This window comes from Phytoactinopolyspora halotolerans, assembly GCF_010550675.1.
GTDB classification, from domain to species: domain Bacteria; phylum Actinomycetota; class Actinomycetes; order Jiangellales; family Jiangellaceae; genus Phytoactinopolyspora; species Phytoactinopolyspora halotolerans.
Map to the genome: position 1 here is coordinate 115,089 of NZ_JAAGOA010000011.1, position 57,671 is coordinate 172,759.

The 57,671-nt window shown below is 68.4% G+C and carries 46 protein-coding genes (2 of these 46 cut by a window edge); 17 read left to right on the top strand and 29 right to left on the bottom strand.

Annotation, left to right across the window (positions count from 1 at the left end; genetic code table 11):
- The 3 genes from qcrA to ctaE all read right to left on the bottom strand — a co-directional run.
- On the bottom strand, positions 1-986 hold the 5' portion of the coding sequence (gene qcrA / locus G1H10_RS16550; RefSeq protein WP_216853341.1) for a cytochrome bc1 complex Rieske iron-sulfur subunit. Its footprint begins 112 nt before the window's first position; only the first 986 of its 1,098 coding nucleotides appear in the window; it begins with the start codon at positions 984-986; its stop codon lies beyond the left edge, outside the window.
- Positions 983-1,798, bottom strand: a complete 816-nt coding sequence (gene qcrC / locus G1H10_RS16555; protein ID WP_246219615.1) for a cytochrome bc1 complex diheme cytochrome c subunit — start codon at positions 1,796-1,798, stop codon at positions 983-985. The genes qcrA and qcrC overlap by 4 nt, the downstream gene beginning before the upstream one ends.
- 83 nt (positions 1,799-1,881) lie before the next feature.
- Positions 1,882-2,517, bottom strand: a complete 636-nt coding sequence (ctaE, locus tag G1H10_RS16560; RefSeq protein ID WP_312856594.1) for an aa3-type cytochrome oxidase subunit III — start codon at positions 2,515-2,517, stop codon at positions 1,882-1,884.
- 178 nt (positions 2,518-2,695) lie between these two features.
- On the opposite strand from ctaE, the gene G1H10_RS16565 reads away from it, so the two are divergent.
- Positions 2,696-3,112: a response regulator gene (locus G1H10_RS16565; protein WP_163739756.1), complete on the top strand. Its 417-nt coding sequence runs from the start codon at positions 2,696-2,698 to the stop codon at positions 3,110-3,112.
- Positions 3,109-4,143 (top strand): anthranilate phosphoribosyltransferase, encoded by a 1,035-nt coding sequence (gene trpD, locus G1H10_RS16570; protein WP_163739758.1) that lies wholly within the window; start codon positions 3,109-3,111, stop codon positions 4,141-4,143. The genes G1H10_RS16565 and trpD overlap by 4 nt, the downstream gene beginning before the upstream one ends.
- A 56-nt stretch (positions 4,144-4,199) precedes the next feature.
- Here trpD and G1H10_RS16575 read toward each other — a convergent pair whose 3' ends face one another.
- Both G1H10_RS16575 and G1H10_RS16580 read right to left on the bottom strand, forming a co-directional pair.
- Positions 4,200-4,490 carry an Lrp/AsnC family transcriptional regulator gene (locus tag G1H10_RS16575; protein ID WP_163739760.1) on the bottom strand — a complete coding sequence of 97 codons (291 nt, stop codon included), beginning with the start codon at positions 4,488-4,490 and terminating at the stop codon, positions 4,200-4,202.
- Between the two features lie 170 nt (positions 4,491-4,660).
- Positions 4,661-6,397 (bottom strand): DEDD exonuclease domain-containing protein, encoded by a 1,737-nt coding sequence (locus G1H10_RS16580; RefSeq protein WP_163739763.1) that lies wholly within the window; start codon positions 6,395-6,397, stop codon positions 4,661-4,663.
- A 206-nt stretch (positions 6,398-6,603) separates the two neighbouring features.
- On the opposite strand from G1H10_RS16580, the gene G1H10_RS34600 reads away from it, so the two are divergent.
- The 3 genes from G1H10_RS34600 to G1H10_RS34605 all read left to right on the top strand — a co-directional run bounded on the left by G1H10_RS34600 (position 6,604) and on the right by G1H10_RS34605 (position 9,529).
- Positions 6,604-7,893: an NYN domain-containing protein gene (locus G1H10_RS34600; protein WP_163739765.1), complete on the top strand. Its 1,290-nt coding sequence runs from the start codon at positions 6,604-6,606 to the stop codon at positions 7,891-7,893.
- 114 nt (positions 7,894-8,007) lie between these two features.
- Positions 8,008-8,211: a hypothetical protein gene (locus G1H10_RS16590; protein WP_174264422.1), complete on the top strand. Its 204-nt coding sequence runs from the start codon at positions 8,008-8,010 to the stop codon at positions 8,209-8,211.
- A gap of 301 nt (positions 8,212-8,512) precedes the next feature.
- Positions 8,513-9,529 carry a C40 family peptidase gene (locus tag G1H10_RS34605; RefSeq protein WP_216853342.1) on the top strand — a complete coding sequence of 339 codons (1,017 nt, stop codon included), beginning with the start codon at positions 8,513-8,515 and terminating at the stop codon, positions 9,527-9,529.
- Positions 9,530-10,168: 639 nt separating this feature from the next.
- Here G1H10_RS34605 and G1H10_RS16600 read toward each other — a convergent pair.
- Positions 10,169-10,792 (bottom strand): response regulator transcription factor, encoded by a 624-nt coding sequence (locus G1H10_RS16600; protein WP_163739926.1) that lies wholly within the window; start codon positions 10,790-10,792, stop codon positions 10,169-10,171.
- Positions 10,779-12,389, bottom strand: coding sequence for a sensor histidine kinase (locus G1H10_RS16605; protein ID WP_163739771.1), 1,611 nt, complete (start codon positions 12,387-12,389; stop codon positions 10,779-10,781). Before G1H10_RS16605 ends, G1H10_RS16600 begins: the two co-directional genes overlap by 14 nt.
- 703 nt (positions 12,390-13,092) lie before the next feature.
- On the opposite strand from G1H10_RS16605, the gene G1H10_RS35055 reads away from it, so the two are divergent.
- From G1H10_RS35055 to G1H10_RS16620, 3 genes are read left to right on the top strand one after another with little or no spacing between them, the layout of a single operon-like run.
- Positions 13,093-13,539: an SRPBCC family protein gene (locus G1H10_RS35055; RefSeq protein ID WP_163739928.1), complete on the top strand. Its 447-nt coding sequence runs from the start codon at positions 13,093-13,095 to the stop codon at positions 13,537-13,539.
- Positions 13,536-14,486: an ROK family glucokinase gene (locus tag G1H10_RS16615; protein ID WP_163739773.1), complete on the top strand. Its 951-nt coding sequence runs from the start codon at positions 13,536-13,538 to the stop codon at positions 14,484-14,486. Before G1H10_RS35055 ends, G1H10_RS16615 begins: the two co-directional genes overlap by 4 nt.
- 43 nt (positions 14,487-14,529) lie before the next feature.
- Positions 14,530-15,339 (top strand): endonuclease/exonuclease/phosphatase family protein, encoded by an 810-nt coding sequence (locus G1H10_RS16620; protein WP_163739775.1) that lies wholly within the window; start codon positions 14,530-14,532, stop codon positions 15,337-15,339.
- 16 nt (positions 15,340-15,355) lie between these two features.
- On the opposite strand, the gene G1H10_RS16625 is transcribed toward G1H10_RS16620, so the two are convergent.
- Positions 15,356-15,997 carry a hypothetical protein gene (locus G1H10_RS16625; protein WP_163739777.1) on the bottom strand — a complete coding sequence of 214 codons (642 nt, stop codon included), beginning with the start codon at positions 15,995-15,997 and terminating at the stop codon, positions 15,356-15,358.
- A complete protein-coding gene (locus G1H10_RS16630) occupies positions 15,994-16,797 on the bottom strand; it encodes an alpha/beta hydrolase (protein ID WP_163739780.1) in 804 nt (267 codons plus the stop codon). The genes G1H10_RS16625 and G1H10_RS16630 overlap by 4 nt, the downstream gene beginning before the upstream one ends.
- Before the next feature lie 230 nt (positions 16,798-17,027).
- On the opposite strand from G1H10_RS16630, the gene G1H10_RS16635 reads away from it, so the two are divergent.
- Positions 17,028-17,738, top strand: a complete 711-nt coding sequence (locus tag G1H10_RS16635) for a lysophospholipid acyltransferase family protein (RefSeq protein WP_163739782.1) — start codon at positions 17,028-17,030, stop codon at positions 17,736-17,738.
- Between the two features lie 99 nt (positions 17,739-17,837).
- Here the strand turns inward: G1H10_RS16635 and G1H10_RS16640 are convergent, their stop codons facing one another.
- Positions 17,838-19,001, bottom strand: coding sequence for an osmoprotectant NAGGN system M42 family peptidase (locus tag G1H10_RS16640; RefSeq protein ID WP_163739784.1), 1,164 nt, complete (start codon positions 18,999-19,001; stop codon positions 17,838-17,840).
- 115 nt (positions 19,002-19,116) lie between these two features.
- On the opposite strand from G1H10_RS16640, the gene G1H10_RS16645 reads away from it, so the two are divergent.
- Positions 19,117-19,923, top strand: coding sequence for an alpha/beta fold hydrolase (locus G1H10_RS16645; protein WP_163739930.1), 807 nt, complete (start codon positions 19,117-19,119; stop codon positions 19,921-19,923).
- Positions 19,924-19,943: 20 nt separating this feature from the next.
- Here the strand turns inward: G1H10_RS16645 and codB are convergent, their stop codons facing one another.
- Together codB and G1H10_RS16655 are read right to left on the bottom strand one after the other, a co-directional pair.
- Positions 19,944-21,245: a cytosine permease gene (gene codB, locus G1H10_RS16650; RefSeq protein ID WP_163739786.1), complete on the bottom strand. Its 1,302-nt coding sequence runs from the start codon at positions 21,243-21,245 to the stop codon at positions 19,944-19,946.
- The gene (locus tag G1H10_RS16655) at positions 21,229-21,678 is read right to left on the bottom strand and encodes a nucleoside deaminase (RefSeq protein WP_163739788.1); all 450 of its coding nucleotides are present in this window, start codon (positions 21,676-21,678) and stop codon (positions 21,229-21,231) included. The genes codB and G1H10_RS16655 overlap by 17 nt, the downstream gene beginning before the upstream one ends.
- Positions 21,679-22,054: 376 nt before the next feature.
- Between G1H10_RS16655 and G1H10_RS16660 the strand changes: the two genes are divergently transcribed.
- Positions 22,055-23,647, top strand: coding sequence for a helix-turn-helix domain-containing protein (locus G1H10_RS16660; protein ID WP_163739789.1), 1,593 nt, complete (start codon positions 22,055-22,057; stop codon positions 23,645-23,647).
- 71 nt (positions 23,648-23,718) lie between these two features.
- On the opposite strand, the gene G1H10_RS16665 is transcribed toward G1H10_RS16660, so the two are convergent.
- The 8 genes from G1H10_RS16665 to G1H10_RS16700 form a co-directional block, all read right to left on the bottom strand.
- Complete coding sequence (locus G1H10_RS16665; RefSeq protein WP_163739791.1) at positions 23,719-25,206, bottom strand: M48 family metalloprotease; 1,488 nt, start codon at positions 25,204-25,206, stop codon at positions 23,719-23,721.
- A gap of 101 nt (positions 25,207-25,307) precedes the next feature.
- Entirely contained in the window at positions 25,308-27,089 is a 1,782-nt protein-coding gene (ngg, locus tag G1H10_RS16670) for an N-acetylglutaminylglutamine synthetase (RefSeq protein WP_216853345.1), read from the bottom strand.
- Positions 27,086-28,885 carry an N-acetylglutaminylglutamine amidotransferase gene (locus G1H10_RS16675; protein ID WP_163739793.1) on the bottom strand — a complete coding sequence of 600 codons (1,800 nt, stop codon included), beginning with the start codon at positions 28,883-28,885 and terminating at the stop codon, positions 27,086-27,088. The genes ngg and G1H10_RS16675 overlap by 4 nt, the downstream gene beginning before the upstream one ends.
- Before the next feature lie 190 nt (positions 28,886-29,075).
- Positions 29,076-29,663, bottom strand: coding sequence for an NYN domain-containing protein (locus G1H10_RS16680; protein ID WP_216853346.1), 588 nt, complete (start codon positions 29,661-29,663; stop codon positions 29,076-29,078).
- Between the two features lie 393 nt (positions 29,664-30,056).
- Complete coding sequence (locus G1H10_RS16685) at positions 30,057-32,111, bottom strand: glycoside hydrolase family 127 protein (protein WP_163739795.1); 2,055 nt, start codon at positions 32,109-32,111, stop codon at positions 30,057-30,059.
- 53 nt (positions 32,112-32,164) lie between these two features.
- On the bottom strand, positions 32,165-32,989 hold the full coding sequence (locus G1H10_RS16690) for a carbohydrate ABC transporter permease (RefSeq protein ID WP_163739797.1): 825 nt from the start codon (positions 32,987-32,989) through the stop codon (positions 32,165-32,167).
- Between the two features lie 14 nt (positions 32,990-33,003).
- Positions 33,004-33,945 (bottom strand): carbohydrate ABC transporter permease, encoded by a 942-nt coding sequence (locus G1H10_RS33080; protein WP_216853347.1) that lies wholly within the window; start codon positions 33,943-33,945, stop codon positions 33,004-33,006.
- Between the two features lie 172 nt (positions 33,946-34,117).
- Entirely contained in the window at positions 34,118-35,467 is a 1,350-nt protein-coding gene (locus G1H10_RS16700; RefSeq protein ID WP_163739800.1) for an ABC transporter substrate-binding protein, read from the bottom strand.
- Positions 35,468-35,791: 324 nt separating this feature from the next.
- Between G1H10_RS16700 and G1H10_RS16705 the strand changes: the two genes are divergently transcribed.
- Positions 35,792-36,820, top strand: coding sequence for a LacI family DNA-binding transcriptional regulator (locus tag G1H10_RS16705; RefSeq protein ID WP_163739938.1), 1,029 nt, complete (start codon positions 35,792-35,794; stop codon positions 36,818-36,820).
- Positions 36,821-37,091: 271 nt separating this feature from the next.
- Entirely contained in the window at positions 37,092-40,073 is a 2,982-nt protein-coding gene (locus G1H10_RS16710) for an HNH endonuclease signature motif containing protein (RefSeq protein WP_163739802.1), read from the top strand.
- A 74-nt stretch (positions 40,074-40,147) separates the two neighbouring features.
- On the opposite strand, the gene G1H10_RS16715 is transcribed toward G1H10_RS16710, so the two are convergent.
- Positions 40,148-44,425, bottom strand: a complete 4,278-nt coding sequence (locus G1H10_RS16715; RefSeq protein WP_216853349.1) for an Ig-like domain-containing protein — start codon at positions 44,423-44,425, stop codon at positions 40,148-40,150.
- A gap of 145 nt (positions 44,426-44,570) precedes the next feature.
- Here G1H10_RS16715 and G1H10_RS32420 point away from each other — a divergent pair, with 145 nt between their 5' ends.
- Positions 44,571-44,906, top strand: coding sequence for a hypothetical protein (locus tag G1H10_RS32420; RefSeq protein WP_216853350.1), 336 nt, complete (start codon positions 44,571-44,573; stop codon positions 44,904-44,906).
- A 280-nt stretch (positions 44,907-45,186) separates the two neighbouring features.
- Here G1H10_RS32420 and G1H10_RS32425 read toward each other — a convergent pair whose 3' ends face one another.
- From G1H10_RS32425 to G1H10_RS16735, 4 genes are all read right to left on the bottom strand, one after another.
- On the bottom strand, positions 45,187-46,584 hold the full coding sequence (locus tag G1H10_RS32425) for a F510_1955 family glycosylhydrolase (RefSeq protein WP_216853351.1): 1,398 nt from the start codon (positions 46,582-46,584) through the stop codon (positions 45,187-45,189).
- A gap of 138 nt (positions 46,585-46,722) precedes the next feature.
- The gene (locus tag G1H10_RS16725; protein ID WP_163739805.1) at positions 46,723-47,208 is read right to left on the bottom strand and encodes a hypothetical protein; all 486 of its coding nucleotides are present in this window, start codon (positions 47,206-47,208) and stop codon (positions 46,723-46,725) included.
- A 77-nt stretch (positions 47,209-47,285) separates the two neighbouring features.
- Complete coding sequence (locus G1H10_RS16730) at positions 47,286-48,173, bottom strand: serine hydrolase (RefSeq protein WP_163739807.1); 888 nt, start codon at positions 48,171-48,173, stop codon at positions 47,286-47,288.
- Complete coding sequence (locus G1H10_RS16735; protein WP_163739809.1) at positions 48,170-49,180, bottom strand: LysR family transcriptional regulator; 1,011 nt, start codon at positions 49,178-49,180, stop codon at positions 48,170-48,172. The genes G1H10_RS16730 and G1H10_RS16735 overlap by 4 nt, the downstream gene beginning before the upstream one ends.
- 80 nt (positions 49,181-49,260) lie before the next feature.
- On the opposite strand from G1H10_RS16735, the gene G1H10_RS16740 reads away from it, so the two are divergent.
- Together G1H10_RS16740 and G1H10_RS16745 are read left to right on the top strand one after the other, a co-directional pair.
- A complete protein-coding gene (locus G1H10_RS16740; protein ID WP_163739811.1) occupies positions 49,261-50,112 on the top strand; it encodes a hypothetical protein in 852 nt (283 codons plus the stop codon).
- Positions 50,113-50,121: 9 nt separating this feature from the next.
- Positions 50,122-52,224 carry a penicillin-binding transpeptidase domain-containing protein gene (locus G1H10_RS16745; protein WP_163739813.1) on the top strand — a complete coding sequence of 701 codons (2,103 nt, stop codon included), beginning with the start codon at positions 50,122-50,124 and terminating at the stop codon, positions 52,222-52,224.
- A 117-nt stretch (positions 52,225-52,341) separates the two neighbouring features.
- Here the strand turns inward: G1H10_RS16745 and G1H10_RS16750 are convergent, their stop codons facing one another.
- On the bottom strand, positions 52,342-53,556 hold the full coding sequence (locus G1H10_RS16750; RefSeq protein ID WP_163739815.1) for a pyrophosphate--fructose-6-phosphate 1-phosphotransferase: 1,215 nt from the start codon (positions 53,554-53,556) through the stop codon (positions 52,342-52,344).
- Between the two features lie 326 nt (positions 53,557-53,882).
- Here G1H10_RS16750 and G1H10_RS16755 point away from each other — a divergent pair, with 326 nt between their 5' ends.
- The gene (locus tag G1H10_RS16755) at positions 53,883-55,244 is read left to right on the top strand and encodes a class II 3-deoxy-7-phosphoheptulonate synthase (RefSeq protein ID WP_312856596.1); all 1,362 of its coding nucleotides are present in this window, start codon (positions 53,883-53,885) and stop codon (positions 55,242-55,244) included.
- Between the two features lie 58 nt (positions 55,245-55,302).
- Here G1H10_RS16755 and G1H10_RS16760 read toward each other — a convergent pair whose 3' ends face one another.
- From G1H10_RS16760 to G1H10_RS33085, 3 genes are all read right to left on the bottom strand, one after another.
- Entirely contained in the window at positions 55,303-56,706 is a 1,404-nt protein-coding gene (locus G1H10_RS16760; RefSeq protein ID WP_163739819.1) for an FAD-binding oxidoreductase, read from the bottom strand.
- A gap of 187 nt (positions 56,707-56,893) precedes the next feature.
- Complete coding sequence (locus G1H10_RS16765; RefSeq protein ID WP_163739821.1) at positions 56,894-57,427, bottom strand: hypothetical protein; 534 nt, start codon at positions 57,425-57,427, stop codon at positions 56,894-56,896.
- Positions 57,428-57,568: 141 nt separating this feature from the next.
- Positions 57,569-57,671: the end of a LuxR family transcriptional regulator gene (locus G1H10_RS33085; protein ID WP_246219596.1), read on the bottom strand. Its footprint extends 1,478 nt past the window's final position; 103 of the gene's 1,581 nt are visible here — the last part of the coding sequence; its start codon lies beyond the right edge, outside the window — the gene reads right to left on this strand; its stop codon occupies positions 57,569-57,571.

Here is a 57,671-nt window from a genome sequence, read left to right on the forward strand (position 1 = left end):
GCCGGTCCGAAGATGACCTCTCCGTTGTTCGCGAGGTCGAACGTCGATTGGTGACACGGACAGAGCATGTGGTGGGTGGTTCGCTCGTAGAGGCTGATCGGGCACCCGACATGGGTACAGATCTTCGAGTAGGCGACGATCCCGTCGACGTGCCAGTTCTCCCGGCCGGCCGCCGCGTTGATCTCCTCCGGCAGCATCCGGATCAGCATGACCGGGGACTTGGCCCGCTCGTTGATCCGTTCCGGACCGTGGTCGGGCAGTTCCTCATATGTGGCGGGCATGACGTTCACCAGCTGGCCGATCTCCAGGTCCGCCGCTCTGATCGGCTCGAACGTGACATCGGTCAGCAGCCGCACGCCCTCGGCCCAGACGGTGTGCTCCTTCGCGTTACCCGGTGTCGGTCCGAGATCGCGCAACAACACGATGGCCGGCAGCGGTAGCAGCGCCAAGGCGCCCAGCAGCGAGTTGCGGATCATCTTGCGCCGGCCGAAGCCGGTCTCCGCCGCACCAGTGTCGAAGCTCGCCAGTGCGCTCTCCCGCACGTCGTCCGAGCTGCGCAGTGGCTTGCGCTTCTCGGCGAACTCGGGGGAGGTCATCAGCGCGCGCGCCCACTGCACCGCGCCGACTCCGATCAGCAGCATCGCCATGCCCAGGGTGATGCCGAGCGCGAAGTTGGAGACCTGGACATCGCCGATGTCCACGCCTTCCTCTCCGCCGTCGATGCCGAAGATCACGTACGCGACGATCGACGCCACGATGAAGACCGATGCCAAGGTGAACATGCCCGCGACCTGGCGCTCGGCGCGCTTGGCGGCGCGGGTGTCGATCTCGGTCAGTCGCGGGCCCGGGTCGTGCAGGCCCGGGTCGGGGATCGGGTCGCCGTCCGGCGCCTGCCGCTCGACCTCACCGGCCTGTTCCGGGTGGTCGGCGGGCGTCTTCTCCAGCTCTCCGGTCAGACGCTTCGCATCTTCATCTTGTGTACTCACGACGACGACCTCCACGAGCCCGACTTCGCCGCTGCGGACCGGGTCACGACCCAGGCAGCGAAGGCGATCAGGCCTCCGATTCCGACGAGCCACGCCCACAAGCCCTCGGAGACCGGCCCCGCCCGGCCGATGCCGAGGCCGCCCGGGTCAGGCTGGTCTTCGACGTTCTTCAGATACGCGATGATGTCTCGCTTCTCCTCCGGCCCCAGAAGCTCGTCGTTGAAGACGGGCATGGCTTGCGGGCCGGTGATCATGGCTTCGTAAATGTGCTTGGGTTCGACGCCGGTCAAGTTCGGAGCGTGCTGGCCGTAGGTCAGCGCACCGCCCTGACCGGTGGCACTGTGGCACTGCGCACAGTTGGTACGGAACAGCACACCGCCGCGGGCGACGTCGACACCTTCGGCGTCGACGTTGACCATCGACTCGTCCGGGATGTCCGGGCCAGGTGCGAACGAGTCCACGTACGCGGCGAGAGCGGCGATCTGCTCCTCGTTGTACGCAGGCTGCTTACGTTCGGCTTGGGCGCCGGGGGCGGCCATCGGCATGCGTCCGGTGCCGACCTGGAAGTCCACCGAGGCAGCGCCTACACCGACCAGTGACGGACCGAGCACGGTGCCGTCCTCGCGCACCTGGCCTTCTCCGTTCAGTCCGTGGCACGACGCGCACCCGATGGCGAACAGTTGCCGGCCTTCCTCGATCTGTGTGGTCTGCGCCGCGGTCGTGGTCGACGCGGGCGCCGACGACGGACTGAGCGTGGCGTATGCGCTGCCGCAGGCGAACAGGACCACGAGGAGGACCGCGACCGCCGCCATCGGATGGCGGCGGCGCCGGGAGAGCGCCCGGCCCAGCCACCGGCCGTTGCGACGGGACGTAGATGGGGACACGTTTCTCCTCATCACTGGGCGATGTAGATAGTGAGGTACAGGGCGATCCAGACCACGTCGACGAAGTGCCAGTAGTACGACACGACGATCGCGCTGGTGGCCTGCTGGTGGGTGAACCGCTGGGTCATGAACGTCCGGCCCAGGACGAGCAGGAACGCGAGCAGACCGAGCGTCACGTGCAGACCGTGGAAGCCGGTGGCGAGATAGAAGATCGAGCCGTACGGATCGCTCGACAGCGTCAACCCCTCATGCATCACCAGCTCGGCGTACTCGTATGCCTGGCCGGAGATGAAGAGCGCACCCATGACGAACGTCAGCACGAACCACTCGCGCATACCCCACTGTCCGACCTGCAGCAGGCTGCCGGTCCGGCCCACCTGGCCGCGTTCGGCGCGCAGTACGCCGAGCTGGCAGGTGACCGACGACAGCACCAGGATCGTCGTGATGGTCAACGAGAAGGGGATGTTGAGCAGTTCGGACCGCTCAGCCCAGAGCTCCTCTTCGTTGGACCGCAGGGTGAAGTAGATCGCGAACAGCGCCGCGAAGAACATGAGCTCGCTGGACAGCCAGACGATGGTGCCGACCGATGTGAGGTTCGGCCGCACCGGCGACTGGGGGTGGGCAGCGTCGACAGTCGTGGAAGCCACGGAGCCATTATGTCGGTCCGGCCTCGGCGACGTGACGCCGCCCCGCCGACACGGTGTTTGCGGAGCCAGTACCATCATCGTTGACAGGATTCCGCCCATTGCCACACGGCGTCTGGGATGCATCTCCTCCCGGGTCGTGCCGTGCGGTGCACTCCGACGCCAGCGAGGACCAGAACCCATGAGCAGTACCGAGGAGAAGATGACGATCCTCGTCTACAGCGACGACCGTGCGACCCGGGACAAGGTCCGACTCGCCCTGGGCCGACGGCCGGCAGCGGACGTGCCGCTGATCGAGATCGTCGAGGCGGCCACCCACCCCGCCGTGATCAAGCGGCTGGACGCCGGCGGCGTGGACGTGGTGATCCTGGACGGTGAGGCGGTGCCGTCCGGCGGTATGGGCATCGCCCGCCAAATCAAGGACGAGATCTATCAGGCGCCGCCCGTCCTGCTGTTGCTCGGGCGTCCCCAGGATGCCTGGCTTGCCACCTGGTCACGCGCGGAGGCCGCCGTCTCGCACCCGATCGACCCGCTCGAGTTGGCGTCCGCGGTGGCGGGTCTGATGCGTCGCCGCGGTGAGTTGCGGACGGCGTCATGAGCAGCGCGCCGCAGACCTGGCGGGCGGTGCTGAGCACGCTGCTTGCAGGTCAGGACCTGCCGACTGAATCGACGGCCTGGGCGATGAACGAGATCATGCAGGGCGAGGCGACCGAGGCGCAGATCGCCGGCTTCGTGATCGCGCTGCGGGCCAAGGGTGAGACGGTCGGCGAGTTCGAGGGCCTGGTCGAGGCGATGTACGCCAACGCCACGCCGTTCCGAGGCTCGGGCCCGGCGCTGGACATCGTCGGCACCGGTGGCGACGGGGCACACACGGTCAACATCTCGACGATGGCCTCTCTGGTGGCGGCGGGCGCGGGCGCGCGTGTGGTCAAGCACGGCAACCGTGCCGCGTCGTCGGCGTGCGGCGCCGCGGACGTGCTGGAGCGGCTCGGAGTGCGCCTGGACCTGGCGCCGGAGCGGGTGGCGGAGCTGGTCGACGAGGTCGGCATCACGTTCTGCTTCGCCCCGGCCTTCCATCCTTCCATGCGGTTCGCCGCGGTGCCGCGCCGCGAGCTGGGCGTGCCGACCGTGTTCAACTTCCTCGGTCCGGTGGCCAATCCGGCGCGGCCATCGGCGCAGGCGGTGGGGGTGGCCGATCCGCGGATGGCGAATGTACTCGCCGGTGTGCTGGCCGGCCGCGGCGTCTCTGCGCTGGTATTCCGCGGCGACGACGGGTTGGACGAGCTCACCACCACGACCACGTCCAGAGTCTGGGTGGTCGCCGGTGGCGAGGTGGCCGAGGAGCGGCTCGATCCGGCGGCGCTGGATCTCGCGCCCGCGTCGCAGGAGGCGCTACGCGGCGGCGACGCCGACTACAACGCGGACGTCGTCCGCCGGGTGGTCGCCGGTGAGCAGGGTCCGGTGCGGGACGCCGTGGTGCTCAACGCCGCCGCGGGTCTGGCGGCATATCACCCCGCGGAGGCGCCGCTGCTGGAGCGGATGTCCGTTGCGCTGGAGCAGGCTCGACACTCGATCGACTCGGGCGCCGCTGCCGCCGTGCTCGATCGCTGGGTCTCCGCGGCCGCGTGACCGCGGACGTTTCCGGCTGACGCTCCGGACTCCCTTTCGGGAGTCGGACCGCGTGCTCAGTCGTTCGGGACCTCGGCGCCGAGGGCGAACGCCGACTCGAGGTCGTGCTTGGAGAAGGCGCGGAAGGCGATGTGCGTCTCGGTGCTCAGGACACCGTCGACCTTGTTCAGCCGATCGGCGACGACATCGGCGATGTCTTCGTGCTTGCGCACCCGGACCATCGCCACGAGATCGAGCTCACCGGTCACCGAGTAGACCTCGCTCACTCCGTCGAGGGCCGCGATCTGCTCGGCAACCTCGGGGATGCGGGCGACGTCGGCCTGGATGAACACGATCGCAGTGATCACGGACGAATCTCCTCTCACGGGTGTGAGGACGCTGTGTGCTCGCCGGACGGCGTCCTCGGCACGACACTATCGGTTCCGTAGGCCCCGTGCGCCGGAGGGCCCGCGGCAGCGGCACCGGAAAGTACGACATCCGGGCTGCCTCCGTGACCACAATGTCGACTCCTTCCGGATCACGCCGACGGGCGCAGCCCGCGACGGTCGCCGAACGGCACCGCGGCCGAGCGGTCGAGTTCACCGGCGGCGGCGATGTCCGCGTACGCCGCCGCGCTCGGCACCGGGAAGGACCAGTCGCCGTCTACCTCCACCAGCCGCACCCCCGGCGTCTCCAGCCAGCGCAGCACGCATTCGGCTTCCTCCGCGGTGCCACCGGCACGCGGCGGCGGGGGCGCGGGCACGGTCTCCGCGGTGGCGACGGTCGCGTCGATATACGGCCGTGGGTCGGCCCCGGGAGGCGACGTGCCCGCGGCCGCGAGCCGGGCGTGCCGGATGACGTGAAACTCCCAGCCGCCGACCTCCAGCCGCCGCGCCGCGACGAGTTGCCGGACGGCGGCAAGGGCGCCGATCCGCTGGCAGCGGATGGCCGTGCGGATGAACGTGGACAGCCGGTCCCGGTGGGAGGCCGCGTCCTCGTAGCGCTGCCGGTTGGCGAGGGCTTCGATGCGCTCGAGGATCCGCTGCACGATGCGGCCCGGATCGGCGGTGAACGCGGCGCGGACGGCTTCGGCGTGGGCCGCGTACTCGTCCATGGTCTCGTTGCCGGAGCAGGGCGCGCCGCAGCGATCCATCTCGGCCAGGATGCACGGGCTCTGCGGCTTGTTCGGTGAGAGCCGCTGTGTGCACTGCCGGATCGGGATCGCCTCGTGCACGGCCGTCATGGCGGTCTCGGCGAGCCGGCGTGAGCCGAACGGGCCGAGGTAGGCCGCTCCGTCGTCGCTGACCTTGCGGACGACCGAGAGCCGTGGGAACGGCTCGATGGTGAGCTTGAGCCAGCTGCCCCGCTCCGGGAACCGGGAACGCCGGTTGTAGCGCGGTTTCCGCTCCGCGATCAGCCGCAGCTCGCGGACCTCGGCCTCCAACGGGGTGGAGCACTCGATGCCGGTGATCGACGACGCGACCGCGATCATCTCGGTCATCCGGGTGCGGGTCTCGGACGCGGTGAAGTAGTTGCGGACGCGGGAGCGCATGTTCTTGCTCTTGCCCACGTAGAGCGTCCGGCCGTCGCCGTCGCTGAAGATGTAGACGCCCGGCGCCGCCGGAATCCGCTCGGCGAGGTGCCGCTTGCTGCGCTGCGCCGGCGTGACCGTGCTCTGCCACAGGCTGAGCTCCTCGACGGTATGCACACCGACGTTGCCCAGCCGCTCCAGCAGGCCGTGCAGGACGTCGACGGTGGCGCGCGCGTCGGCCAGCGCGCGGTGGTTCGGTGTGGTGCCGGCCCTGAACAACCGCGCCAGTGTGGACAGCTTGCAGTCGTGCGCCTCGTCGCGGGCGAGCACCCGGCGCGCCAGCCGGGCGGTGTCGAGCACCTGGAACGACGGCCAGGCGATGCCGATCCGGTCACACGCGGCGCGCAGGAAGCCGATATCGAACGGGGCGTTGTGCGCCACCAGGACCGAGCCTCGGGCGAACTCCAGAAACGAGGGGAGCGCCGCGGACACCCGAGGCGCGTCGGCGAGCATCGCGTCGGTGATGCCGGTGAGGACGGCGATGAACGGCGGTATCGGAGACGACGGGCGGACCAGCGTGCCGAACTCGCCGAGCACCTCGCCGCCGCTGACCTTGACCGCACCGATCTCGGTGATCTCCGCGGCGTTCGGCGAGCCCCCGGTGGTCTCCAGGTCGACGACGACGAACGTGGTCGACGCCAGCGGTATCCCGATCTCGTCGATGGTCCCTTGCACGCCTTCCATGGACACGCACGCTACGGGGACCGACCGACAGGGTCGCCCCGCCACGCCGCCGCACGGTCACCCGGCAGCCACGGCGCCATGCCGCCGTGCCGTCGCCAATGCCGCCTGGCCGGCACGTCGTTCCGTCGTCCGCGGTCACGTCCCGCTGCCGGGTCCGCAGGCGCCGGAACGCGGTCGGGTTTGACGCCGACCACTAGCCTGGAACCGTGCTTCCCGAGCCGGTACGGACGAAGGTGGTTGCTCTTGGTGCCGAAACCTTGAGCTTGCTACCCAGCGCGGACATACCTGCGCCGTTGCGTCCGGTGGCCAAGTTCGCCCCGGCGAAGCGGGTTCGCCTGGCCTCCACCGCCATCGCGGCGGCATTGGAATCTGACGACGCATTCCGCCGCAAGGTCTTCGAGACCGCTGCGAAACACCATCCGACTCTGGTGGAGAGCCTGCGGGAGGGAAAGGCGCCACCGGCTGCCGATCCGGCCGATGTGGCCGGCGTCGCGTATCTGCAGCGCCCGGACGGCTGGGAGGAGATCGTCGGCGCGGCCGCACAGGTCGTGCAGCAGAAGGAGGACGACCAGATACGATCCCGGGAGACCGAGGCGGTAGCCCGGGTGCAGGCGCAGCTGGACGCCGCGCGCACCGAGGCCCGCGAGACCCGCGACCGTCTCAAGGGCGAGATCTCCCGGCTGAAGGAGGAGAACTCGACGTTGCGCCGCCGGCTGCAGACCGCGCGACAGCAGTTGACCGAGGCGCGCGACGCCGAGCAGACGGCTCGCTCCGAGGCACAGGACGAGGTGGAGCGGGCACAGGCGGCCCAGCGATCGGCGGAAGCCGAGGCGCGGCGGCTGCGGGCACGGCTGGCCGAGGCGGAGGAGGCCGCAGCCTCGTCGCGGCGCGCCGAGCGCGGCGGGCGCGATCTGGCGACGGCGCGCCTGTCCCTGCTGCTGGACACGCTCGTCGACGCCGCCACCGGGCTCCGGCGAGAACTGGCCCTGCCGGCCTCCTCGTTGCGGCCGGCGGACTCGGTCGCCGGGGTCGAACCGTCGGCGCACGAGGGCCGTGGGGGAGCCGGGCTCGGGCGGGATCCGAGCGATCCGCAGCTGCTCGATGAGCTGCTCCGGCTGCCCCGCGCACATCTGGTGGTGGATGGATACAACGTGACGAAGGCGGCCTGGCCGACGATGCCGCTGCATGCGCAGCGCACCCGGTTGGTGCAGAGCCTGGCGGCGCTGGCAGCCCGATCGGTGTCGGAGGTGACGTGTGTCTTCGACGGCGCGGACGTGTCCGCGCCGCCTCCGGTCGGCGCGGCCGGTGGGGTCCGGGTCCGATTCAGTCCTCCTGGCAGCAACGCGGACGAGCTGATCAAAGCTCTGGTCGCCGCCGAGCCCGAAGGGCGCGCCGTCGTGGTCGTCTCGTCGGATCGTGAGATCGCCGAGGCGGTCCGCCGGCCCGGCGTGCACAGCGTGGAATCGGTGGCCTTGATCGGCCTGCTACGCAGCTGAGTAGCCGTCGGCGGGCGGACCTTGTCAGTGCCGGGTTCTAGTGTCTAGCCCGAATAGACAAGTGCTGAGGTCAAGGAGGCTGCGACCGTGCTCATCGACTGCGATCGTTGTGAGATGCGGAACATTGCGTGCTCGGACTGCGTGGTGAATGTCTTGCTGTCCGGCGGTGAGGGTGCGCTCGACGGTGCGGAACAGCGAGCCATCGGTGTCCTCGCCGATGCCGGGTTGGTCCCGCCGCTGCGCCTGAGCGTCGTCCGCTCGGAGCCGGCACCGGAGGCGGACCAGCAGGCGGAGGAGCGGGTGGAGCGGAGCGCCTGAGCCATCTGATCGTCGCCCACCGTCACCGAGGTCCACGACAGCCGGGGCGCGCAGCCGCGTAGCCCGGCGAGCGCAGAAGTCCGCTGAGATCATCAAATCCATCACCAGGTACAACGCAAGATCAGCTACGTCCGGACGTAAGAGTTACGTGAAACACGGTGTAGGGGTTTGCCCTCGCTGGCTGAGCTGGCTAAGCTGCCGCATCAGGTGCCTGACGCCAGCCTACGGAAGGACCAGCGTGCCTGAACATCAGCGTCGATCCCGTGGATCGGCTCGCCTCATAGCGTTCTGTACAGCAGCCGTGACGGTCGCGGCCGGAGTGAGCCTTACGCAGGTCGGACACGCCGACCCGGAGCCCACACTGGACGACATCCGGGAGAAGGTCGACGAGCTGCACCACGAGGCCGAGGTGGCCACCGAGGAGTATCACCAGGCCGGTGAAGAACTCGAGGACGTGCAGCGCCGCCTGGAGCGCGCGGAGAACGCCATCGCGAAGCAAGAGGACAAGCTCGAAGACGCCCTCGCCGGCATGGCGGGTTGGGTAGCCGCGACGTATCAGACCGGCGGCATCGATCCGACTGTCCGCATGCTCCTCGCCGATGACCCGGTTGCGTATCTCGACCAGGCATCCGTGCTGGATGCGTACACGCGCCAGCAGGCGAGCCAGATCACTACTGTGGAACACGAAGCGCGCGCGCTCGACCAGGCGAAACTGCTCGCCGAGGAGGAGCGTGACCGCGCGAGGGCGATCGAGGAGGAACTCGAAGAGACGAAGGCCTCGATCGAGGAGAAGCTCTCCGAGTCCGAGGAGATCCTCGCCGAGCTGGAGGAAGAGGAACGCCAGCGGCTTGAGGAGGAACGTCGCCGCCAGGAAGAGGAGGAGGCGCGCCGCAGGGCTGCCGAAGACGAGAGCCGCGGCGAGGACCGTGACGACGGTTCGGACGACGAGACCGACCCGCCGCCGGTGAGCGGTGATGCGGGCGCCGTCGTGCAGTTCGCACTCGCCCAGGTCGGCGACATGTACCAGTGGGGAGCCTCGGGGCCGGACCTCTGGGACTGCTCCGGTCTGACGTCGGTGGCGTGGGCGCAGGCCGGTGTCTCGCTGCCGCGTTCGTCCGCGTCGCAGATCAACGTCGGGACGCGGGTGTCGAAGAGCCAGCTGCAGCCGGGCGATCTTGTCTTCTACTACAGCCCGATCAGCCATGTCGCCATCTACATCGGCAACGGCCAGATCGTGCACGCCACCCACCCGGGAAGTCCGGTCAGCGTCGATCCCGTCGACCTGATGCCGTTCGCGGGCGCCAGCCGACCCGGCTGATCCGCGACGCAGCCCTTCCGAACGCCGCGCCAGGTGCAGGCGCTCCACGGGCGGCCGACGAGGCGCCGTTACTGAGCCGGTCGCGTGGGGCCGGAGAATTCTCCTCGCTCTCACGCGATCGGCGGGCAGCACGATCAGTCTGGTTGCGTGGTCTGCCGCCGATCGAAGATCGCTCGGAGAAGGTTCTCCGCCCCTCGTCCGTGCGTTGCGGTTCCGGTCTCGGACTGGGTGATATCGGCCACGGACACAGCCGCAGTTGCGCTGATCTCGACCGCTTGAACCGGCTCGAGCGTGCGCACGACGTCGATCGGCAGCGACGTACACCGCTGCCGCCGCGGAGTTCCTGGGGCGAGGCCAAGGCGAGAAGGCCATCGGACCGACCGAGGCGAGAAGGCGATCGGACCGACCGAGGCGAGGAAACGATGGGGCCGGGGAGATTCGTCGAGCGATCTTCGATCGGCGGCAGACCAACGCAGCCCGTCCGCGAACCGTCCGCCGATCGCGTGAGAGCGAGACGAACTCCCCGGCCCACCCAAGCCGACCACAGCCTGTCCGCCCGCCTCGGGCGGCCACGATTGGCGCGCCCCGAGTGTTGGGAGCGTCCCGTCAGTGCGTCGTTGAGACGCGCGCGCAGGCCGCTTAAGGCTCAGTGGTGCTGTCGAGCAGGCCGGCGCGGACCGCGGCCATGATCGCCTGAGCCCGGTTACCGGCGCCGAGCTTGTCGTACAGCTTCGACACGTGGGTCTTCGTGGTCGACTCGCTGATGTAGAGCTTGCGGGAGATGCTCGACACCCCCAGGCCCTCGGCGAGTAGTCCGAGCACTTCGCGTTCACGCCGGGTGAGCTGTGGACCGCTGGGATTGAGCTTGCGATGCATCGCCTCGGCCAGATCGGCCGCGATGAACGAGGACGGTTTGGCAGCGGCGTGCCGTGCTGCGGCCACCACGTCGTCACTAGGAGCGCTCTTGGGCACGAACGCCGAGGCTCCGGCGTCCAGGGCAGCGAAGAGTTGGTCATCGCCGGCGTACATGGTCAGGATGACGAGACCGACGTCGGGCCGTGCCGCACGCAGCGCTTGAGCGAGGTCGAGTCCGCTGCCGTCCGGCAGGCGCACGTCCAGAACGGCGACGTCCGGCTGAGTGGTATCGGCCAGTCGGCGAGCGTCGGCCACGGAGGCAGCCTCACCGACTACTTGGAACTCCGAGTCACGCTCGAACGCGCGGCGCAGTCCTTGACGGATAAGCTCGTGATCATCGACCAGCATGACCGTCACTGGCACGGATTAACCCCTCTTCGTAGTCATTTCCCAGGGATACGCTCACGACCGTACCCCCTTCTGGCGCGTCTTCGATCACCAACGTAGCTCCGATACGCCGGGCTCGCTCCGACATGATGTCCAGCCCGTAGCGGTCGCTCGGGCGTTCTCTCATCCCCGTGCCGTCGTCGGCGACGCGAATGTGAGCCGATGGTGGGTTCACACTGACGGTGACCCACAGATTACGGGCTTTTGCGTGCTTACGCACGTTGGTGATGGCTTCTTGGCCGATTCGTAGCAGTTCGGCTTCGACCTCGGGGCGGAGCCGCTCCTGGCCCTCCTGGTTGACCAGGTGGACGTTGAGCCGCGCCTGGGCGCCGATCTGCCGGGCATATCCGGACAGCGTCTCGCCGAGCCCGGCGTCGCGATCCAGATCGCTGCGGAGGTCGAACACGGAATGGCGCAGCTCGGTCACGATCCGGGTGAGCTCTCGACGCAGAGTCGTGGCGAGCGACGCGGCGTCGGCGTTGGTGGTACGTGCCAGTAGATCGTCGACCAGGTAACCGAGGGAGGCGAGTTCCTGGGCGATGCCGTCATGGATCTCTCGAGCCAGCCGCTGCCGCTCTTCGCGGGTGGCCAGTTCGCGCACCTCGTCGAACAGCAGCGCGGTCTCCAGCCGGACCGCCCCCTCGTCCGTGGATCGGGCCAGTTCGGCCAGCTCGTCCGAGGACACCTGCTCCGGTACGTCCGCGACGACCGCGCCGATCGTGCGGGATCCGACCCGTAGCGGGAGCACGACCCGGTACCCGCGTCTGCCTGCCGGGGCCCAGGCCGGCACCTCGTTGGTCCAGGCGTCCAATACGACCGGGTCTTTCTCCGCGCCGACCAGCCAGCCGTCGTCGTCGCCGCGCCTGGCAAGCGGGAACAGCACGCCCCCGTCGCGGCGGACCAGCAACGCGGACCGGCGGACGTCGATATGGGAGGCGACGTGGTCGAGGATTCCCTCGGCCAGAGTCATCGGATCCAGCCCGCCGGACAGCCGCCGGGAGACCACACGCAGTTCGGACAGCAGCCGGTAGGCGGCGGCGTAGCGCTCGCCGTCGGCCACGTGCACGTTCTCCTGGCGCAGCAGCCACGCTCCGATGGCGCCGGTGACGAAGACGATCACCAGCCAGGCGGCCAGGCTTCCGGCGGACGTGCCGTTCAGCAGGGCGTTCCGGGCGAGGATGTCGCCGGCGGCCATGCCCATGCCGGCGATGATCGTGGCGAGAATCGCTCCCGCCGCGCCACCGGCAAGACCGCCGGCGAACGCCGGCAGCAGGAGGTACGGCAGCGCCAGGTAGGCGTCTGGGAAGCCGAGCCCGATCACGATCGAGGCCAGCCCCATCTCGGCGGCCGCGCGCAACCGCGAGGGCGGCATGACGCGCTCGGCGATGGCCGCGGCCAATGCGACGAGTGCTAGCGCGCCGAGCCACCACCAGTCGTCGACGAAACTCCGCGCCGAACCGGTAAGGGCCACGACCAGGGCGAGCATGCCAGGGCGGGCCACCGCGAGCGCGCGCCAGTGGCGTTGCGCCGCAGCAGGATCAGACGTCAGGACGCTCACAACGGATAAGTTTGCCCTATGAGATCAAAAATGGCGTGTTGAAGCAGATCTTGAACGCATTGTCCATGGTCATGCGTGGGTGCGCAACACAGCGCGACCGAATGTATCGGATTTGCGACCATTGCTCCGGGTTGGCGGCAGAGCTGTCACGGGTGAGCGCGACCGCGTGTGGTGGTGAGAACGAGCAATGAGCTTAGGCCGGCGTTGGTCCGTCGATGTGATGGACGACAGCTTCATCGTCGCCGAGCCGGCGATCGTGCGGCGGTACATCGCCGACCCCGGACTGTGGCGCACCTGGTGGCCCCGGCTGACGCTCACCGTCAGCGAGGATAGGGGCACTGAGGGTCTGCGTTGGGATGTCCAGGGCGAGCTGACCGGCACCGCGGAGATCTGGCTGGAGACCTGGCACGACGGCGTACTGGTGCACTGGTTTCTGCGGGCGGACCCGGACCGCGTCCGCCGGCGCGGTTTCCGGCGGCCGGACGCGGCCTGGCTCCGCGAGCACTACGTGCGTTCGTTCAAGAGCCGTGTCCATGCGCTCAAGGACAGTCTCGAGGCCGGCCGGGAAATCGGGACGCCCCGCATCCGTCCGACCGGCGCGCGCGAGCGGCCTCGGAAACCGTCCGCGGACAAGCCATCGACGGCAGCAACTGCGCACCCACCCCTAGCCGAGACCCTCGGGGCAACCACTAAGGTTGAGCGCATGGCTGCACAGACCACGTCGAGCATCACGGTGGATGCGCCCGCGTCCGCTGTCATGGCCGTGATCGCCGACCTCGAGGCCTACCCGGAGTGGACCACGTCGGTTCGCCGGGTCGACGTACTCGGTACGCATCCGGACGGCCGCCCGAGCCAGGGACGGTTCGTCCTGGATGCCGGCCCCATCAAGGACACCTACACGCTGGCCTATGAGTGGCACGGCGACGACGAGGTGCGGTGGAGCCTGGTGGAGGGGTCGCTGATCAAGGCGCTGGAGGGTTCCTACCGGCTGGACGAGGCGGCCGCAGGAAAGACCGAAGTGACCTATCAGCTCACCGTGGATGTGGCGATTCCCATGTTGGGGCTGATGAAGCGCAAGGCGGAGAAGGTCATCATCGATACGGCTCTGAAGGAGCTGAAGAAGCGGGTGGAGAGCAGGTCGGCGGCGTGACGTACAGCATCGGTGTCGACGTCGGCGGGACCAAGATCGCGGCCGGCGTCGTCGATGAGAAGGGCGCGATCGTCGCACGCACGCGGCGGGACACACCGTCTCGGGACGTGGCCGGCATCGTCGGCGCGATCGTCGCGGTGACCCGTGAGCTGGCGGCCGACCATGACGTAGATGTCGTCGGCGTGGGTTGTGCCGGCTTCATCGACGCGGGCCGCTCGCGGGTCATGTTCGCGCCGAACCTGGCCTGGCGGGATCTCCCGCTCCGGGACGACGTCGGCGCGGCGACCGGCCTTCCGGTGGTGGTCGAGAACGACGCGAACGCGGCGGCGTGGGGCGAGTTCCGCTTCGGTGCGGCCGAGGACGTCGACGACATGGTGCTGCTCACCGTCGGAACCGGTGTGGGCGGCGCGGTCATCCTCGACGGCGAGCTGCACCGTGGCGCCAACGGCATCGCGGGGGAGCTCGGCCACATGCGACTGGTCCCGGACGGCCAGTACTGCGGCTGTGGCTTGCGTGGTTGCGTCGAGGCGTATGCCAGTGGAACGGCGCTGGTGCGCAACGCCCGGGCGGCCGCCCAGGGGTCGGCGGCGTTCCCCGGTTCACCGGAGCGCCTGCTGGACCTGGCGGGCGGTGATGCGCAGGCGATCACCGGGCCGATGGTGACACAGGCCGCACAGGACGGTGACCCGCTGGCACGGCACCTGATCGCCGAACTCGCCGGCTGGCTCGGCGCGGCGATGGGATCCTTCGTCTCCATCTTCGATCCGGGCGCGTTCGTGATCGGCGGCGGGGTGGCCGACGCCGGCGAGCTGCTGCTGGAGCCGGCGCAAGAGGCCCTGTGGCGCAACATCACCGGGGGGACACACCGGCCGTTCGCGACGGTCCGGCTGGCCACCCTGGGCAACGATGCCGGCATCGTCGGCGCCGCGGACCTGGCGCGCATCTAGGTCCCGAGTACTTCAGGTGAAGTCTTCACCGATAGGTGGGTCGATGGCAGCACAGAGAGACGACGACCCGGCGAGCGACGCCGGCCCGGCGACGGTCCGGCTGCGGCTCGTCAGCTACAACGTGCACGGCTTCAAGCGGGATGCCGCGGCCGTGGCCGCGGTGCTGCGGGAGCTCGACCCGGATGTGGTGTGTCTGCAGGAGGCGCCGTCCAGGCTGGCCTGGCGCGGCAAGTGCGCGGCGCTGGCCCGCCGTGCCGAGCTGCTCTATGCGGGCGGGGGCGGGACCAGCGCGGGAACGGCCCTCTACACGGCGGTACGGGTGGACGTGCATGATCGGCAGGAGCACCTGCTGCGCAGAACGCCCGGGTTGCGCCGGCGTGGGGTGGTGATGGCGGCGCTCGGGAAGGGGCCCGTCCGGTTCGCCGTCGCATCGGTCCAGCTCGGCGTGGACGCCGGTGAGCGAGCCCGGCACCTGACCGAGATCACCGGCCTGTTCAACCGGGTGATCCGCGCCCCGGGCAGTGCGGCGGCGATGCTGGCCGAGCCGGAGAGCGACGTCGGGCGGATCACCCGGCCGGTGGGCGCGGGTCCGTTGCCCGCCGCCATCATCGCCGGAGACCTCAACGAGGCGCCGTCGGCGGCCACCTGGAGCCGGCTCGCGTCCCAGTACACGGACTTGGGCGCCGCGGACGCCGTGCCGACGTATCCGGTGGATCAGCCGCGCGAACGCCGCGACGCGGTGTTCGCGCGGGGAGCGGTCGAGCTCATCTCCTACGAGGTCGTCGACTCTCCGGCGGTGCGGGCGGCCAGCGACCATCGTCCGGTCGTGACTGACCTGCAGCTCTCCCTCTGAGCGAGCGGAGGCGGGGTCAGACGACGGCCCCGTTGTCCGGGTCGTGCGGGTTGCGGCCACGCATCCGAGCGACGAGCGTGACGAATCCGGCGACGAATCCGCCGACCAAAAGGACCATGAACTCATCCGGCGGGGACCAGCCGGCGATCGTGGCGAGCAACAGGGCAGGCGGTGGTGCGAGCAGCCCGGTCCATGCCCAGCGGGTGATCCGATCGCCGCGGGGGATCGGCGGCGGGATCGGCGGAACGAAATGATCGTCGCCGGAGTCTCCGTCGCCGGAGCCGGGGTCACCGGGGTCGGCGTTTCCGGAAGCGGGCATGTGCCGAGTGGAACCCGTGGCGTCCGCACGGGACGCATCCGCTCCGCGGCCGCTCCAGGACGGATGTTCCAGCGTGTCCGAGCCGCCGCCGCTGGATGAGGACCGGTCGGCGCTGTACGGATCGCTGTCGTACGCGTCACTGTCGTACGGATCGCTGTCGTACGCGTCACTGTCGTGCGGGCCTGAGCCGTACGGATCGGCGTCGCCGTACGGCGAGTCGTCGGGATCGATGTCCTCCGCCGCCGGCCAGCGCCGGGTGCCGTCGTCGGGTTCCGGCTCGGCATGGAACGTGTCGACCAGCTCGGCCCAGGCCTGCTCGTCATCGCGGCCGGTGCTCATCGGCGGACCTCACCCCTTCCGGTGTCGCTGTTCGGCTGTGCGCCCGTTTTCGCGCGCTGGTTGACGCGTTCGATGAACTCGGCGCTTCGCGTGAAGATCGTGTCCGCGTCGTAATCCAGGGTGGCGACGTGGTAGCTGCGATGGAGCACGACCTCGGTGACGTCCGCCGACGAGACGCCGTCGATGATCAGCGGCGCTCCCGAACCATCCACGACGTGGTCGGTGGCGCTGCGGAACATCAGCAGTGGCTGAGTGACTGCGGGCAGATCGCGCACGACGACCTTCCACAGGTGGGTCAGCGAATGCAGCGCACGAAGCGGGGTCCGGGGGTAGGCGTGCTCGTCCTGGCCCGGCTTGGCGATGTCGTTGCCCAGGCCGGCGAGCGAGGGCACGACGTACTGAAGCAAGGGCAGCGCGCGCAGCCGCCGATCGGCACTGGCGACGGAGGGGTTCACCAGCACCAGAGCCGATACCGCGGACGGATGCACCTGGGCGAGCCTCAACGCCAGGCCACCGCCCATGGACAGGCCGGCCACGACCACGGAATCGCACCGTTCGTCCAGCCGCAGTAGCGCGTTCTCCACCGCCGCGAACCAGTCGGGCCAGCGGGTGAGATTCATCTCGCGCCAGGACGTACCGTGGCCGGGAAGGAGCGGGACGTGCACGGTATGTCCGGCCGCCGCCAGCTGTTCCGCCCATGGCCGCATCGACGCGGGAGATCCGGTGAATCCGTGACACAGCAGGACGCCGGTGGGACCGCCGTCGCGGAAAAACGGAGCGGCGGCCGACGGTGCGTGCATGCCCCCATCATCCCACGGAACCCGGCTCGCGTGCCCGGCCGGATCTCGGCGGCGTGATACCGCACCGGATACCGTGGCCGGATGGCTGCCGACCGGATGGCTGCCGACCGGATGCCGGCCGACCGGATGCCGGCCACCTGATGTCGGCCGCCTGGTGCCACGTGCGTGGGCTGACATCCGCGCGTGGAGGTGGGCGCGCGTTCCCGGCTTCACGTTGTAGTGTTCGCTTCGTGCTCTACTGGCTGCTGAAGAAGGTGCTCCTCGGCCCGCTGTTGCGCATCTACTACCGGCCGTGGGCGGAAGGAACCGAGAACGTGCCGAAGGAGGGCCCGGCCATCCTGGCCGGAAACCACCTGACGGTGGTGGACTCCTTCTTCATGCCGCTGACGCTGGAACGCAAGGTCACCTTCTGGGCCAAGAGCGATTACTTCACCCAACCGGGGATCAAAGGCTGGTTCAAACGGTTCTTCTTCTCCCGGACCGGCAACCTGCCGGTGGACAGGTCGGGCGGTCGGGCGAGTGAGGCAGCGATGCGCAGCGCGCTGAAGCTGCTGCGGCAAGGTGAACTGCTGGGACTTTATCCGGAGGGTACCCGCTCGCCGGACGGTCGGCTCTACCGAGGCAAGACGGGGGCCGCCCGGCTGGCCCTGGAAGCTAGGGTCCCGGTCATCCCCGTGGCGATGATCGGTACGGCGGAGATGCAGCCTCCGGGCCGCCTGATTCCGAAGCGGATGCGGCCCGGCGTCCGGTTCGGCAAGCCGCTGGACTTCAGCCGGTACGAGGGCATGGAGGCGGACCGCTACGTGTTGCGGGCCGTCACCGACGAGATCATGTATGCCCTGATGGAGCTCTCCGGGCAGGAGTACGTCGACGTGTACGCCGCGACGGTCAAGGCCAAGCTCGCGGCGGAGCAGCGCAAGGACGGCAAGGACACCGCGTAGTCTCCCCGCGTAACGACACCGCGTCACGTCCCCGCGGCGGGTGTCCGCGGCAGGTGTCCGGCGAAGGCACCGGTCGCAAGGACGCCACGCGACGTGGGGTCAGCCGTGCCGGCCGGGCGCGGTCTCGGGCTCGGGCTCTGCCGGCTGCACGCTGTGGCTGGGGAAGTCCTCCAGCTTGCCGGTGGGATCCTCGTCCCAGTCGGAGAAGGTCAGCGGACTGGTCAGGTAGATGGTCAGCAGCTCGGCGATGCGCTGGACGCCGTCCAGATGGGTACGCTCATGCCCGTGGCTGGAGTCCACGCCGAAACCGACCAGAGCGGTGCGGGCCTCCATGCCGGACTCGATCGCCGGCGCCGCGTCGGACCGGTAGAAGCGATACACGTCTCGCCGGTACGGCAGCTGGTGCTCCTCGCACAGGCCGATGAGCCGTCGGGTGAGGTGGTAGTCGAACGGCCCGGTGGAATCCAGCATGCCGATGTTCACGGTGTCCTCGCGGGACTGCTGGCCCTCGCTGACCACGGCGTTGTCTACCGCGACGAGTTCGGCGACCCGGTCGTCCAGTCCGTGCGTGGCCCCCATCCCGACCTCCTCACCGATGGTGACCAGCAGGTACGCGTCGACGGGAAGAACGGCGTCGTGGTCGACCAGGGCCTTCACCGCCGCGAGACACGCGGCCAGTCCGGCCTTGTCATCGAGGTGGCGGGACTTGATGTAGCCGTTCGGGGTGATCTGCGGAGCCGCGTCGAGGGCGACGAAATCACCCACCCGGATGCCCAGATCATGCACGTCCGCGGCGCTGGCCACATCCTCGTCGATCCGGATCTCCACCTGGTGCCACCCGACGCCCTGGGTGTCGACGGCCTCGCCGAAGTTGTGCCCGCTGGACATCAACGGCAGCACGGTACCGGTGTAGATCTGAGTCAGGTCGTCGACGAACACCGTGACGTGCGCACCCTCGGCAAATCGCGCACTGTGGGTGCCGACCGGTACGACCTCGATGCGGCCGTTCTCCTTGACCCGCTTGACCATGCAGCCGATCGTGTCCGCGTGGACGGCGACCGCCCTAGCCGTGTCCGACGTCTCGCCGCGTAACGTCGCACGGAGCACGCCTCGTCGGGTGACCTGCATCGGCAGCCCCAGCTCGGCCAGATGGTCTCCGATGATCTGCATGACGGCGTCGGTGCGGCCCGACGGGCTCGGTGTGCGCAACAGCTCCAGCATGACGTTGCGCATGTAGTCCAGGTCGATCTCAAGGCGGTCCATGCGACTAAGGTTGGCACACTCGCCGCGGTGCCCTGCGAGCGCCTCGACCGGCGTCTCAGCCACAGCGTACCGGGTATCAACCCGTGCGTCCGCGGAGGGCAGAATCGGTGCCGTGATGGTGCGTTCCGCATTGCCGCTGCCGGTGACCGACTACGGTGGTACGGGGCCGGTCGTGCTTGCCTTGCACGGGCATTTCGGCTCCGCCCGGACATTCGGCGCACTGGCATGGGAACTGCGCGGACGCGCCCGCGTGGTCGCCGTCGATCTGCGTGGGCACGGGCACGCCGAGCGCGGCGGACCATTCACCAGGGACGCCTACGTGGGTGATGTCGCGGAGCTGGTGGCCGACTCAGGTGTGGCGCCCGCCGTCGTCTTCGGCCATTCCATGGGCGGGGTCACCGCCTTTCAGCTGGCGGCCCGTCGGCCGGAGCTGGTGCGCGCGGTGATCGTCGAGGAGGCACCGGCCGTCGTGCAGCCGTTGACACTGGACGTGCGGGACTGGCCGCGGCGAGCGCCGACGCTGACCGAACTGGGGGTGGCCATCCAGCGGCGGGGCGTGCCGGATCCGTCGTACTTTCTGCAGGGCGCGATCCGCTACCCGGATGGGTGGGGCCTCGGTTTCGACTACGACGACATGATGCGGTCGCAGGAGCTGCTGGTCGGCGATTGGTGGGCCGATTGGACGTCCGTGACGGCCCCGGTCCTGCTCATGCACGGCACACGCAGCGAGGTACTGCCGACCGTCCACGCGCACGAGATGGTCCGGCGTCGCCCGGAGACGTCGTACGTCGAATTCGACGGCTGCGGGCATTGGATTCATGATGACGACGTCCGGGGCGTCGCCGCCGCCGTCGCTGGATTCCTGGAGACGGTGGACGCACCAGCGGGCCGCGACCACCGGGCATCACGCGAGGCCTCGTGATCACGGACGCTTCCGAGGTGCTATGACGTCGCCGCTCGTGGCCGCGACAGGGCGCCGACGATCACCGGGATGAGCGCGGCGACGAGGATGCCGTTGACGGGCGGTATTCCCCAGCCCCACTCATCGGTGGCCTTCGCGACCAGTGCTCCGGCGGCATAGGCGGCGATGTTCCCCCAGCGTACTGGGGCGAACGCGTAGGTCGACGGTGACGGCAGCCCGCGCCGCCAACGCGCCCACCAGTCGCCGATGATGACGCCGCCGACCGGCGGGATGATGATTCCCAGCCAGTTCAGGTAGGTGATCAGATTGTCGTAGATGCCGGTCACGGCCAGTGCGGTGCCGATCAGCACGCCACCGATGACGTAAGGCTTCTTCGACCGGGAATCGGCTATCTCGGCGCCGGCCACGCCGAAGTTGTACGCGGTGTTGTCGTTGGTGGTCCAGAGGTTGCCGACCAGGAAGACGACACCCCAGCCGGTGAGGCCCAGGCCGTACAGCACGAGCACGAAGTCGGGCTCGCCGAAGGCGATGGCGCCGATGGCGCCGAAGAACAACATGAGGAACTGTCCGACCAGGAAGGCGACGAGCGAGGCACCGAAGCCCTGACGCGGGTTCCGCGCGAACCGCGTCCAGTTGGGCGCCTGCGTGCCGCCCGAGGCGAAGGTGCCGACGATGATGGTGATCGCGGCGGCCACGCTCATGGTGGCGGTGGGCTCCTGCTCCAGCATGCCGGACACCCCGCCCACCTCGTCGAACGAGCGCACGGTCACCCAGGCGGCGAGCACGAGCAGGAGGGGGACGGAGACCACGGACAGTCCGTACATGCCGCGGTAGCCGAAGTACGCCGTGGCGCCCATCACCAGGCCGCCCGCCACCATCAGCAGCCGCTCGGCGGTGTCGCCCTCCCAGCCGGCCGCCTGCGCGACAAACTGGGCGAGCGTGGCGACGGTGACCCCGTACCAGCCCACCTGTGTCCCGCCCAGCAGCAATGAGCTCAGCTTCGATCCCTTGTCGCCGAACGCGTAGCGACACATCACGACGGTGGTCAGGCCGGTGCGGGTCCCGATCCCGCCCAGGATGGCGACGTAGAGCCCGAGGACCACGCTGCCGAAGACCAGTACACCCATGAGCGGCCAGAACTCGAACGCGGCACCGACCTGAGCGCCGGCCAGCATGGTGGGCGTGAAGAAGGTGAATCCGAGCAGGACGATCGACACCGAGAACAGTGACTTGCGCGCGTGCGCCGGAACGGGGTCGACCGGGTAGTCGGGGTCGACCGGGCGTTCCGGGGTGGCGCTGGGGGCCTCAGGGTTGCTCGTCATCGCCGATATCCTCTCTCCACAGCGCGGGGTGTTCCGCGATGAACCGCTCCATCAAGCTCACGCATGCGCGGTCGTCGAGGATGATCACCTCGACACCGTGGTCAGCCAGCCAGTCGTGTCCGCCGCTGAACGTCGTCGCCTCGCCGATGAGCACCCGCGAGATGCCGAACTGCCGGACCAGCCCGCTGCAGTACCAGCACGGCGACAACGTCGTCACCATGGTGGTGCCGCGGTAGCTGCGCTGACGACCCGCGGCTCGGAATGCGGAGGTCTCCGCGTGCAGGGACGGATCCCCGTCCTGCACCCGGCGATTGTGGCCGCGGCCGAGCACCTCACCGTCGGCGCCGATGAGGGCGGCCCCGATCGGCACACCGCCCTCGGCCAGACCGGCGCGTGCCTCGGCCACGGCGACGCCCAGCCAGTCCCGTAGCACGTCCTCAGCGGGTGCTGGCTGTTGCCGTGCTGACTGCTGTGCCGACCGTTGTGCTGATTGCGGTTCCCGTTCCAGACTCAACCGGCGACCTCCATGTCTCCTCTTCGCATCGAGCGCCCGCGCGGCCCCGCGGGCCGAAACCCGGCCGGCGACGGTGCAGGAGCGGGTTCAACAAAGCCCGCTCCCGGCGGTGCACATGTCACGGGCCAGGGGGGAAGAGGCCGGAGGGACTTGACCGGCACTCAGCACAGGAGCAGGCGGTATCAGCCTGCTGTCTGACGGAATGCGCGGCAACGGACAATACGTCAGCTTTATGCGCCACGATCCAAGACGAAGCGTCCTTGATTGCGGCCGAGATTTACGAGACGGTCATCTCATGTCTCTGACGCTGCGGGAGATCCTCGATCTGGCCGAGGTCAAGGCCGCCGCACCGGCCCTCACCACCCGGCAGGCCGGCCTGAACCGGGCTGTCACCTGGGCCCACTCGAGTGAGATCTTCGAGATCGGCCCACTGCTCTCAGGTGGCGAACTGCTGCTGACCACAGGTCTGGGCCTCTCCGGCGTGGACGCAGGCGCTCGCCGGTATTGGATCCGCGATCTCGCTGAGCGGCGCGTGAGTGCCGTTGCGATCGAGGTGGGTCGTTCCTTCGCCACCGTGCCGGAGGAGCTGGTCGACGAGGCGGATCGGAGCGGCATGCCGCTGATCCGGTTGGACCGGGTGGTGCCGTTCGAGCGGATCTGCCGCGCGGTCAATACCGTGCTGCTGAACCGGGAGAGCGTCGCCGTCCGGCTTGCCGACGGACTGAGCGACCGGCTCTTCGCGACGCTGGCGGGTGGCGGGCTGGCTGCCGTCGCACGTAACGCTGCCGAGCAGATCGGACGGGCGGTCACGGTGTCGACCGTGGCCGGCCGGGTTGTCACCGCAGGCGGCCTGACTTCGCCGAAGGCGCTGCGGAGAGCGGTCGCGGAGACAGCGGCGCGGGCGGACATCTTCGTCGACGGGCGGCCCTGGGGTGAGGTACGGATCGCCGCGGACGACGGCGCGGGGCGATCCCGTGCGGGAAGTGCGGATGCGCAGCCGGCGGATGCGCGGACTGACGAGGCATGGCCGGCCGACGTGTGGACGGCGGACGCGCTGGCACTGGCTGCCCGCCGGATCGCGGCAGCGGCCGCCGTTGCCGTCGCACACCTCGGTGACTCGTCCGGCGAGCCTGGGACGGCGGCGACCCCGCTGCTGCAGGACCTGGTGGACGGCGTGCCGGTAGCCGAGCAGGAATTGGTGGTGCGAGCCGGGCTGGCGGGGCTGCACCCACCGGCCGGCGCCGCCGTGCTCGGTGTGGTGGCGCATGCACGGGAACCGGCGGCCGGGACGGCGCTGATCCGGTCCGCAGCCGCTACCGGCGGTCACGGTGTCCTGATCGGTCGTGTGCGCGGGCAGCTGCTGGGCATCGTCGTCGCCGAGGCCGCCGCGGCAGACCCGGCCGGAGCCTTCGCCGAGCGGCTGCGCGCGGGAGCAGAACGGCAGGACCAGGACGGCGCAGGGGAGACGTTGACCGGCGCCGTCGGACCGCCCGTTCCGCTGGCTGACGCCGGCCGCTCGTTGCGGGAGGCACGGGCCGCGGCCGAGTACATGCGCGACGGCATCCGGACGTGGCGGGAGACGGTCGCTGACCGCCTGCTGGGCCTGCTCGACGACGAGTCCCGCGCGCACCTTGTCGACGATCTGCTCGGCTCGTTGCGCCGCTGGGACGCGGCGCACGGCAGCGACCTGGTGCGTACCGTCGACGTCTACCTCCGGTACGGGTGTAGCCCGAGCCGAGCCGCCGCCGAGTTGCACCTGCGCCGGCAGTCCCTGCACCAGCGGCTCAACCGGGCGGAACAACTCCTCGGCTTCCGCCTCGACGATCCGGCGAGCGCCGCCGCGCTGCTGCTCGCAGCCCGGGCGGCACGCGCGGACACCCACCCGTAGTCATCAACCGTTGTGCCGTACGGGGGCCGGTCTCACGGTCGATGATCACAGGAAAGGGCGGGACGTGGTGGTCAGGCTGGGTCCATCTCCAGCTGTGGCCCGTAGTCGGCGTGGACCCCGCTGCGCGCCAACCAGTCCCGCAGGATCGGTACTTGATTGGCCGGATCCGCGACCACGGCCGCGATGAACTCGTCCAGCTTGATCTCCTGGCCGGCCAGGTCGAGCAGTCGCGGGGCGGACGACCAGGACAGGGTCCAGCGGGCGGAACCGTGGTCGATCAGCGCCGCCTCCACAGCGCGGGCGATCACGTGGTCGAGCAGCCGCTCACCGTCGTTCCAGCCAGCGTTGACCAGCTCGGCCCGCAGCTGGGGCGCATGACCGCGAGCCAGCGCCTCGAACGCGTCGTCCAGTCGAGGCTGCGGCGATCCGACGAGTCGCTGCCCGGCCGTGGCCAGGTCTCGCGCCGCCTCCCGGTTGGCAGCGACATACATGCCACGAGCGACGAGGTCCTCCCAACTGGCCGTGGGCAGAGCCAACGCCGGCGGGGCCAGTAGCGACTCTTCGACCTGCCTGGCCATCGCCGCCGGATCGGCCAGCAGCGTGGTAGCCGGTCGGTCGTCCGGCCGCGCGTCCGGCTCCGGGGCCCGCTCGATCGCTGCCAGCCGCTCCGGCAGCGCGGGATGCGAGTCGTACGGCGAGCGCTCGCCCTCTTCGGCGACGACGGCGGCCATCTCGCGCTGCCGTACCGGGTCGGTGACCATGGCGTGGAAGCCGCCGAACAGGTCGTCCGGGCGGGATTGTGCCGGCCCGATGAGGCCGAGATACGACTCGAGGAAATGGCCCCAGGCGGGTGCGATGCCGTGGACCTTGCGCAGCGCGCCGGCGGCTGCCGCCCGGCCCGCCACCGCCACCGAGTGCTCGTCCGCCTCCAACTCCTGCCGTCGGGAGACGGCTTGCGAGACGCGGAGGTAGAACTTCGCGTAGCCGACGAAGATCTTCTGGACTAACGGGTGCTTCTCCAACCCTTGCACGGTGGCGATGAGCGAGATCCGGCCGCGATAGACGGGAGCGCCGAGCCGGGTGTGCGACCCGGAATAGTGTCCGAGCTCATGAGCCAGAACCGAGCGCATCTCGCTCACGGTCATCGTCATCAGCAGCGGCATGCCGATGTACATGCGACGTTTCGTCGCTTTCAGGCCGAGATACCGGGTGTCCTCGGCGACGGCGGCATTGACGTCGGCGATGATCCGGATCTCGTCCGGCGGCCGGGTCTGCACCCGTTCGGCGAGTTCGGTGACGTTGCGCCAGAGCTCCGGCTCGTCGCCGGTGCCGACCGGGACGCCGTTCTCGCCGCCGGAGCGGCGTCTGGAGACCACGATCAGTGCTCTGATCAGTGCGATCGCCACCATTGTGAGGACGAGTGCCGCCTGCAGGCCTTGCCCGCCACGGCTGATCGAGCCGATATCGATGACGATCGCGGCGACGACGATGATGCCGACAAGAAGGTAGAAACCGCTCAGCAGGCCGAGCGCAGTTGCTGCACGTAATGCGACTTTCATAGCTATGAACTCCTGGCAGTGATCAAGAAGAACCGCAGGAGCGTAGCACTACCGGGTGACAACGGGAAGGCGCGTCGTCACCGAGTCACCGAGTCACCGATTCACCGATCCGAACTCGGCGGCGGTGGCTGCCAGGCCCGAGGTTCCCCTCGCGTCTCGGGGAAGAGGAGGTCCACGAACGCGGCGGCGGTCGGCTGCGGCTCGTGGTTGGCCAGGCCGGGCCTCTCGTTCGCCTCGATGAGGACGTAGTCGGGCTTGTCCACTGCGGGGACGATCATGTCCACCCCGGTCACCGGAATGTCGATCGCCTGGCTGGCGTTGACGGCCGCCTCCGCGAGGTTGGGATGCAGCTGCGCGGTGACATCGTGGATCGTGCCGCCGGTGTGCAGGTTGGCGGTACGGCGCACCCGCAACGACTCGTTCTCCGGCAGGATGTCCTCCATGGTGTAGCCGGCGGCACGGACGGTCTCCTCCGTGACGTCGTCCATCGGGATGGTGGACTCGCCGCCGGTCGCGGCCGCTCGTCGTCGGCTGTGCCGCTCGATCAGCTGGGCGACCGTGTGCCGCCCGTCGCCGACGACGGTGGCGGGCCTGCGGGTCGCCGCGGCCACGACGTTGTGCCCGATGACGACGATGCGCAGGTCCTCGCCGTCGACGCACTCCTCGAGCAACACATCCGGGCAGTAGGTGTGCGCCAGCTCGACCGCCCGTCGCAGCGTCTCCGGGTCGATGACACCGACCGTGATCCCGCGACCCTGTTCGCCGCGGGCCGGCTTCACCACCACCTGGCCGACCTCGGCCAGGAACGCCGCGTCGGAGGCCTCGTCGCTGGCCACCTTCCCGCGGGGCACTCGCAGCCCTGCCCGTTCGAAGATGCGCCGGGTGACGCGCTTGTCGTCGCACCTGCTCATGGCCACCGCGGTGGTGAGCTCGGAGAGCGACTCGCGGGTGATGATCTTGCGGCCGCCGTGCACCAGCCGCATCTCGCCCCACTCCGGATCGAGAACCTCCACCAGGATGCCGCGGCGGCGCGCCTCGTCGGCGATGATCGTCGCGTACGGATTGAGCTCGGTGAGCTCGGCTTCGGGTTCCGGGACGAACAGCGGCTCGTTGATGATGTTCTTCCGCTTGACCGCGAAGACCGGGACGCGGCGGAAGCCCAGCTTCTTGTAGAGCCGGATCGCCGGGTCGTTATCGTGCATCACCGACAGGTCCAGATGGTCACGTCCCCGGCCGATGTACCGTTCGGCGAGCACGCGCACCAATGCCTCGCCGACGCCCGGTATCGGCGACTGCGGATCGACGGCCAGGCACCACAGGCTCGTGCCCTGGTCAGGGTCGTCGAAGGCCAGCGCGTGGTCGATTCCGGTAACGGTGCCGATCACGGCTCCGGAGTTCTCGTCCTTGGCGACGAGGTAGCTGAAGGTCCGGGTCCGCTGGTTGGCCCACATCAGTTCGGGATCGGCCGGCACCATGTGACGGGCGGCGTAGATGCGGTTGATCTCGTCCGCCTCGTCGGCGTCGGCCATGGTGCTGACCACGATGCCCGGGATCAGTTCCCGGCGTGGCCGGTACCGGTGCAGCTCCAGCCGGTAGGTCATCGAGGGGTCGATGAACAGCTGATCGGGCGCGCGGGAGACGAGAACGTGCGGGTCGGGCACGTACATCGCGATATCCCGGCGGCCGAGCTCTTCGGCGCGGAGCAGATCGATGATGTCGTCGTCGTTGTCGAACGTCTGGGCGAAGATCAGCCGGCCCCAGCCGCAATCCATCGCGACGTTGCGCCGCATCCCACGCACCAGGTGCTCGGGCGTCTCCTGCCAGGGCCGGCTCCACAGCGGTCGCCGCTGGTCACCGGAGCCCCGGCGACGGGCGTCGTTCACGGCGTGCCGCCCAGCCCGGACAGGTGGGTCTGCAGCCACAGCTCGAGCAGCCCGAGCTGCCAGAGCCGGTTGCCGCGTAGCGGCGTGAGCTCGGCGTTCGGATTGGCGAGGAGATGGTCGACGTAGTCGGGGTTGAACAGTCCTCGCGAGCGTGCGGCCGGGGCGTGCAACGCTTCGCGTACCCGGTCGAGGTAAGGACCGCGCAGGTATTTCAGCGCCGGCACGGGGAAGTATCCCTTCGGTCGGTCGATGACCTCGTTCGGGATGACCCGGCGTCCTGCCTGCTTGAGTACGCCCTTGCCCTCGTGTGCGAGCTTGAGCTCGGGCGGGCATTGCGCCGCCAGCTCGACCAGCTCATGGTCGAGGAACGGCACGCGTGCCTCCAGGCCCCATGCCATGGTCATGTTGTCCACCCGTTTGACCGGGTCGTCGACCAGCATGACCTGAGTGTCCAGGCGCAGCGCGGCGTCGACGGCGGTCTCCGCGCCGGGCCGCTTCATGTGCGCCTCGACGTACTCGTAGCTCACCGGGGAACCGGCCAGATGCTCGGGCCGGATCGCCTGCCGCATGCCGTCGTGGTCCCGGTCGAAGAACGCGGCGGCATAGGTATCCACGGCCTGGTCGCGGTCGACGCCGGCCAGCGGCGGGTACCAGTGGTAGCCGGCGAAGACCTCGTCGGCGCCCTGCCCGGACTGCACGACCTTGACGTGCTTGCTGACCTCCTGGCTGAGCAGGAAGAACGCGACGGCGTCGTGGCTGACCATGGGCTCGTTCATCGCCTGGATCGCATCCTCCAGGGCCGGCAGCATGCGCTCGGTGCCGATCCGGATCTGGTGGTGCTCGGTACCGAACTCGCGGGCGACGACGTCGGAGTACTTGAACTCGTCGCCCTCCTCGCCGCCGACCGCCTCGAAGCCGATGCTGAACGTGTTGAGCCCGGTCTGTCCCTCTTGCGCGAGCAGACCGACGACGAGGCTGGAGTCCAGCCCGCCGGAGAGGAGAACGCCGACCGGGACGTCGGCGACGAGCCGGCGGCGGACCGCGACCCGCAGCGACTCCAGGATCGCGTCCTCCCAATCGGTCTCGCTCCACCCCGCCTTCTCCGGATCGCGGGTGGCGGTCAGATCCCAGTAGGTCCTCTCCCGGCTGGTGCCGTCGCGCTCGACGACGCGCATCGTGGCCGGGGGCAGCTTCCGGATGCCCTTGAGGATCGTGTACGGCGCCGGGACGACGGCGTGCCATGACATGTAGAAGTGCAGCGCGACGGGATCGATGCCGGTGTCGACGTCGCCGGCCCGGAGTAGAGCCTGGAGGCTGCTGGCGAAGCGGATCCGGTCGCTGTTCTCGGAGTAATACAGCGGCTTGATGCCGAGCCGGTCGCGGGCGAGGACGAGGCGGCCCGTGTCGCGTTCGTGGATCGCGAACGCGAACATGCCCTTGAAGTGGTCGATGCAGTCTTCGCCCCAGTGATGGTAGGCCTTGGCGATCACCTCGGTGTCCGAGGTGGAGAAGAACGCGTACCCGGCCCGGCGGAGTTCCTCGCGGAGTTCCTTGTAGTTGTAGATACAGCCGTTGAAGGCGGTGGTCAGTCCGAGATCGGAGTCGACCATGGGCTGGTGGCCGTGGGGAGAGAGGTCGATGATGGACAGCCGTCGGTGGCCGAGCGCCAGCGACCCGTGCGCGTACGCGCCGTAGTCGTCCGGTCCACGAGCGACCATCGCGTCGCACATCTGGGCCACGACCGCAAGGTCAGCCTGGCGGCCGTCGAACGTGTACTCGCCTGAGAGTCCGCACATGTAATTCGACCCTACACTCCCAGGTTGTCTCGTACATGCTGGCTGGTGACAAGCATGTCCACCTTGCTGGCTCCTTCCGTCGCTGGTCGAGTTGTCTTTGGCGGAGAAAATCGCTAGTGTTCTTGTCATACCCCGGCACGTTTTAACGAGCGTGTCCCGACGGCCCTCCTCGGAGGGCCGTTTTTGTTTGTTACCTCCACTTCTTCGGGCGCTCGTAGATGACGCCGTCCACGGTGACTACTTCCGGCAGCTGGGCAGCCTTGATGCGTCCGGGGCCGATAGTGAACGACGGCATCAGATCGTTCAGAGCGAATGACGCGCGTCGGGGCGGAAACGCCGCTACGGCGAACAACGCTGGGTCGATCGTCTTGGCCATCTTGATCGCCGGTGCGAGGTCACCGTCGGCGCTTATGAGCAAGGCACTGGTCATAGCGCGGTTGGAGGCATCCGCAATCATGTGAGCTGAGATGTTGACGTCGGTCTCCTTCTCTTCATAGCTAGTCCAGCGAGCCCCGCACGCGCGACAGCTCATCTGTTTGCGCTGGTAACGGCCGTAGATGACGCCGAAAGTGTCTGGATGGAGGACGCTGAGCGCGTTGATGTAGGTGTCCTGGCGGGCTTGGCCGTCTGGGTCGTCGAGCACGCTGGCGGTGAAGTACTTGACCGCGACCAAGTCGTCTCTAGGGCGGAGCGAACGAGCCAGTTCGACGACGTCGAGCCAGAGATAGCGTCGTCCCCACTTCTCACGGAGACCGTGATACAGGTTGAAGCCATCCACGTATGTGATGAGCTGCGACGTATGTCCCCTTCAGGTAGTCATCAATTCGGAACGATCTTGATGTTACTCCCTGAATGAGCTGTCACAGTGTCTAGTGTGGCCTTGACGCCTACGACAGCGGTTATATGTGTGTTATAGGCCTGATGAGAGCCTACATGTCTACTTCGACGGCTGGCTGTGCCCCAACGGCGCCCATATCTTGACGGACGTGGTCGAGAGTCCCTGGACGGAGATCCGCTGTTGTGTGCTGAGCTCGGTGATCCCTGGAGGCTTGGTGTCGCTACCGCGGCCATATGTAACCGTGCTGCGCGCGCCGTCGGCGTAGCGCCGTCACAGATTGATCAGCGGGAACATCGATCACCGGCACGCATCCCCGCCGCGCCCGGAGGAGTGTCAGATGGTCGGTAGCCAGACTCGCATGGTGGACGGCCCGCGCTCTGCCCACGAGTGGTAAGGGATCAGGGTGATCTCGGCGGGTCGTCCTTGCGCCGGCGGTCGGCTCCCGCTTTCCCGATACGGCCAGGCGTCGTCGTCGCGCTCGGTATCGACCAGCGATCCGGCCACGGTGACCTGGCCGTCGTGCTCGGTCGGGGCTACAGTCGGGTCGACGCAGACGGAGTCGACGTCCAGGTCATCCGGCAAATCGACCGACTCCGCACACATCACCACCGGGCCGCGTTCCACAGCAGCGGTGCCGCGGACGGCGTCGACGCGCGGGTCGGCCTCGATCCAGCGCGGACGCACCGGCAGCTCCAGGCGGACCTCGTCGCCGCTGCTGAAAGCCCAGTTCACATCCACCATTCCGGGGGACACCGGACGACGCTGGCCGTCGGGCATGGTCAGCCACGCGCCGTCGTCGGCCCATGCCGGAACCCGCAGAGACAGCGTCCACGGCCGGGTGTCGCTTGCGGAGCGGCCTGCTGAGTCGCTCCGCTGACGGCCGCCCATCACCTGCACCACCACGTCTCCGTCATCGGGATAACGGGTCCGGACCCGCAGCGCGATGTCCCGGCCGTCGGCCAGCGATGTCGAGATCTCCGCGTCTGCGTACTGGTGGATCTGTATCCCATCGTCGTCGGCTGTCGCCAGATAGGCCTGCAGGCTGGCGAGCGTCCGGGCGATGTTGTTCGGGCAGCATGAGACCGCGAACCATGGCGCACGGAGACTGGAGAGCGCTCGCGGGCTGATCCGGTCCGGATCCGGCACCGTGCCGCGGACCCGCTGATGCAGCGTGTTCGCGTAGAAGAACGTCTTGCCGTCGGCCGCCGGCGATGTGGCGATGACGTTGTACAGGGTGCGCTCCGTCAGGTCCGCGTACCGGGGCTCACCCGTGGCCAGCAGCAGCCGCCAGTTCAGCATCACCGACGCGACGCCGGCGCACGTCTCCGAGTACGCGCGGTCTGGCGGGAGGAAGAAGTCCTCCCCGTACGCCTCATCCTGGTGGCGGGATCCCATGCCGCCGGTGAGATACGTCCGTCGGGCCACGGTGGCCCGCCATTGCACCTGCACGGCCTCGAGCAGCTCGTCGTCACCGGTCTCCACCGCCACGTCGACGGCGCCGGCCGCCAGGTATAGGGCTCGCACGGCGTGGCCGCGGAGAACGGTGGCGTGCCGGACCGGCACGTCGTCCTGGTAATACGCCCGCCCGAACTCGATGTCGGCGAGCGTCTGCTGCCCGTGCCGCTCGACGAAGAGCCGCGCCTGGTCGAGGTAGCGCTGCTCGCCGGTCAGCCGGGCCAGCTCGACCAGAGCCATCTCGATCTCCGCGTGCCCGCAGATTCCCGGCTTACGGTCCGGGCCGAAGACGTCGCAGATGTGGTCCGCTGCTCGCCGGGCGATATGCAGCAGAGCGCTGTCGTCCTCGCCCTGGTGCTGGCCCTGATCCGGAGCGGGTGCGACGCCGGCGACGCGTGTGTGTGCGACCGCCGCCTGAATCAGGAAACCGTAGCAGTACAGCTCGTGCCCCCACTCCAGGTCGGTATAGCGCGGCTGCTGGCCCGGCCCGTCGAAGGCGGTGTTGAGATACCCGTCGGGCTTCTGGGCCGCACCGACGATGTCGGTCAGCTCTGCCAGCCACTTGCGGACGCGGCCATTGCCTGTGCGCCCGATCTCCCATGCCATCGCCTCGCTGAGCTTGTAGATCTCCGAGTCGGAGAACTCCCGGCCGGCCCGAGGCCACGGTTCGTCGTCGCGCGCCGCGGAGCGGAAGTTGCCGATCCAGCCCAGCCGATTCATCCATGTCAGGCAGTGCTCCAAGGTGGCCGAAGCGTTGACTTCCTGCCGGTGCCCCCAGAATCCACCGGAGATCCGGACCTCGTTCAGTCCCAGCGGACGAAGCCGGCCACGCGAAGGGACGACGGGACGGCCGGACTGCTCGCTCGGCAATCTCAGCCGACTCGGCTGGCTCCGGCCGTCCGGCTGGCTGGGCTGGCTGGAGGGTGCGTTCATCGATTCTCCATCGGTGCGAGGTTCGGGTGGGTGGACACGGAGCGGGCGTGTGATCACCCTTTGAGCGCGCCGGACATGAAGCCGCGGACGTAATACCGCTGCAGGACGAGGAACAGGAACAGGCATGGGAGTGCCATCACGACCACGCCGGCCTGAGTCGCGCCGAAATCGACGGCGCCCATGGTCTGCTGCCGCAGCGTGGCGATCGCGAGTGGCAGCGGATACGTCGCGCTGTCATTGATCAGGAACAACGGTGCGATGAAGTCGTTCCACCCGTGCAGGAACGCGAACAGTCCGACCGTGAGCATGCCCGGCCAGACGGCCCGCACCATGATCCGCCGCAGCACGCCGAACGTGCCGCACCCATCCACCAGCGCTGACTCCTCGATCTCCTTGGGCACCGCCTCGAATGAGATACGCATCATGAACATGGCGAATGGCAGCTGGTACAGCGTCAACACGAGCGACAGGCCGAACAGCGAGTTCCGCAAGCCCAGGTCGCCGAAGAGCACCCACAGCGGCACCAGCAATGTCACGTACGGGACCATCAGGATGGCGATGATCAGCAGGAACAGAACGTCGCGCCCGAGGAAACGGAAGCGGCCGAACGCGTAGCCGCCGAGCAGGGACAGCCCGAGTGTGAGCGCCACCGTCAGTACCGACACGAAGGTGCTGTTCCACAGGTACTGGAGCAGACCCGCGTCGTAGTCCCACAGGGTCCGGTAGTTGCCGAGGCCGTAGCCGACCTGCTGCGCGGTGGCGCTGTGTGGTGACACCGAGGCCACCGTCGTCCATACCAGCGGGACGAGGAACATGATGGCCAGGCCACCGGCGACGACGTAGTACGGGGTTCGTCCGAGTGTGTGCTGCAGTCTCATCTCGTCGGTCCTCGTCAGTCGGTGCCGCGGCGTAGGAATCGGAACTGGACGATGTTGACCACCAGCAGGACCACCAGGACGACGACGGACAGGGCCGCGGCGGTGCCGAGGTCGAACCGCTGGAACGCCTCGCGGTAGATCAGCATCACGACGGTGACCGTCGAGTTGTCCGGGCCACCGTTGGTGAGGATGAAGAACTGGTCGAAAGCGAGCAGGGAGCCGGTGATGCTCAGAATCAACACCAGCGCCAGCGACGGTCGCAGCAGGGGCAGCGTGACCCTGAAGAAGGTCTGGACGCGGTTCGCGCCGTCGATCCGTGCCGCCTCATAGACCTCAGTGGGGATCGACTGGAGCCCCACCAAAAGGATGATCATGAAGAACCCGGCGAACTTCCAGACGACCAGCGCGATGGTGGAGAGCAGCGCCATGTTCGGGGTGCCGATCCAGCGGATGTTCCCGTCGATCAGGCCGAGGTCACGCAGGATCGGGTCGATCGGCCCGATGGACGGGCTGAAGAACCCCCAGAACAGCAGCGACGCAGATGCCAGGCCCAGCGCCACGGGCAGGAAGTACGCGGTGCGGAAGAACGTGACCCCGGGCCGTCGTTCCTGCACGATCAAGGCCATGATCATGGCCAGCACCAGCAGAATGGCGACGACGATGACCGTGTATTTCAGCGTGAACCCGACGGCCGGCCAGAACAGCCGGTCGTCGGTCATGCCGTCGAAGTTGTCCGGGAAGTTGGTCCCTTGATCGCCCTGCAGCAGCGGCCACTCGCTTGCTGACATCCGGCCGACCAACAGCAGCGGCACGACGAAGAACATGACGACGAACGCGGCCGCAGGGGATGCGTACGCGGCTCCCTTGGCGGCCCGAGACCGCCACCACGGTCGACGCGCGGCCGGCGGCCGTGGTGGGGCCTGCGCCTCCTCGCCCCGTGCCACTGGGCTTCTCACACCGTGCTCCCTTCAGGTGCTCCGGAACGTCTTTGGTGAGCGACAGGGATCGCAGGCTGTGCCTTGGCCCGGGTGCGGACCTGCGGGGCGTCGGCGGCGTGGAACCGCGCCACCGCGCCGCCGCCGATCGCCGGATCGCGCCGGCCACGCCCGCGTCGATCACCCGCGTCGATCACCCGCTCTGCAGGACGGCGGTGATGGCCTCGTTGTCCGCCTCGATCGTGCTGCCGTCGCCGAAGACGTAACCGCGGACCAGCGGCAGCCACGGGCCTTGTGGATCGTTGAACGCCTCCCAGAACTTCAGCGTGTAGGGCGTGCGCCCCTGGGCGGCGACCTCGTTGATGGTCACGAGACGCTCGTCCTGCTCGGAGTACTTGTTGGTGGCGAGGTCGGTGCGGGCGACCACATCGTCGTTCGCGGCGACGACCTCGATCTGTGCTTCGTCCGACAGCGTCCAGGCGATGAAATTCCACGCCTGGTCCGGGACCTCGCTGTTGGCGGCGATACCGACGCTGTCCCCGCCGACGAATGTGGACTCGCCACCGTCGATGCCGCGAATCGGTGCGACGCCGGTCTCGAAGTCCTCCGGCATCAGACCGAGCGTGGTGGACGGCATCGGCATGATGCCGATATCACCTTCGGGGAAGACACCGGTCCAGGTGGGCCCGGCTTCGTCCTGCGTGCCGGGAGCGATGACGTCGTCCTCGACGAGGCCTTTCCAGACGTCGTAGACGGCCTGCGCCTCGGGGCTGTCGAGCATGGCCTCGGTACCGTCGTCGTTCATGACCTCGTGCCCGTCGGCCCAGATGCTCGGCCACCACGTGAAGACGTAGCACCCTGGGCAGTTGCCGCCGAAGAACGTGCCGTGGACGTCATCGCCGAGGTCGTCGATGGCGCGTGCGTGCTCGGCGAACTCCTCGAGCGTGGCGGGCGGCTGTTCCGGGTCGAGACCGGCCTGCTCGTACAGGTCCTTGTTGTAGAAGTAGACGGATAGGTCCATGGTGTGCGGCACCACGTGCTTGCGATCCTCGAACGTGCCGACGTCGACGTGCGACGGGGCGATGCTGTCGGCGAAGGGCAGCGCCTCGATCCGGTCCGTGATGTCCAGGAACGCCCCGACCGTCGTGAACTGCGGCACGAACACCACGTCCAAGCCGACGACGTCGGGGAGTTCGCCCGCGCCGGCGGCCGTCCCCAGCCTGGGAAGGTAGTCGTCGGTCGGTACGACGGTCAGCTCCACCTGGTTCTCGTGGCTCTCGTTGTACGCGTCCACCAGGCGTTGGGACTGGGCTTCCGTCGCGGCGCGAGTCCACATGGTGATGGTGCTGCCGTCGTCGACGCCCATGCCGTCGGCGGCATCGCCTTCGGCCGCCGTGTCGCCCTCGTCGCCGTTGCCATCACCAGCGTCGCCGTTGCCGTCGTCGTCGCCGCCGCAGGAGCTGGCGACCATGGCGAGGGCGGCGAAAGACGCCGCGATACTCACCAGCCTCAGCCGGCGCCGTGTTCGTGTTGCGTGTCTCATGTGCAGTCTCCTCAGCGAAACCGGAACGGACAGGCACAGGCGTGGATGGCCCGTGGCGCGACGCCCGCGGAGCGAACCGTCGTGTTCTGTGCTGGTGTTCGGCAGCGGCGGCTCCTAAGCTGACGAAAACACCGAAAAGGCTTTATGTGACCCTACGAGTCGGGTCTACGGCCGTCAAGACCCTTGTATACCGCAGGTTGTGGACGTCATCGAGACGTGACCTGGACATGCTTGGGTATGGAGTGTTGAAACAATTTCTGGAGTATTTCGGAACGTAGAGTAGAGTCTGAGATGCTGCACACGGAAGATCGGAGCCAGGACACCATGAACGACGGCGCAGCGCCTCTGAAGGGCCGCAAGGCGACGTTGAGCGACGTCGCCCGGTTGGCGGGCGTGTCGGTCGCGACGGCGTCCAAGGCGCTTAATGGTCGCAGCCAGGTGCGGGCGGAGACGAGGGCGCGTGTCGAGGAGGCAGCCGAGCAGCTCTCCTTCTCACCCAATGCGCTTGCGCGTGGCCTGCTGGCGGGACGCACGGGAACGGTGGGACTGCTCACCAGCGACCTCGAAGGCCGGTTCAGCATCCCGATCCTGATGGGAGCCGAGGATGCGTTCGGTGCAGGTAAGGTCGCGGTCTTCCTATGCGATGCGCGCGGCGACTCTATCCGTGAGCAGCACCACGTCCGTGCGCTGCTCGGGAGACGAGTGGACGGCTTGATCGTGGTGGGCAGCCGGACCGATCCACGACCCTCGCTCGGGCGCGACCTCCCGGTGCCCGTGGTCTATGTATACGCCCCGTCCGAGGACCCGGAGGACCTGTCGATCATCGTGGACAACGTCGGTGCCGGTCGCCAGGCTATTGAGCACCTGATCTCGTGTGGCCGGACTCGGATCGCTCACATCAGCGGCGACCCGACGTACGGTGCCTCACAGGAGCGAGCGCAAGGGGCGCGCGAGGCGCTGGCGGCGCGCGGCCTTGAGCTCATCGGCGACGTCCGGTTCGGCTCATGGACCGAAGGCTGGGGGAGGGCTGCGGCATCCATGCTGTTGGCTCAGCACCCCGAGGTCGACGCGATTCTGTGCGGCAGCGATCAGGTGGCGCGTGGGGTGATGGACGTCCTTCGGGAGCAGGATCGGAAGATCCCGGACGATGTCGCGGTCATGGGGTTTGATAACTGGGAGATTTTCACCTCCCATTCCCGGCCGCCACTGACCAGTATCGACATGAACTTCGAGAGACTGGGGAGAGTCGCGGCGCAACGACTGTTCGCGGCTATCGACGGCAAGCCCGCCTCGGGCGTTGAGGCGCTCGACACGAGAGTGGTCATCCGCGGCTCGACCGCCCCTGGTCATTGACGGCGCGTCTGTGCCCAGTCGGGTGCGTTGCGATCTGTACTCGCGGTACGAGGACCCGGTTGTGGCTGTCGAATTGCGTACCGCACCGGATGGTGAAGCGATCGTCTTGCGCTCGTACGCTTGTTCGGTATAGGGTGGCTTTATCAGCGTTGGAGCGGTGTTGTTTCTGGTTTCCGCTCGGTGTGTTTGAGTTCTGTGGTGGTTGGTGTGGGTTCGGCGGGTGCGGCCGGCCCGGTCCGTTGACCGTTGTGCCTTTTGGAGGCCGGCCGCCATGTCCGTTCAACCCCATCCCAGCGACGACGACGCCGTTCCCGGTGACGCTGTCCACGACGACGGCGTGCCCGGCGACGGCGTGTCCGAGGGCTTCGTGCCCGGCAGCAACGACGATCGTGTCAACCACGACGCACGCCCCAGCAGCGGTCAGCGCCGCGACGGCGACGGCGAGCCCCGCCGTAGTAATGGCGACGGCGGGGAGCGCCGCAACGACGATGACGGCGCCGACGAGCGTCCCCACACCGATGACGAGGGCCTCAGCGACGGTCAGCACCGCGATAACGACCGCGACGTGCCGGTGCGGCGTGGTGGTGATGCCGCGTCCCGCCGCCGCGACTACAACCAGTCCGGCGTCGGCGGTGGCGACGAGGACTCTGGCGGTGGTGGTGGGGTGCCGTGGCCGGTTCCGCAGGGCCTGGATGCGGTGCCCGCGGGTGCGGATCTGCTGGCGATGTTGGAGGACATCCCGATCGCGGGTGTGTCCGGTCGTGACACGGTCGAGGTGATGAAGGCGGCCTACCGCCAGGCCACCCGGGACCGGGCGTTGTTCCTGCTGTGTCTGCTGGAGACCGGGATGCGGGTACCCGGTTCGGCGGACACGCTGCAGCGGGTACAGGTGCCGGGGGAGTTTGCCCCGGAGGAGGCCCGCGCGGCGTTGGTGTGGTCACGTTCACGCGCCGGGCGGGTGTTCGGTTTCGCCTACGACATCCATCACCGTCTGCCGATGCTGGGTCAGGCGATGCTGGCCGGGGTGTTGGACGAGCCCCGCGCGCAGGCGTTCGTGTCTTGGACCGACGGCCTCGATGATGATCAGGCCGGTTACATCTGCGCCTTCCTGCTCCCCGACGCGCCGGGGATGACGGTGGCGGAGTTGATCGATGCGATCAAGAAAGCCGCGATCGCGATCGACCCGGAGTTCGCGGAGAAGAAGTACCGCAAAGCGATCAAGGGTCGGCGGGTGGTGGGTTCGCGTAACCCTGACGGCAGCGCGAACGTGGCCGGCTACGATCTGCCCATCGATCGTGCCGCCGCCGCGTGTGAGCGTATCGATGTGTTGGCGCGGGCGTGTAAGAAGGCCGGTGATACCCGCAAGATCGACCACATCCGGGTCGATCTGTTCCTGGGCATGCTCGACGGGACGCTGGAAGACCTCGACGAAGACCAGATCATCACCCACATCCTCAACCACCCCTTCACCGACGACACCACCACCGCCGACAGCGGCGGAACCGGCCATCCCAGCGGCGATGGCTCCGCCACCAGCAGCAGCAACGACCGTCCCAGCAACGACCCCGACAACGGCACCGACGACGACCACGGCCACGGTGACGACCCCGACAGCGACGACGGTGACGGCTCCAACGGCGGCGGTGACGGCGGACCTGGCGGCGGTGACGGCTGCGGCGACGGGCCTGGTGGTTCCGACGATCAGGGTGGCGACGGCTCCGGAGACGGTCCTGGTGGTCCTGGTGGTTCCGACGATCAGGGCGACGACAATTCCAGCGGCGGGCTCGGCGGTAGTGGTGGTGGTTCCTCCAGCGCTTGCGCATCCAGCACGGATACGTGCGATCGTCACGATGACGCAGACGCGGCTCGCCCTGCCGGCCAGACCGATGCACCCGGCGCAGGTGCGGCTGGCCCTGTCGGCGGCGACAACACGGCCTCGGCTGGTGCCGCGGCTGATGCTGCGGGTGCGTCATCGTCGCGCCCTGGCACGGGTGTGGGCGGTTGGTCGGTGCCGGAGTTGCGTATCGGGTTGGCGAGCCTGCTCGGTGTGGACGAGCACCCCGGTGAGATACCCGCCTGGGACTTCATCCCCGCCGCCGTCGCCCGCCAGATCGCCGCACGAATGCACTCCGCGCAGTGGCGGTTCGCCATCTGCAACGACGACGGGCAGTTGATCCAGACCGGAATCACCACCGCCCGGCCCCGCTCACCCGACGAGCAAGCGGTGCGTCGGGATGCCCGCCGTGGCGGGATCCTCGAACTGCATGTCACCATCTCGATGCTGGCCCGCCTGGCCACCCTGATCCACACCACCACCGACGGCCAGGCGGCGGACGAACCTGCCCACGCCCAGATACCGGTGCAGGAGTGTGCCCGCTGGGCCGCGGTCATCACCGACCTCGCCCGCCAACACACCACCGCCACCGCCGGCGAGACCACCACCGCCACCGCCGGGGAGACCACCACCGGCACCCAAACGGGTTCGAGCAACGGTTCCGACACCGAGACGGGCTCCGGCACCGGCACCGAGACGAGCTCGGGTAACGGTTCCGAGATGGGTTCCGGCGCGGGGCCGGGGGTGCGTCGGCGTCGGGCCGGGGCGGGGCTGCGCCGGCATATCCAGATCCGGGACCGCTGCTGCACGCATCCGACGTGTCGTATGCCCGCCGTACGGGCGGATCAGGACCACGAACACGAGTTCTGCCTCGGCGGGCTCACCGTCGCGGGCAACCTGGCCTGCCTATGCCGCCACGACCACCGCCTACGCCACGACGGCGGCTGGAAAGCCCACCGCCCCGACACCGGCACCACCATCTGGCACAGCCCGCTCGGACACCGCTATGTCAACCGGGCCCCGGCGATCATCCCCACCCTGCCCAACCCCCGCCCGGCAACTGACGAAGACAGCCAGGACAGCAGCCACGGCGACCAAGCCGGCGGCAGCGACGGAGCAAGCGACGGCGATGCTGGGCACGGCAGTAAGGCGCGTGTGGCCGAGAAACTACGCCGCATCCGCCACGCCACCACCACCGCGGCCGCGGACCAGCGTGATCGCCACGCCGATAGCGCCGATCACGCTACGGAACCCGACGATACAGAGCGCGACGATACAGGGCCGTCCGATACGGGCTCCGAGGTTGCTACCGAGCCCCACGACAGCACGAACAGCACCGCAGAGCAGAACACGACAACAAGCACAGCTCAACAACGCCTCAGCGTCCGCCCCGAAGACGACGAGATACCGCCCTTCTGAAAGGCGAGCTGACTCTGTAGGGCCCGTGAACTCAGAGCGGGCCCCACAGAGCGTGCCTCGGGAGCGTCGTGAGATCAGTCGACGTCAGATCTCGCGGCTGCGATGCGGATATCGCGTATCTCGCGGGCGGTGTAGTGTCCCGCTTCCCGCCACTCGGCGGCGACTCCGTCGACGACCCGGACGAACTGTCCATGACTCTCGAACGGCGCTTCCGCCCAGACCACATCGAGGAACGTACAGCCGTCACCCCGGTCACGGTTGGGCACGCCGGAGTCCTGGACGGAATCCGTACCGAACGTCACAGTCTCGTCCGGGGAGTAGCCGTCTGGACAGGCATCCTCTGGCGGGGTGCCGTCAAGCACCACGACCGTGGCGGTCGCCTGGATGCTTGTTCCGGCCACCTGCCCGGTCACGGTGAACGTGCCCGGCTCCGCGTACTGCCCAGGATCGACATCCTCCCAGTTCACTGTTGTCGAGACGTTGTCGCGGGAGCCGTCGTTGAAGGTGGCGGTGACGGTCGGCGGCAGCTGTGGGGCGACTCCGGCGAGCGTCATGACCTCCTCCTCGGCCAGGGAGGTGATCTCGACTGCGTCGGTGAAACGCACGTAAACCGTGGCGGTCGCGGGCAGCGCCGCCCCCTGCACGACGCCGGTCACCTCGAAACTGGTGCCGCCGGTCGCCACTTGCTCCGGTTCGATGGGCGGCCACACGACGGGCAACTCGGCTCGGCTGCCGTCGCGGTGGACCGCGGTCACCGTCTCGGGGAAGTCCGGCACATGTCCTTCAAGCGTCGGCACGTGCAGCTCGCGGATCGACTCCGGCGCCTCGGCGTAGACCTTCCACTCCAGAACCCCGACGCCGCCCGCCTCCGGCCGGCTCTGCAGCGTGGCCCGTAGGCGTGTGGTGCTGACGGTGTCGAATGTCGTGGAGTTGTACTGGTCGGCTGCGACCTCATAACCGCTCGCGCCCGGGACGTCGACCCACTCGTCACCGGTCCAGTACTGCATCGCCCAGCTCGCCGGGGTCTGCACGCCGCCACTGCCACCGGCCGGAACGTCGGCGAAGAAGTACATGTCCGATGCGTCGACCCGGACCGGGTCGTCCCAGGTCAGTTCGACCCAGTGCTCGCCTGTCTCCGGCCACGTACCCCACCGCGGATTGGAGGAGTCATTGGACTGCGGCGGGTCGATGCCGTCGTTGACGGCGGCACAACTCTCCCACGGTGACGTGTATGAGCACGACACGTCGGCGTCTGCGGCGACGTTGACCTGGTCGCCCGCGGCCGAAACATGCACGGTCACCGACGACGACTCGCTCAGCTCGCCGTCGTCGGCCGTGAGCTCGAGCGTGTACGTGCCGGGCTCGGTGAACGTCGCGACGATGCGCGCACTGCTCGCGTCGTCGAAGATGACGGTTCCGGGACCGTCGGCCTTCGCCCAGGAGCTCGATAGTGTGCCGTCGACGGGCAGACCATCGTCCTTCACCGTCCCTATCAGTCGGGCCTGCGAACCCTGCTGGAAGCTGTGATCCTCGCGGGCCAGCACGTACGGGGCCATGTTCTCCGGTGTCGGAGGCTGGACTCCGGTGCCGAAGACCATCGCCTCCTTCAGCCCGGTGCGATGGCCACTCTGGTGGTTCAGCAGCACCCGCATCCGGTCCGAGGTGACCTCGGGGAACCGGACACGGTTGTAGTTGGCCCGCGGGATGGCCGGTGTCTTCGCTTGGTCCGCCACGGTGAACCAGCTGTCACCGTCGTGATACTGGATCTGGTACGACGACGGCTCCCTCAGGGCTGTACCACCCTGGCCACCAGGAGCGACGCGATCCCGGTAGAAATAGAGCCTGACGTCGTCGAACGTCGTCGGCTCGCCGAAATCGAGCTCGTACCAGTCCTGATCCTCAGACGAACCGCGAGTACTCCAATACGGCAGGTTGATCGTGGCGCCGTCGACGGCACCGGCGGGCCCGAAGCCGTCCTCGCTGAACGACGCCGTCACATCGGCGCCTTCGGCCAGGTTCGCCGCGTCGCCGGTCCCGGTCACGTCGGCGCCCGCCTTGGCCATCACGTCGACGACGCGGTCGTCGGCGTCGAACTGCACGTCCTGCGGTGCGGACAACCCAGGCATGGCGGCGGCATATAGGATCTCGCCGTCGCCACCCGGCAACTCGACCTCACCGGTCTCCGGATTCCAGACGGCGGCGGTCAGGCTGTCGACGGTGAAAGCACGCTCACCGTTGACGTACGCCGAGTACCCCTCGGGCACGCCGGGGTAGTGCGACTCGCCATCGGACGGATCGTCCCAGACGATGGTGAGGTCGGCGTCGCGGTAGCGCAGGTGGTTGACGGTGAAGTGATCCCAGTCCACGTCGATGGGCGAGAGCTCGATCTTGGTGTCGCTGCGCGGGCGCAGCCCCATCGCGTCCTCGATGACGGTCCAGTTGCTGCTGCCGAGGATGGTGTGGTGGATCCAGGACCGGTAGTCGATCTGTTGCGTATCCGGGTTCCAGTTGGCCCAGAACTCGTTCGAATCCGGCCAGGCGGTGTTGCCGCCGATGTAGCCGGCCCAGGCGTTCCAGTAGAGCAGCTTCTTGTAGTCCTCGGCGGTGATGTAGTCCTGGTCGTAGTTGCGCAGCACGGACGAGAACAGCCGGAACTGCACCGTGGAGTTGATCTGCGAGAAGTTGTTGGAGCCGGGTTCGCCTTGCTCAGCGGCCTCGGCCTTGTCCCGCTGGTTGGCGGTGAAGAACGGGAAGAGCGGGTACTCCTCCGGGTCGTCGAACAGGCGCAGCGCATCGATGTAGGGCTCCTCGTTCGGGATCGCGCCGACGGAGAACGGGTAGTAGTTGTTGATCTCCTTCCACGGCACGTGGTCGCCGCTGGCCACGTGGACGTGTTCGAAGAGTTGACGCTCCGGATTCCACAGCACGTCCAGGAACGCCTGCCCGATGTTGTCGGCGATGGCACGCATCTCGGCCGCCTTGGCGTCGTCGCCGAGCATCGCGTACGCCTCGGCAGCGGCGAGCGCTCCGCTGTACTGGTAGGCGGACTCGGCGCGATCGAGGTTGCCATTGCGCCAGTGGAACGAGACCGCGTCGGCGTCATTGCCGGTCATGGCGCCCCAGTCGTACTCGATCAGCCAATTGTCGTCGGTGTCGTAGGTGTCGAGCTGACCGCGGACGTCGCCCTCGGCGTAGCGGGCAAGGTTCTCGACGACGGCGCTCGGCCCGCCGTGGATCTGGTAGCTGCGCAGCGCCGCCTCGGATATGTACTGCGTGTACGAGTTCGACCAGTTCTCCGGATCGCCCGGATTGTCGCGGAACCTGCCGCCCTGAGAGCTCTCACCGGTGGAGACCCACGGTCCATACGAGTAGGCCGGGTCGCGCAGGTATTTCAGCTCGTCGACGAACATCGGGACGGTCAGGGCGATCGCGTTGTTGTAGCCGAGCACGCCTTCGATCGACGTGGGGAACTGGAAGTCGTTGCCGGGGATGTCCGCGTCGACGTAGTTGAACCGCATCAGCCACCAGCGGTAGTAGATGTACTTCTCGATGGCTTCATCGGGGACGTCGATATAGGGGACGTTGTCGGCCCACCATGTGTTGTAGGCCTGGACATGGGTGGCGAACGCCTCGTCGGGGGAGAGGTCGCGGTACTGCTCGTACTCCGATTCCGACTCGGCGATCTCGTCGGCGACGACGCCGAGCTGGACTTTCACCGTGGTGGTCTCGCCGGGCTCCAGCGTGACCTCGCCGGTGAGCCGGCCCTCGCCGTCGGTGGGGCTGTCGTCAGGCGAGCGGCTGTCGTCAGGAGATAAGCCCGTACCGGACAGCCGAGGGAAGATGGTGGTGAGCGGCTCACGCCGAGAGTTCATCACGTCCAACACACCGGTGAGCTCGTCGCCGTCGGGTGTCCAGACGAACGGCGAGTCGACCGCGATGGGAACCGTCTGGACCGTGTCGGCGTCGTTGGTGATCGCGATGTTGGCCACGGCGACGTTGTTGTGCGTGATGAACTTGTGCACGTCAGCCGTGAGGTTCTGCGCGTCGCTGGCGTGCACGCTGTGCCAATGGCTGGGTGTCTGCCGTCGCTGGTCGACTTGTTCGGAGAAGTCGCCGTCGCCGATGGTGACGGTGTAGCCGTCCTCGCCGCTGAGCCGGTCGAAATAGGGGTCGTAGTACGCCATCTGGCCGCCGAATCCGATGACGCCGGGCTGGTGCGTGCGCATCAGCAGCGCCCGGCCACGGGTCATCAGCCATTGGTTACCGGCCGGGTCGTCGCCGGCTCGGGCCAGCAACCGGTCCATCCAGAAGTCGGTGCCGTCCTTCTCCGCGTCGTAGATGGCCTGCATCATGCCGTCGACGGTGTATTCGGCCGGCTCCGGCGGGACCGGGTCTTCAGGGCCCGCGAACGTGGGATAGCCGATTGTCTGCTCTGCGTGCGCGAGCTGGGGCGCGACGCTCAGGGTGGCTGCGAGCAGCAGCGCGGAAGCGGCAACGGTGAGGGATCTGGTCAGCAGAAGGGGGAGACGTCTGGTGAAGGATCGCGGAGGGAGAAGTGAGAGTGACTTGGCTAGTGAGCTGGTGAGGGAGCTGGTGAGGGAGCTGGTGAGGGAGCTGGTGAGGGAGCTGGTGAGGGACGCGGTGGGCGACGCGGTGGGGAACCTGGTTGGGATCGTCTTCTTCCGTGGGCCTTTCATTGCCACTGGAACACCTCCATCGTGCCGGCCGTGGAGGCAGGGCACGGTGACGAAAGGAACGAAAAGCTTTTCGGAGACGGTAAGGGCAACTGGCCGCGTCGTCAACCCCTCGCCTTGGACGGACATGTTCAGGTGAGATGCCCACTCGCCGGTTCATCGGTGGTGCCACTGGGCGGCGCACACGATTGTTCCACGTTGAAGACGGAGGACGCTTCGATAAGCGTTTCGGTCTGGACGGCAGCATCCCGCCGTCGGACCTCTCGACCTGGAAGCCGTCCTGACGCCCAGTGTGCTCTGGGCCAGTACTCACGGACGACGCGACGATCATCGCCGTCTGACGGCGCCTCCACGAACTGACCGGGCGGGCGCGGAGGCGCCGTCGTGTGGCGGTTGTCGAAGGATGCCCGGGACGTTTCCTAGTCGGCGGTCCAGGCGTAATGCTCGTCGAACGAGGCACCCTGGTCATCGGAGACCACGATCGACACCGGCAACGCCACGTATATCGAACCGTCCGGGGCGACCGTCAGCGCCTGCGGCCGATCACCGAGCTCGGCCCCGGCCTCCCAGGTCGTTCCTCCGTCGGAGCTGCGGTGCACGGTGCCATCCGGGCTGATCCCGTACAGCTCGCCCGAGCGTGGCCAATCGACGAACATCAGCACGGGTGCGCCGTCGATCCCGGCGAAGGAACCGCCGCCGTCCGTACTGACCATCGGCCCGGACTCTGCTGTGATGAGGAGCGTGTCGGTGTCGTCCGGGCTGATTGTGACGTCGGCGATGGCGTACTGGCCGAGCTGCTCCCAGTTCTCCCGGTCGTCGCTGCGCATCAGCTGTGCGGTGCCGCTGTCGTAGCCCACCACGACGCCGTCCTTCGCGTCCAGCGCGTGGAAATCAACCTCACCGGTGAGGGCGATCTGATCCCAGGTCTGTCCGCCGTCACTGCTGCCCAGCAGGCCGAGGTGCCCCGGAAGATCGGTGCGGCTGTTCGGATGGCCGCTGGCCAGGAACGAGCCGTCGTCGGCGACCGTGAATCCCATGAAGTCGTGATCGTCTTCGCTGGTCATGCTGACCCCGCCGCTGTCCACGGAGAACAGGCCGTAATGCGTGGCCACGTGCAGGACGCCGTCGACGACACCGAGGCCGTGGATGTGCCCGAAGGCCGCACCGGCTTGGTCGTCGGCGTCGGACTCGTCGTCCGCGTGGTCGTGCCCGTCCGCGGATTGATCGTCGGCGGACTCATCGTCTGCGGGGGCGTCATCACCGAGCAGCTGTCGCATCGTGGCGATCTCTGCCTGCTGGACTTCGATGATCTCATCTGCCAGCTCGCTCACCTCGGCGTCCGAGCCGTTCGCGAGGACCTCTTCGGACATGGTGATCGCGCCCTCATGGTGCGCGATCATCATGGTGAGCCACATCCGGTCGAACTCGGCGCCGGTAGCGCTGCCGAGCTCGGTCATCTCCTGGTCGCTCATCATGCCCGGCATCTCACCGGAGCCGTGGCCTTCGTGTCCGGCAGCGTTGGTGTCTGGCACGTCTTCGCCCCAGGCCCGGAGCATCTCCGACATCAGGTCGATCTCCGGCTGCTGGGCCGCCTCGATGTCCTCCGCCAGTGACTTGACCTCTGCGGATTCGGCACGATCGGCGGCGAGCGCCGACATCTCGACCGCCTGTGCGTGGTGCGGGATCATCTCTTGGGTGAAGGCGACGTCGGCCGCGTTGTGGCCGGTGTCCGCGCTCGTGCGCGCGTCGGCGTCACCGGCGTCGTCGTCGGAGCATGCGACCAGCGCACCGCCGGCGAGAACTGCGACGGCGGCCACGGAGGCCACCCTGCTGAGGAAAGAAAAGGAAGTGGTTGGCATTGCGTGCATCGTCTCTCTGTAGTTACTCCGATGGTGTGATCACTTGAGCGTGCGATGGCCGGTTCAGAGCTGCCGGGCAGTTCGGAACCGACGGCTCTACACGCGGATCACACAGAGAGACAACAGCAGCGCGAACCCATGCCGTCTTCGTGGCGGACGGGCGTGGACGGCCGGTGGCGCTGTACCTCTGCGGAGCGGCGATACCATCACCGAGATCCGCGCCAGGAGCAGCCAGAGACCGCCCACCAGCGCCGCCGCCATCAGCACCGCCAGGCACATGTTCAGCAGATGGTGCGCCGGGCTGTGCTCCGTCGGACCGGACCCCGCGTCGTCGGCGACCGGGATGTGCAGTCCGTGGCCGCCGGTGTCGAAGGTGGCAGCGCCAGCGTCGACCACGTCGGCAGTGCCAGCGCCGTCGACGGCCGTATCCGTGATGGTGGCAGTGGTGGTCGTGGCGCCGTGCTGCTCGGCACGGTTCGGGGCGGAGACGTGGTGCATCGCCACCACGGCAAGCATGACGAATGCGAGCAGCGCGAAGCGCCACAGCCGCCGACCGTGCCTGCTGGTGACCATCCCGCTCACGACCATCGAGCTTACCTCGCCGGCGGCGATCCGGATCCTCGCCGTGCGCCTTCGATCACACCCGCGCACACCGCTGGTCAGCGCAGAGCCGCGACGGCCAGCCTGGCCGCCTGAGCGATCGCCGCATCTGCGGCCGGTAGTACGAGACGCACCCGCGTGGAGAGCGTGAACACGGCGACCGCGTAGGACTCGCCGTTCGGATACTCGACGACGCCGGCCTCGTGCCGCAACGCGACGAAGGTTCCGGTCTTCCCGGAGACGACGACGTCGTCGAACGGGAAACCGGCCGACAGCCGCTGCGTCCAGACCTGCTGGGCCATGACGCCGCGGATGAAGGCGCATTGCTCGGCCGAGGCCGCCCGGTCCTGCCAGACGGCCTCCAGCAGGAGCAACATGTCGCGACAGGTGCCCACGTTGTTGTGCGGGTTGGCCGGGTCGAAGCCGGCGAACTCCGCCGGCGAGGTGACGGTCTGCAGGTGCCGGATGGCATCGGCGAGTGAGGTGCTCCCGAAATCCTTCTGCAGGGCGTCGTACAGATCCCGGATACCACCGACGACGCGGGTCGACCGGGCGCCGAGTCCCGCCAGCGCGGTCCGCACACGTTCCAGGCCGACGACGCTGAGCAGGGCATCGGCAGCGGTGTTGTCGCTCACGGTCATCATCGAGCGGGCGATGTCGCGCCACGAGACGGTCACCGGATCGGCCATGGCGGCGAACCCGGTCGGCCCTGGGCTGCGCACGTCCGGGGTCAATGTGGTCAGCTCCGTGGGATCGAGCTCTCCCGCGTCGACCATCTGAGCGAACGCGATCATCAGCGGGAGTTTGAACACCGACGCCAACACCACCGGCTCATCCGGGAGGACGCCGATCTCGCGGTGGCGGTCGTGCAGCGCGACTGCGTGCAGGTGACCGAAGACGCCGGCATCGTCGAAACACTGCTGGATCTTTCGTTCGGCGGCGGTCATGCGTCGGCTGCCGGGAGTTCGGACACCGCGCGTGGCCGACGCATCGCCGGGCTCGCATCCTCCGCGCTGGCCCTGGTGCCGGTGCTGGTGCCGGCGCTGATGCCGGCGCTGGCGATGGCCGAATCCGTCTGCCGGGACAGCGCGCGGACGATCGCCTTCGGCAGATCGGCGAGCGGCTCGCTCAGGTCGCCTCGCCATGCGATGCGGAGAAGAAGACTCAGCGGTTCGCCATCGAGAGCGACGACCACGCTGTCGCCGTCGGCCCGTGGAGGATCGGTGGTGAAGGCGACATGTGTTCCTGCGGCGACCAGGCCACGGACCAAGCGCTCGTCCGCGACCTCCGCCACCGACTCGGGCAGGAAGCCGTGCCGCTCACAGGTGGCGACCACGTCGTCGTGTGCCGCCGGCGCATGCTGACGCGGCGGGAGCACCAGGTGGTGACCGGAGAGATCACGGAGCCGCACACGTCCGCTATGGGCCGCCGGGTGTACGGCGGGCAGCAGGCAGTTCACGACGACGCCGATCTGCGGCCCGATGGTGAGCCCACGCGCGACGACGGGTTCGCGCAGCACGCCGATGTCCGCCCGGCCTTCATGCAGGTCGCCGATCTGGTCCGCGGTCGACTGCTCGTCGATGTCGACGTCGGCCCCCGGAACCACCCGGTGGCACGCCGCGACCAGCGCCGAGTAATGGGCGCCACCCAGCCCGGGCGCGATCCGCACGGTGACGCGTGCCCGGGCCGGCTCCTCGCGGCGGCGGGCGAGTAGGCGAAGCTGCTCGACCTCGTCGAGCACCCGATGCGCCGCCGGTAGTAGCGCCAGTCCGGCGTCGGTGAGCGTCACCCCGCGGCTGTCCCGCTCACACAGCCGCAGTCCGAGCTCCGCCTCGAGCCGCTTGAGCCCTTGCGACAGCGGTGGTTGCCGGATGCCGAGACGTTCCGCGGCACGTCCGAAATGTCGCTCATGCGCAATCGTCGTGAAGTACTCTAGGTGCCGAACCAGGTCCACGAGCAGCAACGATATCCGATACGTGCACGTTGGCGACCGATATCCATATTGGACGGCTCCGGCGCCGCGTGGTTGGCTCCATGGCCGTGGGTCGAACGGCACGTGTGTGGATCATAGGGACGCTGGTGGTGTCGACGATCATCGCCGCCGCGGTGGTGTTCGTGATCATGCACCTGGCCGGCGAACGTTCATCGGTGGCCGGTTCGCGTGACCTGGACGATGTGGCCGCGCTCGACGCCTACGCGGAGGAGCTCGGCTTGGTGATGATCCGTAACCGTCGGCCGGATCCCGCGGCGTATGCACGACGGGTCGACGGACCCGGCCCTGACGTCGAGACGCTTGAGTTGTCAGATCCGCCGGATACTGTCGCTCCGGCGGTCGTGTTGCGCATACGGCAGCAGCGACAGGAGCGCATCGGTTGGATATCGGGGCAGTACGAGGAGTACGAGATCAGTGCGTGTTACCGATGGACCTTCACCGGCATGGAGGACTACAAGCCGGACCGTCTGGAGGAGTGCCCGGAGGTCGACGTCATCGAACTAGGCCCGCCGCCGGTTGTGCCGGAGCTTCCGGACGGCTTCGGTGACGTGCTGTCCGAGTCGCTCACCTCTCTGTCCGATGCGGAGCGGCGTGTGCCGGAAACGGTGGTAGCGGCTGTCCGGTCGGCCTACACGGAGGCGGTCGACGATGCCCTGGACGAGCCGGGCGCAGACCCGGCCGGGATACTGAGCAGCGATGACGTTCTTGCAGGAGATGACTGGGTGGAAACCATAGACGAGGTGATCGGGCTGGCGGTCGGCCGTGGCCGGTCGTGCGTGCTGGCCCGGGTGACGGCGGACGACGTTGCCGTCTGGCATCCGGACCGGATCAGTCTGGAGCCCGGCGAGGTAGGCTGTTCCGCTTCGTCGGCGGCGTACAAAGGGGACGAATAGGTGGAGAATATGACGGCGCATATCCGCGAGCGGCGGAGTCGCCGGCGGATCCTGGTGGGAGCGGGCGTCACGGCCGCGGTCCTGACATTGGTGTCCTGCAGCGACGATCCGCCGGATCCCGATCCGGCGGCCGAGGCGATGGCCGCGGCGCTGGCGTCGGGAGATCTCAGCGGCGCTCCGCTGGTCGGGGCGGACGCGGCCGACGCACAGGCCCAGGTCGAGGAGATCACCGAGGGCATGGGCGACACGCCGCGTTCGGTGCAGGTACGCGCGTTGGTACCTGAAGGCGAGGACGACGACGCCTGGTCGGTGACGTTCGACGTGTCATGGGACATCGGCGCGGGCAACGGCGAGGCCGCTGACGCCTCGACCGCCGACGACGCCACACCGGACGAAGACGAGTCGGGCGGCGACGAATCGACCGATACCGAGGAGACGCCCGGCGAGAGCCCTGATTCGGACGACGCCGATTCGGATCGCGCGAGTGCGGACGGCGCCTGGGCGTACACGACAACGGGGCTGCTCACGCTCAGCGAAGGTGAAGAGCAGCAGTGGCAGGTCGAGTGGTCTCCGGCACTGATCCACCCCGATCTACAGCCCGGCGACCGGCTCCGTACGCGCAGCAGTGATTCAGAACGCGGCGACATCCTCGGCGCGGACGGCGAGGTGCTGGTCACCGAGCGGGACGTCTACCGGATCGGGATCGACAAGACCCGATTCGAGGACGGTACCGGCGAGGACGCCATGGCCGACGCCGCTCGTGAGCTGGCCGATCTGATCGACGTGGACGGCGAGAACCTCGCCGATCAGGTTCTCGCCGCGGGGGAACGCGCCTTCGTGGAAGCGATCACCTTCCGGGAAGAGGACGCGCAGCCGCTGCTGGACGGCATCGCGGAGATCGACGGCGCGGTGGCGCTGTCGGACACCATGTCGCTGGCGCCGACGCGGGAGTTCGCCCGGCCCATCCTGGGCACGGTGGGCGACGCGACCGCCGAGATCGTCGAGGAATCGGAGGGCCGGATCGAAGCCGGGGACATCGTCGGACTCTCCGGGCTGCAGCAGCAGTACGACGACGCGCTGCGCGGAACGCCGGGCATCACCGTCGAGTTGGTGCCGGCCGAAGGCGATCCCACCCCGCTGTATGAAAGCGAGCCGGTACCCGGCGCGAACCTGGTGACCACGCTGGATCTGGACGTGCAGTCACTGGCGGAGTCCGTGCTCGCCGACGTCGAACCGGCCAGCGCCATCGTCGCCGTCCAGCCGTCTTCGGGCAACATCCTCGCGGCGGCGAGCGGCCCGGGTGGCGGGGGATACTCGACCGCGACGCTGGGCCAGTACGCCCCGGGGTCGACGTTCAAGGTGGCGACGTCACTGGCGCTGCTGCGCTCGGGAATGTCGCCGGACACCACGGTCGAGTGCCCGAACACGATCACCGTGGACGGTCGGGAGTTCGGCAACTACAGCGATTATCCGGACAGCGCCCTCGGCGATATCCCGCTGGAAACGGCGGTCGCGGAGTCGTGCAACACGGCGTTCATCAGCTCCCGGGACGACGCCTCGCAGGGTGCGATCGCGGACGCCGCGGCGTCGCTCGGGCTGGTCGCTGGGCAGGACCTCGGGTTCGCGTCGTTCCTCGGAGACGTTCCGGCCGAGGCGGACGGCACGTCGCACGCGGCCGCCATGATCGGCCAGGGCGAGGTGCTGGCATCGCCGCTGGGAATGGCGACCGTCGCGGCGTCGGTCGCGGCCGGTGAGACGGTCACCCCGCGGCTGCTGGACGAGGTGCCCGGTGGTTCCGGTGGCGGCGACGAGGGCGACGGCGATGGTGGCGACGGTGCGTCGTCGCTGGAGAGCGGAGAGGCAGCCCAGCTGCAGGAGATGATGCGCGCCGCGGTGGATGGTGGCAGCGCGTCGTTCCTGGCGGACGTGCCGGGCGACCCGGTGGCGGCCAAGACCGGTACGGCCGAGTACGGCACCGAGACACCGCCGCGGACGCACGCGTGGATGATCGCCGCCCAGGGAGATCTTGCCGTCGCGGTCTTCGTCGAGGACGGCGAGTCGGGCTCGCAGACCGCCGGGCCGCTGCTGGAGGAGTTCCTCACCGGCAGGTGATCCGACCCCGCTTGTTGAGTGTCAGTGTCGCGTCGGACCCATTCAACCGGTCGGTGACGCCACTGACACTCAACAAGCCGGTGTCCGGGCAGGTGCGCTCCGGGCAGGTGCGTCGGGCTAGTGCACCGGCTGGTCGATCGCGGCGAGGAGGTCGGCGAACCACGGGGTGGAGGCGTCGAACGCCTTGCCGCCCTTGACCCGGTCGAACTCGATCGCGCGTAGCCGGCCGCCGTGCTCCTCGTCGTGGCCGATCAGGCCGTCCTCGCGACGCAGCGCGCACTCGACCGCGTAGTCGGTGCAGCTCTTGATCAGCCGCAGGTCGTCCGCATTGGTGGCGGCGGACCGGGCGAAGTAGCCGCTCTTCTGCACGTTCACCTTCTCCGCGCCGATGAGGTCGGCGAACTGCTTGGCGAACCACTGCCCGGGATTGATCTTGTCCAGCTTGACGTGGCCGAAGGGATCACGCGGGATCTCCTCGCCGCGCGCTTCCAGCTCGGCCACGATCTGCTCGACGCCGGCACCCTCGGACAGGAAGATGTTCACGCAGCCGATCTGGTCCATCACCGCACGCAGCCGACCGGCCTCGGCCTCGATGTCGAGCTTGAGTTCCGGCACGTAGACGCCGTGCACGTCCCAGCGGCGCGGATCGTTGCCGAATTCGGGTACCCACTCCTGGGTGGCCAGCCAGCCCCGGTAGGCGCGGGCGGTGGCCGCGGTGAGCCAGCCGCAGTTGCGGCCCATGACCTCGTGGATGACCAGCATGCGCGGGTTGGACGAGTGCTCGGAGATGACGTTGCGGGCGAACAGGGCGCCCTGCTCCGCGGCGGTCCAGGCGCCGAGGCTCTGCCGGACCGGGACGACGTCGTTGTCCACCGTCTTGGGCAGACCGACCACGGTCAGCTCGTGCCCGTTGGACTTCAGGTAGGCGGCGAGGTCGGCAGCAGTGGTGTTGGTGTCGTCGCCGCCGATGGTGTGCAGCACGTCGACGCCGTCTCGGGTGAGCTGCTCCGCCGCGACGTGTAGCGGGTCCTGGCCCTCCTGGACGAAACCTCGCTTGACCGCGTCTTCGACGTTGGTCAGCTTGACCCGGCTGTTGCCGATGGGGCTACCGCCGAAGCGGTGAAGGCGATGCGCGGTCGCCCTGATCTCGGGCGTGACCGTGATCGACCGGCCGGTGAGCAGGCCGGCGTAGCCGTCGAGGTAGCCGATGATCTCGACATCCGGGGCGATCTCGGTGTAGCGCTCGATCAGTCCGCCGACGGCAGAGGAGAGGCATGGTGCCAGCCCTCCGGCGGTGAGCATCGCGACCTTACGAATCGGCTGATCAGACATGACTGAAGAACCCTTCCGCACACTCGAATCTCTGGCGCCGGCGCGCACATCGTCGTGCTGTTCAGGTCTCGACCCATGACGGGTCCGCAACCCGCGGTGTGCCGGAACCTCTCCTGGCCCGACGCCTCACCCTAGTACAGGGCAGGGTGGATCGCGCCAGCGGAGCGTCCGGGGAACGTTCAGGGAAGCGCTCCGGGAACATCGCCGGTGAAGCTCCAGGGAAACGGTCCAGGGAGCGCGGAGATGCCCGCGGAACATCGCGAAGCATCGTCCCAGTGCGTGGGATGTTTCGTCCTCGTGACAGGAGAGGACATACGCTTAGCCGCGTGACCTCGCACGCGGATTCTGAGCTGTTCGCCGACCTGACCGCCGCGCTGGGCAGCCTGCCGGCCGCGCAGCAGCCGGACTGGCCGAACCCTGTGGCCGTGGATGAGGCCGTGGCCGAGCTGCGGTCGATGCCGCCGCTGGTGTTCGCCGGTGAATGTGACCAGCTGCGTGAGCATCTCGCCGCCGTCTCGCGCGGCGAGGCGTTTCTGCTTCAGGGCGGCGACTGCGCGGAGACGTTCGACGGCGTCACCGCGGACAACGTGCGAAACAAGCTCAAGACGTTGCTACAGATGGCGGTCGTGCTGACCTACGCCGCCGGGATGCCGGTGGTGAAGGTGGGCCGGCTGGCCGGTCAATACGCCAAGCCCCGGTCGAAGCCGACGGAGACGCGCGGCGACGTGACGCTGCCGGCGTTCCGCGGTGACATTGTCAACGGGTTCGAGTTCACCGAGGCGGCGCGCGTGCCGGACCCACGCCGGCTGGTCCGGGCGTACCACGCCTCGGCGGCGACGCTGAACCTCACCCGCGCGTTCGTCGGCGGTGGGTTCGCCGACCTGCATCAGGTGCACGCCTGGAACACGGACTTCGTCCGGACCTCGCCCGCCGGTCAGCGGTACGAGCGCCTTGCCGGGCGGCTCGACCAGGCGCTGCGGTTCATGCGGGCGATCGACATCGAGTCGGAGAATCTGCGCACGGTCGAGCTGTACTCCAGCCATGAGGCATTGCTCCTGGAGTATGAGACCGCGTTGACCCGGGTGGACGCCCGCACCGGCGCGCCGTACGACGTCTCCGGGCACTTCGTCTGGATCGGTGAGCGGACCCGCCAGCTCGATGGCGCGCATCTGGAGTTCGCCTCCCGGATCCGCAACCCGATCGGGGTGAAAGTGGGCCCCACGACGTCGCCGGACGACCTGATGGCGCTCGCGGACAAACTCGACCCGGAGCGGGAGCCGGGCCGGTTGACCTTCGTCACCCGGATGGGCGCCGGCAAGATCCGGGATGCCCTGCCGCCGCTGATCCAGAAGGCGACGGCCAGCGGCCTGGTGGCGTCCTGGGTGTGCGATCCGATGCACGGCAACACGTACGAGGCGCCGAGCGGGCACAAGACCCGTAAGTTCGACGAGGTCATGGACGAGGTCCGCGGGTTCTTCGAGGTACACGCCGCCCAAGGCACCCACCCGGGCGGCCTGCACATCGAACTCACCGGCGACGACGTGACCGAATGCGTCGGCGGGGGAGACCCGATCGCGGAGGACGGTCTGTCCAGCCGGTACGAGACGGTCTGCGATCCCCGGCTGAACCGCACACAGTCTCTGGAACTGGCCTTCCTGGTCGCCGAACTCTTGGAGACAGCCAACTGAGGCGCCCGAGCCCCACGCCGTCGTGCGGGGCGTGAGTGATCCGGTCGAGTTTCCCGTCTCAGGCCGGGATATGGCCCTCGGAGCTGAACAGGCCGTCCGGATCGTAGGCTCTGCGTAGCGCGGCGAGGCGCTCGTAGTTCGATCCGAACATCCGGCGCAGGGTGCGTTCGCCGGCCTCGTAGAAGCCGGGGAAGTTGAGGTACTCCGCGCCGGTGGAGAAGCGCTCCATGGTGTCTCGCACCTTGCGTGCCCAGGCGATGTTCGCCTCGTCATCCGCGTCGTCCTCCCAGTTCGCCTCGACACCGAGCAGGTACGGCGCGGACCGGTCGCCCAGAGCGGTCTCGTCGGCCCCCACCCGGCTGAACGCACCGCCGAGCTGCCAGACGTCGAGCGTGGAATGCGGCGACGGACAGGCCTCGTTGAGCTCCCGCAGTGCATCGATCACCTCGTCATCCATGCCGGTCAGATAGAGCGACGTCCAGTAGTACCGCATGACGTGCGCCGGGTAGTCCTCGTCGAACAGCTTCTGGGCGTCCACGTATGGCATGACGTCGGTGAGATCGGCGATCGGTGAGCCGAAGTCGCGCAACGGCGCCAGGTCGGCCTGAGCCTGTGCCGGATCACCCGAGTGCACCGCGGCATAGGTCACCACCGGCTGATGGTGGTACTGCGCCGGAATGTCGTCGATGGCGGGTGCGTGCCACACGATGGCGAACGAGCTCACGTCGTCGGGGGCGTTCTGGCTCCACTCGTGGTAGTTCCGCATTGCGGCCGCGGCGTCCGTCCATGGGTGGAACACGAGCGCGAGCGTGACGTCCGGCCCCACTGGGTAGGCGCGGAATTCGAAGGAGGTCACCACGCCCAGGCCGCCGCCTCCGCCGCGCAGCCCCCAGAGCAGACCCGGGTTCTCGGTCTCGCTGGCCCGCACCCGCTCGCCGGACGCGGTGACCAGATCGGCGGCGACCAGGTTGTCGCAGCTGGCACCATAGGCGCGCCGCAGCCAGCCCAGGCCGCCGCCGAGTGTGAGGCCGGCCAGGCCGGTCTCGCTGTACACCCCGAACGGCACGGCCAGTCCGTGCTCCTGGGTGGCCCGGTCGACCTCGCCGAGAAGCGCGCCGCCGTCGGCGCGCACTCGTCGGCGGTCGGGATCCACGTCAACGGTTCGCATCGGCGACAGGTCGACCACGAGGCTTCCGTCGCGCACGGCAGTGCCGGAGACGTTGTGGCCGCCGCCGCGTACCGAGACCGGCAGGCGGTGGGCGCGGGCGTGCGCGAGGGCCGCGGCCACGTCGTCGGCATCGGTGCACCGCGCGATGACGGCCGGGCGCCGGTCGATCATGCCGTTCCAGACGGCGCGGGCATCGTCGTAGCCGGCGTCGTCTGGGGTGATCACCTGTCCGTGCGGCAGGAAGGACGTATCGGACGCCGAGGTGGCCGGCGTGCGGGAGACAGTGGAATCCATGTCGTTCTCCGTTGCTTGACTGCGGACGTGGCGAAGTGCCACCGGACAGCTCGACGCTAAGCGAGACGCGGATCCTCCCACAGCCCGAGCATTGTGCAATCGGGCGCCGCGAGTGAATGGTCAGATCTGACTATCCAGGAATCCAGGTCGAACCGAGCGCATGCCTCGACATCTAGGTCCCGAACCTTCATGACGCTCCTTCCACCAGGGTGTCGAGCAGTGCGCGCGGTTGGTTGCCGCTGTGTGACCGGGCGCAAGGCCGGCGCACCGTGAACCGGCAACGCCAGGAATGCGTACGTGGCCGACCAGCCACATGATCAGAATTGAGCACGTGCCGGGCTGCGGCGGACGCGTCGCGCTCACTGAGGAAGTTCTGCAGCTGGACGACGGCCGAGACGAGGCAGCCGGGAACGAACCCGAGCTGACCCGTCAGGATCGCGTAAACGATCCAGACGGGTTGGACGCAGGCTCCGAGCAGCCATCCCCACCACTTCTGTCGCCCCGCCGCCCACATGGCGAGAACCTGCAGGCCGGTCAGGATCCAGGCCCAGTACAGCGGAGCTCCGAGCCTGCTCTGGGTTGCCAGGGACGACGCGACTACGAGCAGCGACGCGCTCGCGCTGAGGGCCATCGCTCCGGCCAGCCGGAGCGTTCGGCGGTGGTGTCTGGCTGTGGGGGCCGGTACTGAGATCGGCGCGAGGGATCGCACGTCGGAGTTCATGCCGCCGACGCTAGGAATGCAGGCGTCCAGTCGGCGTCGCCGACAACAATCAATGTGCGGGCGGGCTTCGTGGTCAATGCTGACCATGTGGGTAGCAGAAACCGGCTTCTTGGTGGCGGCCGGCGGTAGGCGGGCGAACGCTCAGACGAGTCGGTGCTGGTACGCGTACGAGGCGGCGGCGGAGCGGGAGGCGACGTCGATCTTGCGGAAGATGTTGCTGATGTGCCTGGCTACCGTGTGCTCG

Excerpts from the sequence above, each read along its gene's own strand:
- G1H10_RS16580 (WP_163739763.1), bottom strand. The coding sequence starts at position 6,397 with ATGGAAGGCGTGCAAGGGACCATCGACGAGATCGGGATACCGCTGGCG.
- G1H10_RS16765 (WP_163739821.1), bottom strand. The coding sequence starts at position 57,427 with ATGAACTCCGACGTGCGATCCCTCGCGCCGATCTCAGTACCGGCCCCC.
- G1H10_RS16640 (WP_163739784.1), bottom strand. The coding sequence starts at position 19,001 with ATGGACCGCCTTGAGATCGACCTGGACTACATGCGCAACGTCATGCTG.
- G1H10_RS16665 (WP_163739791.1), bottom strand. The coding sequence starts at position 25,206 with ATGAAAGTCGCATTACGTGCAGCAACTGCGCTCGGCCTGCTGAGCGGT.
- G1H10_RS16620 (WP_163739775.1), top strand. The coding sequence starts at position 14,530 with ATGGCAGCACAGAGAGACGACGACCCGGCGAGCGACGCCGGCCCGGCG.
- G1H10_RS16705 (WP_163739938.1), top strand. The coding sequence starts at position 35,792 with ATGAACGACGGCGCAGCGCCTCTGAAGGGCCGCAAGGCGACGTTGAGC.
- G1H10_RS16690 (WP_163739797.1), bottom strand. The coding sequence starts at position 32,989 with ATGAGACTGCAGCACACACTCGGACGAACCCCGTACTACGTCGTCGCC.
- G1H10_RS16630 (WP_163739780.1), bottom strand. The coding sequence starts at position 16,797 with ATGCACGCACCGTCGGCCGCCGCTCCGTTTTTCCGCGACGGCGGTCCC.
- G1H10_RS16740 (WP_163739811.1), top strand. The coding sequence starts at position 49,261 with ATGGCCGTGGGTCGAACGGCACGTGTGTGGATCATAGGGACGCTGGTG.
- G1H10_RS16660 (WP_163739789.1), top strand. The coding sequence starts at position 22,055 with ATGTCTCTGACGCTGCGGGAGATCCTCGATCTGGCCGAGGTCAAGGCC.
- G1H10_RS16685 (WP_163739795.1), bottom strand. The coding sequence starts at position 32,111 with ATGAACGCACCCTCCAGCCAGCCCAGCCAGCCGGACGGCCGGAGCCAG.
- G1H10_RS16625 (WP_163739777.1), bottom strand. The coding sequence starts at position 15,997 with ATGAGCACCGGCCGCGATGACGAGCAGGCCTGGGCCGAGCTGGTCGAC.
- G1H10_RS16645 (WP_163739930.1), top strand. The coding sequence starts at position 19,117 with ATGGTGCGTTCCGCATTGCCGCTGCCGGTGACCGACTACGGTGGTACG.
- trpD (WP_163739758.1), top strand. The coding sequence starts at position 3,109 with ATGAGCAGCGCGCCGCAGACCTGGCGGGCGGTGCTGAGCACGCTGCTT.
- G1H10_RS16750 (WP_163739815.1), bottom strand. The coding sequence starts at position 53,556 with ATGTCTGATCAGCCGATTCGTAAGGTCGCGATGCTCACCGCCGGAGGG.
- qcrC (WP_246219615.1), bottom strand. The coding sequence starts at position 1,798 with ATGGCGGCGGTCGCGGTCCTCCTCGTGGTCCTGTTCGCCTGCGGCAGC.
- G1H10_RS16565 (WP_163739756.1), top strand. The coding sequence starts at position 2,696 with ATGAGCAGTACCGAGGAGAAGATGACGATCCTCGTCTACAGCGACGAC.
- G1H10_RS16710 (WP_163739802.1), top strand. The coding sequence starts at position 37,092 with ATGTCCGTTCAACCCCATCCCAGCGACGACGACGCCGTTCCCGGTGAC.
- codB (WP_163739786.1), bottom strand. The coding sequence starts at position 21,245 with ATGACGAGCAACCCTGAGGCCCCCAGCGCCACCCCGGAACGCCCGGTC.
- G1H10_RS35055 (WP_163739928.1), top strand. The coding sequence starts at position 13,093 with ATGGCTGCACAGACCACGTCGAGCATCACGGTGGATGCGCCCGCGTCC.
- G1H10_RS16760 (WP_163739819.1), bottom strand. The coding sequence starts at position 56,706 with ATGGATTCCACTGTCTCCCGCACGCCGGCCACCTCGGCGTCCGATACG.
- G1H10_RS16590 (WP_174264422.1), top strand. The coding sequence starts at position 8,008 with ATGCGGAACATTGCGTGCTCGGACTGCGTGGTGAATGTCTTGCTGTCC.
- G1H10_RS16600 (WP_163739926.1), bottom strand. The coding sequence starts at position 10,792 with ATGCTGGTCGATGATCACGAGCTTATCCGTCAAGGACTGCGCCGCGCG.
- G1H10_RS16675 (WP_163739793.1), bottom strand. The coding sequence starts at position 28,885 with ATGTGCGGACTCTCAGGCGAGTACACGTTCGACGGCCGCCAGGCTGAC.
- G1H10_RS16745 (WP_163739813.1), top strand. The coding sequence starts at position 50,122 with ATGACGGCGCATATCCGCGAGCGGCGGAGTCGCCGGCGGATCCTGGTG.
- G1H10_RS16730 (WP_163739807.1), bottom strand. The coding sequence starts at position 48,173 with ATGACCGCCGCCGAACGAAAGATCCAGCAGTGTTTCGACGATGCCGGC.
- G1H10_RS16715 (WP_216853349.1), bottom strand. The coding sequence starts at position 44,425 with ATGATGCAGGCCATCTACGACGCGGAGAAGGACGGCACCGACTTCTGG.
- G1H10_RS16700 (WP_163739800.1), bottom strand. The coding sequence starts at position 35,467 with ATGAGACACGCAACACGAACACGGCGCCGGCTGAGGCTGGTGAGTATC.